Origin of the sequence: Azospirillum sp. SYSU D00513 (assembly GCF_017356015.1) — a bacterium.
Classification (GTDB): domain Bacteria; phylum Pseudomonadota; class Alphaproteobacteria; order Azospirillales; family Azospirillaceae; genus Azospirillum.
Genome location: NZ_JAFIQV010000001.1, coordinates 1 through 57,145, shown reverse-complemented (window position 1 = coordinate 57,145; position 57,145 = coordinate 1). Strand labels below are relative to the sequence as shown.

At 67.8% G+C, this 57,145-nt stretch carries 47 protein-coding genes (1 of these 47 cut by a window edge); 29 read left to right on the top strand and 18 right to left on the bottom strand.

All coding sequences use genetic code 11. From position 1 onward, the window contains the following. Positions 1-864, top strand: the 3' portion of a protein-coding gene (locus tag JUB11_RS00235; protein WP_207455104.1) for a transporter substrate-binding domain-containing protein. The gene continues 165 nt to the left of window position 1, outside the view; the window shows 864 of its 1,029 coding nt (coding positions 166-1,029); its start codon lies off the left edge, out of view; its stop codon occupies positions 862-864. A gap of 78 nt (positions 865-942) precedes the next feature. Here the strand turns inward: JUB11_RS00235 and JUB11_RS00230 are convergent, their stop codons facing one another. From JUB11_RS00230 to JUB11_RS00220, 3 genes are all read right to left on the bottom strand, one after another. Then, positions 943-2,319 (bottom strand): methyl-accepting chemotaxis protein, encoded by a 1,377-nt coding sequence (locus JUB11_RS00230; protein ID WP_207455103.1) that lies wholly within the window; start codon positions 2,317-2,319, stop codon positions 943-945. 135 nt (positions 2,320-2,454) lie between these two features. Then, positions 2,455-3,624, bottom strand: a complete 1,170-nt coding sequence (gene rodA / locus JUB11_RS00225; RefSeq protein ID WP_207455102.1) for a rod shape-determining protein RodA — start codon at positions 3,622-3,624, stop codon at positions 2,455-2,457. A 124-nt stretch (positions 3,625-3,748) separates the two neighbouring features. Continuing rightward, the gene (locus tag JUB11_RS00220) at positions 3,749-4,372 is read right to left on the bottom strand and encodes a TetR/AcrR family transcriptional regulator (protein WP_207455100.1); all 624 of its coding nucleotides are present in this window, start codon (positions 4,370-4,372) and stop codon (positions 3,749-3,751) included. A 204-nt stretch (positions 4,373-4,576) separates the two neighbouring features. On the opposite strand from JUB11_RS00220, the gene JUB11_RS00215 reads away from it, so the two are divergent. From JUB11_RS00215 to JUB11_RS00195, 5 genes are all read left to right on the top strand, one after another. After that, positions 4,577-5,689: an HlyD family secretion protein gene (locus JUB11_RS00215; RefSeq protein ID WP_211112395.1), complete on the top strand. Its 1,113-nt coding sequence runs from the start codon at positions 4,577-4,579 to the stop codon at positions 5,687-5,689. Positions 5,690-5,934: 245 nt separating this feature from the next. Beyond that, positions 5,935-7,647 carry a DHA2 family efflux MFS transporter permease subunit gene (locus JUB11_RS00210; protein WP_247886743.1) on the top strand — a complete coding sequence of 571 codons (1,713 nt, stop codon included), beginning with the start codon at positions 5,935-5,937 and terminating at the stop codon, positions 7,645-7,647. 110 nt (positions 7,648-7,757) lie between these two features. Further along, positions 7,758-8,267: a hypothetical protein gene (locus JUB11_RS00205; protein ID WP_207455098.1), complete on the top strand. Its 510-nt coding sequence runs from the start codon at positions 7,758-7,760 to the stop codon at positions 8,265-8,267. A gap of 117 nt (positions 8,268-8,384) precedes the next feature. Beyond that, entirely contained in the window at positions 8,385-9,788 is a 1,404-nt protein-coding gene (locus JUB11_RS00200) for a YcjX family protein (RefSeq protein ID WP_207455097.1), read from the top strand. Then, on the top strand, positions 9,785-10,816 hold the full coding sequence (locus tag JUB11_RS00195; protein WP_247886742.1) for a TIGR01620 family protein: 1,032 nt from the start codon (positions 9,785-9,787) through the stop codon (positions 10,814-10,816). The genes JUB11_RS00200 and JUB11_RS00195 overlap by 4 nt, the downstream gene beginning before the upstream one ends. Before the next feature lie 54 nt (positions 10,817-10,870). Here JUB11_RS00195 and JUB11_RS00190 read toward each other — a convergent pair whose 3' ends face one another. The 4 genes from JUB11_RS00190 to JUB11_RS00175 form a co-directional block, all read right to left on the bottom strand. After that, a complete protein-coding gene (locus JUB11_RS00190) occupies positions 10,871-13,078 on the bottom strand; it encodes a multicopper oxidase family protein (protein WP_247886741.1) in 2,208 nt (735 codons plus the stop codon). A gap of 432 nt (positions 13,079-13,510) precedes the next feature. Continuing rightward, positions 13,511-14,038 (bottom strand): gamma carbonic anhydrase family protein, encoded by a 528-nt coding sequence (locus JUB11_RS00185; protein WP_207455096.1) that lies wholly within the window; start codon positions 14,036-14,038, stop codon positions 13,511-13,513. A 35-nt stretch (positions 14,039-14,073) separates the two neighbouring features. Then, positions 14,074-15,438 (bottom strand): hypothetical protein, encoded by a 1,365-nt coding sequence (locus JUB11_RS00180; RefSeq protein ID WP_207455095.1) that lies wholly within the window; start codon positions 15,436-15,438, stop codon positions 14,074-14,076. Between the two features lie 11 nt (positions 15,439-15,449). Then, positions 15,450-16,040, bottom strand: a complete 591-nt coding sequence (locus JUB11_RS00175) for a BON domain-containing protein (RefSeq protein WP_348771327.1) — start codon at positions 16,038-16,040, stop codon at positions 15,450-15,452. 459 nt (positions 16,041-16,499) lie between these two features. On the opposite strand from JUB11_RS00175, the gene JUB11_RS00170 reads away from it, so the two are divergent. Together JUB11_RS00170 and purU are read left to right on the top strand one after the other, a co-directional pair. Next, on the top strand, positions 16,500-16,667 hold the full coding sequence (locus tag JUB11_RS00170) for a hypothetical protein (protein ID WP_207455093.1): 168 nt from the start codon (positions 16,500-16,502) through the stop codon (positions 16,665-16,667). 202 nt (positions 16,668-16,869) lie between these two features. Then, complete coding sequence (gene purU, locus JUB11_RS00165; protein WP_207455092.1) at positions 16,870-17,736, top strand: formyltetrahydrofolate deformylase; 867 nt, start codon at positions 16,870-16,872, stop codon at positions 17,734-17,736. 236 nt (positions 17,737-17,972) lie between these two features. On the opposite strand, the gene JUB11_RS00160 is transcribed toward purU, so the two are convergent. Further along, positions 17,973-18,767, bottom strand: a complete 795-nt coding sequence (locus JUB11_RS00160) for a response regulator (RefSeq protein ID WP_207455090.1) — start codon at positions 18,765-18,767, stop codon at positions 17,973-17,975. 367 nt (positions 18,768-19,134) lie between these two features. Here JUB11_RS00160 and JUB11_RS00155 point away from each other — a divergent pair, with 367 nt between their 5' ends. Together JUB11_RS00155 and JUB11_RS00150 are read left to right on the top strand one after the other, a co-directional pair. Next, complete coding sequence (locus tag JUB11_RS00155; protein ID WP_207455088.1) at positions 19,135-19,668, top strand: hypothetical protein; 534 nt, start codon at positions 19,135-19,137, stop codon at positions 19,666-19,668. A gap of 524 nt (positions 19,669-20,192) precedes the next feature. Beyond that, positions 20,193-21,884, top strand: coding sequence for an AMP-binding protein (locus JUB11_RS00150; RefSeq protein WP_207455087.1), 1,692 nt, complete (start codon positions 20,193-20,195; stop codon positions 21,882-21,884). Positions 21,885-21,940: 56 nt separating this feature from the next. On the opposite strand, the gene JUB11_RS00145 is transcribed toward JUB11_RS00150, so the two are convergent. Together JUB11_RS00145 and JUB11_RS00140 are read right to left on the bottom strand one after the other, a co-directional pair. Next, positions 21,941-22,786 (bottom strand): ChbG/HpnK family deacetylase, encoded by an 846-nt coding sequence (locus tag JUB11_RS00145; RefSeq protein WP_207455086.1) that lies wholly within the window; start codon positions 22,784-22,786, stop codon positions 21,941-21,943. Between the two features lies 1 nt (position 22,787). Next, a complete protein-coding gene (locus JUB11_RS00140; RefSeq protein WP_207455085.1) occupies positions 22,788-23,741 on the bottom strand; it encodes a DMT family transporter in 954 nt (317 codons plus the stop codon). A gap of 268 nt (positions 23,742-24,009) precedes the next feature. On the opposite strand from JUB11_RS00140, the gene JUB11_RS00135 reads away from it, so the two are divergent. The 13 genes from JUB11_RS00135 (at position 24,010) to JUB11_RS00075 (ending at position 37,394) form a co-directional block, all read left to right on the top strand. Next, positions 24,010-25,605 carry an ABC transporter substrate-binding protein gene (locus JUB11_RS00135; protein ID WP_207455084.1) on the top strand — a complete coding sequence of 532 codons (1,596 nt, stop codon included), beginning with the start codon at positions 24,010-24,012 and terminating at the stop codon, positions 25,603-25,605. Positions 25,606-25,732: 127 nt separating this feature from the next. After that, positions 25,733-26,743, top strand: a complete 1,011-nt coding sequence (locus JUB11_RS00130) for an ABC transporter permease subunit (RefSeq protein ID WP_207455083.1) — start codon at positions 25,733-25,735, stop codon at positions 26,741-26,743. 7 nt (positions 26,744-26,750) lie between these two features. After that, positions 26,751-27,668, top strand: coding sequence for an ABC transporter permease subunit (locus JUB11_RS00125; protein ID WP_207455082.1), 918 nt, complete (start codon positions 26,751-26,753; stop codon positions 27,666-27,668). Positions 27,669-27,672: 4 nt separating this feature from the next. Further along, complete coding sequence (locus tag JUB11_RS00120; protein WP_207455081.1) at positions 27,673-28,728, top strand: ABC transporter ATP-binding protein; 1,056 nt, start codon at positions 27,673-27,675, stop codon at positions 28,726-28,728. Continuing rightward, positions 28,725-29,696, top strand: coding sequence for a peptide ABC transporter ATP-binding protein (locus JUB11_RS00115; protein ID WP_207455079.1), 972 nt, complete (start codon positions 28,725-28,727; stop codon positions 29,694-29,696). Before JUB11_RS00120 ends, JUB11_RS00115 begins: the two co-directional genes overlap by 4 nt. A gap of 343 nt (positions 29,697-30,039) precedes the next feature. Next, positions 30,040-30,768, top strand: a complete 729-nt coding sequence (locus JUB11_RS00110; protein ID WP_247886740.1) for a MotA/TolQ/ExbB proton channel family protein — start codon at positions 30,040-30,042, stop codon at positions 30,766-30,768. Beyond that, positions 30,761-31,369, top strand: coding sequence for a hypothetical protein (locus tag JUB11_RS00105; protein ID WP_207455077.1), 609 nt, complete (start codon positions 30,761-30,763; stop codon positions 31,367-31,369). The genes JUB11_RS00110 and JUB11_RS00105 overlap by 8 nt, the downstream gene beginning before the upstream one ends. A gap of 43 nt (positions 31,370-31,412) precedes the next feature. Beyond that, a complete protein-coding gene (locus JUB11_RS00100) occupies positions 31,413-31,952 on the top strand; it encodes a hypothetical protein (RefSeq protein ID WP_207455075.1) in 540 nt (179 codons plus the stop codon). A 194-nt stretch (positions 31,953-32,146) separates the two neighbouring features. After that, entirely contained in the window at positions 32,147-32,635 is a 489-nt protein-coding gene (locus JUB11_RS00095; RefSeq protein ID WP_207455073.1) for a YajQ family cyclic di-GMP-binding protein, read from the top strand. A gap of 60 nt (positions 32,636-32,695) precedes the next feature. Beyond that, entirely contained in the window at positions 32,696-34,231 is a 1,536-nt protein-coding gene (locus tag JUB11_RS33335; protein WP_207455072.1) for a glycosyltransferase, read from the top strand. Between the two features lie 239 nt (positions 34,232-34,470). Continuing rightward, positions 34,471-34,737, top strand: a complete 267-nt coding sequence (locus tag JUB11_RS00085) for a hypothetical protein (RefSeq protein ID WP_207455070.1) — start codon at positions 34,471-34,473, stop codon at positions 34,735-34,737. A 52-nt stretch (positions 34,738-34,789) separates the two neighbouring features. Continuing rightward, entirely contained in the window at positions 34,790-36,244 is a 1,455-nt protein-coding gene (locus JUB11_RS00080) for a methyl-accepting chemotaxis protein (protein WP_207455068.1), read from the top strand. A 331-nt stretch (positions 36,245-36,575) separates the two neighbouring features. Then, a complete protein-coding gene (locus JUB11_RS00075; RefSeq protein ID WP_207455067.1) occupies positions 36,576-37,394 on the top strand; it encodes a hypothetical protein in 819 nt (272 codons plus the stop codon). A 59-nt stretch (positions 37,395-37,453) separates the two neighbouring features. Here JUB11_RS00075 and hisS read toward each other — a convergent pair whose 3' ends face one another. After that, positions 37,454-38,806 (bottom strand): histidine--tRNA ligase, encoded by a 1,353-nt coding sequence (gene hisS, locus JUB11_RS00070; RefSeq protein WP_207455065.1) that lies wholly within the window; start codon positions 38,804-38,806, stop codon positions 37,454-37,456. A 163-nt stretch (positions 38,807-38,969) separates the two neighbouring features. On the opposite strand from hisS, the gene pyrC reads away from it, so the two are divergent. Then, the gene (gene pyrC, locus JUB11_RS00065) at positions 38,970-40,025 is read left to right on the top strand and encodes a dihydroorotase (RefSeq protein ID WP_207455063.1); all 1,056 of its coding nucleotides are present in this window, start codon (positions 38,970-38,972) and stop codon (positions 40,023-40,025) included. 151 nt (positions 40,026-40,176) lie between these two features. On the opposite strand, the gene xseA is transcribed toward pyrC, so the two are convergent. Next, positions 40,177-41,841, bottom strand: a complete 1,665-nt coding sequence (gene xseA / locus JUB11_RS00060; RefSeq protein ID WP_207455061.1) for an exodeoxyribonuclease VII large subunit — start codon at positions 41,839-41,841, stop codon at positions 40,177-40,179. Between the two features lie 57 nt (positions 41,842-41,898). Here xseA and purD point away from each other — a divergent pair, with 57 nt between their 5' ends. Further along, entirely contained in the window at positions 41,899-43,185 is a 1,287-nt protein-coding gene (purD, locus tag JUB11_RS00055) for a phosphoribosylamine--glycine ligase (RefSeq protein ID WP_207455059.1), read from the top strand. Between the two features lie 21 nt (positions 43,186-43,206). Here the strand turns inward: purD and JUB11_RS00050 are convergent, their stop codons facing one another. Beyond that, the gene (locus JUB11_RS00050; protein ID WP_207455058.1) at positions 43,207-43,641 is read right to left on the bottom strand and encodes a nucleoside deaminase; all 435 of its coding nucleotides are present in this window, start codon (positions 43,639-43,641) and stop codon (positions 43,207-43,209) included. 141 nt (positions 43,642-43,782) lie between these two features. Between JUB11_RS00050 and JUB11_RS00045 the strand changes: the two genes are divergently transcribed. The 4 genes from JUB11_RS00045 to JUB11_RS00030 all read left to right on the top strand — a co-directional run bounded on the left by JUB11_RS00045 (position 43,783) and on the right by JUB11_RS00030 (position 47,970). Further along, a complete protein-coding gene (locus tag JUB11_RS00045; protein WP_207455057.1) occupies positions 43,783-43,992 on the top strand; it encodes a dodecin in 210 nt (69 codons plus the stop codon). Positions 43,993-44,067: 75 nt separating this feature from the next. Beyond that, positions 44,068-45,699, top strand: coding sequence for a pseudouridine synthase (locus JUB11_RS33095; protein ID WP_207455056.1), 1,632 nt, complete (start codon positions 44,068-44,070; stop codon positions 45,697-45,699). Further along, positions 45,680-46,246: a 16S rRNA (guanine(966)-N(2))-methyltransferase RsmD gene (rsmD, locus tag JUB11_RS00035; RefSeq protein ID WP_207455055.1), complete on the top strand. Its 567-nt coding sequence runs from the start codon at positions 45,680-45,682 to the stop codon at positions 46,244-46,246. The genes JUB11_RS33095 and rsmD overlap by 20 nt, the downstream gene beginning before the upstream one ends. 62 nt (positions 46,247-46,308) lie before the next feature. Beyond that, positions 46,309-47,970, top strand: a complete 1,662-nt coding sequence (locus JUB11_RS00030; protein WP_207455054.1) for an alpha-amylase family glycosyl hydrolase — start codon at positions 46,309-46,311, stop codon at positions 47,968-47,970. A gap of 93 nt (positions 47,971-48,063) precedes the next feature. Here JUB11_RS00030 and JUB11_RS00025 read toward each other — a convergent pair whose 3' ends face one another. The 5 genes from JUB11_RS00025 to JUB11_RS00005 form a co-directional block, all read right to left on the bottom strand. Then, positions 48,064-50,271, bottom strand: coding sequence for a DEAD/DEAH box helicase (locus tag JUB11_RS00025; protein ID WP_207455053.1), 2,208 nt, complete (start codon positions 50,269-50,271; stop codon positions 48,064-48,066). Positions 50,272-50,971: 700 nt separating this feature from the next. Then, positions 50,972-52,918 carry a DNA mismatch repair endonuclease MutL gene (mutL, locus tag JUB11_RS00020; RefSeq protein WP_207455052.1) on the bottom strand — a complete coding sequence of 649 codons (1,947 nt, stop codon included), beginning with the start codon at positions 52,916-52,918 and terminating at the stop codon, positions 50,972-50,974. Between the two features lie 181 nt (positions 52,919-53,099). Beyond that, a complete protein-coding gene (locus JUB11_RS00015) occupies positions 53,100-54,737 on the bottom strand; it encodes a hypothetical protein (protein WP_207455051.1) in 1,638 nt (545 codons plus the stop codon). Then, entirely contained in the window at positions 54,734-55,873 is a 1,140-nt protein-coding gene (locus JUB11_RS00010) for a hypothetical protein (RefSeq protein ID WP_207455049.1), read from the bottom strand. The genes JUB11_RS00015 and JUB11_RS00010 overlap by 4 nt, the downstream gene beginning before the upstream one ends. Continuing rightward, positions 55,873-56,580 carry a hypothetical protein gene (locus tag JUB11_RS00005; RefSeq protein WP_207455047.1) on the bottom strand — a complete coding sequence of 236 codons (708 nt, stop codon included), beginning with the start codon at positions 56,578-56,580 and terminating at the stop codon, positions 55,873-55,875. Before JUB11_RS00005 ends, JUB11_RS00010 begins: the two co-directional genes overlap by 1 nt. Between the last annotated feature and the right edge of the window lie 565 nt (positions 56,581-57,145).

The following is a 57,145-nucleotide window of genomic DNA, read 5'->3' as shown; positions in this document are numbered from 1 at the left end:
CAGAGCGACCTCGGGCCGCGTGGCTTCTTCATGGACTTTTGCCGGGGCGTGGCGGCGGCCGTCCTCGGTTCACCCAAGGCGGTGACCTTCGCGGAGCTCGAGGCGAGCCAATGGTTCGAGGCGGTGCACCACGGCGATGTGGACGTGCTGATGGCGCCCGCGACCCGCACCATGAAGCGCGACGCCGAACCCGGGGTGCAGTTCGCCGCCACCTATTTTCACGGTGGGCCGGCGGTCATCGCGCACCGCCATCTCGGCTACGCGGCCCTGCGCGACGTCCGCCAAGCGCGCGTCTGCGTGCAGGAGGGAACGACCTCCCAGGATTGGCTCGCCGGCCAGATCGCCGTGGCCGGCGGTTCGCTCGATCCCATGACCTTCCGGTCGGGCGAGGGGCGCTGGCAGGCCTTCATGCAGCGCCAGTGCGACCTGATGGTGTCCGACCGGCTCTTCCTGCAGGTCGGCGCACGCCAGCGCGGCGTCGAGGAAAACTACGTCGTCTTCCCGGACCGGATGGCCGTCGAACCTCAGGGGCCGGTGGTGCGCGCGGACGATCCCGTCTGGCGGAACATCGTCGCCTGGACCGTCCACGTCACCCTGCTGGCGGAGCAGATGGGGGTGACCTCGCAAAACCTGGAAGGCCGGCCGAACCAGGCCTCGCGGGACCGCGACTGGCTTCTCGGCGTGACGCCGGGGGTGGGCGAGCCGGTCGGGCTCGACGATCTCTGGGCGGGGCGGCTTCTCCGGACGGTCGGCAATTATGGTGAGATCTTCGCCCGCAACCTGACCGTCCCCTTCGGCATCGCCCGCGGGGAGAACGCCCTGTGGAGCGACGGCGGCCTGATGGCCCCGCCGTCGCTGCGGTAGGGGGCCGGGTATCGGGGCGGGGCCGCCCGCTCCGGCCGGCTCCACTCTGGCCCGCGGCGTCACATCCGGCCGGCGGCGTCACACCCGGTAGGCGACGCGCAGCCCGCCCCAATGGCGGCCGCGCACGGTGATTGGGGCGGAGACGTCCTTCATCAGCGTGAAGCTTCCGCCCATGTCGCGCCGGTAGGTCTGAAGCAGGAAGGGCTCGGTGTTCCGCCCGGCGGCGAGGCCGACGCGGTCGTTGAACATGCGGCGGTTGCGGCTGTTCAGCGCGTTCCAGGCCGGGTCGCCCCGCCGCTGCGGCTGGGAGAATTTGGCGTTGTGCGTGGGAAGATAGCCGTTCCGGTCCAGGGCGGCGCAGAAGACGATCCGGTCGTCCTCGGACAGGACGGGTTCCTGGACGGCCGGAAGCAGGCGGTCGCAGGCATCCGTGAAGCGGGTGGTGACCTGCTGCGGGTCGCTGCCCGCGACCGGGCGGTAGCTTTCGTCGAACAGGTCGGCCTCCGTGAGGCGGCCGGCGGCGATTTCCGCCTCGAACAGGGCGGAGATGCGGGCGGCCCGCTCCACGGCGATGCGGATGAAGGGCGTGTCCACCGTTTCCGTGCCGGCCAGCGCGGTCAGGCCGATCAGCCGCTCGGACATGCCGACGAGGTCGCTGAGCCTTCCTTGCGCGGCCTGGAGGTTGCGGTTGGACTGGGCGACCTCCTCCGACATGCCGGACGCCCGCTCGACCAGCCCGGCGCAACGTTCGCGCACCTGGCAGGCGGCGGAGGAGATTTCCAGAGCGTTCTCGTCGATCTCCCGCATGACCCCGTCCACCGTCTCGATGACGGCGGCCACGGCGGTGGTTCCCTCGCGGGCCGCCTCGGCCCGGCCGGAGCTGTCCGCCGCCTTGCGGCGCAACTCCTCCGCCTTTCCGGACAGGGCCTGGATGGTGCTGTGGATGTCGGCGGTCGCGTCCGCCGTCTGGCGGGCGAGCAGTTTGACCTCGCTCGCCACGACGGCGAATCCGCGGCCCGCGTCGCCCGCCCGCGCGGCCTCGATGGTGGCGTTGAGCGCCAGCAGGTTGGTCTGCTTTGCGATGGCCTCGATCCCGCTGGCGATCTTGTGCACGCGCTGGAGCATCTGATGGAGGTCGGCCGCCTCGGTGCTGATGGCGCCGACCGCGTCGATCAGCGTCCGGATCGTCGAGACCGCCTGCTCCAGGGACAGCTTCGACCCGGACATCTCGCCCTTGGCGTGCTCCGCGACCCGCTGGGCGGCCACGGCTGCGGCACTGATCCGCTCGCTGCTGCCGGCCATTTCCAGGGAGGCCGTGCGGAACTCCGTGAAGGCCTCGGCCTGCGCGCCGAAGCGCCGCGCGACCTCCTCCACGTTGCCGGACACATCCGCCACCTGAACGCCGAGACTCCCGGCCTCCAGCGCAACCTTTCCGATAATGTCCTGCTGCTGCATGGCGACGGTTCCCCCGAAACCGGATGAAGTAAGCCCATCCTTTCAATTCGGGGTTGGTTTGTCATTCCGACAAACAATAATAGTGCTTAAGTCGTAGGCTCCGGCCTGGAGGGCGCCCCCGCCTTTCCGGCGGCGTCAGAGGTCGGCGACGCCGCTCTTGGGGATGCGGATCTCGCGGTGGACGGACATGCTGAGCAGCAGACCGACGCCGATCAGCAGCGTCATCATCGCCGACCCGCCGTAGGAGACGAGCGGCAGCGGAATGCCCACGACGGGGATCAGCCCCATCACCATGGCGACGTTGACGAAGACGTACAGGAAGAACTGCGTGGTCATGCCGACCGCCACCAGCCGGCCGAACTGGCTGCGGCAGCTCAGCGCGATCACCACGCCGTAGATCAGCAGCATCAGGTACAGCATCAGGATGGTGAGCGCGCCGACCATGCCGAACTCCTCGGCCAGCACCACGAAGATGAAGTCGGTGTGCTTTTCCGGCAGGAACATCAGCTGGCTCTGCGAGCCCATCATGAAGCCCTTGCCGAACAGCCCGCCGGACCCCAGCGCGATCTTGCTCTGGAGGATGTTGTAGCCCGTGCCGAGCGGGTCGGATTCCGGGTCGAGGAAGGTGTAGACGCGCTGCTTCTGGTAGTCGTGCAGGAACTCCCAGCCGATGAACAGGGCGCCCACGCCCCCGGCGATGGCCAGCCCGAACTTCCACAGCCGCACCCCGGCCGCGAAGAAGACCGCACCGCTGCCCAGGATCAGCAGAAGCGAGGTGCCGAGGTTCGGCTGCATCAGCACGAGCCCCACGGGCGCGAAGACCAGCAGCAGGCCCGGGATCAGCAGAAGCGGCCGGCCGATCTGGTCCAGCGTGACGCCATGGAAATAGCGGGCCAGCGCCAGCACCAGGGCCGGCTTCATCAGCTCCGACGGCTGGAGCTGGAAGAAGCCCAGGTCGATCCAGCGCTGCGCGCCCATGCCGATGTGGCCCATGATCTCGACCGCGATCAGCAGGCAGAAAACGGCGAAATAGATGATGTAGGCCGCCCGCATCAGGTGGCGCACGTCCACCAGCGCGATCGCCAGCATGATCACGAAGCCGGGGATCGCGCGGACGAGCTGCGGCTGCGCCCAGGGCGTCCACTTGCCGCCGGCGGCCGAATAGAGCAGCGCCACCCCCACCCCGGTGAGCAGCGCGACCAGGAACACGAGGCCCCAGTTGATCATGCGGATCTTGCTGCCGAGGGTGAGTTGCGGGCGCTTCGGCGACAGGCTGCCCGAGCCTTGATGTGAGAGAACCGCCACTGTTTTCCGTTCCCGATCCGGGGGCGCCGGACCCACTCCCCACGGAAAAGGGACTGGCCGGCGGCCGCATAGAGCCACAGGGTGGCGCCGCGATCAAAGGGACGATTCGCGGACCCCCGCGATTTCAGCCCTTCGCGTAGCCCTTGACGATGAGGGCGACGGCGTTGTCCACGATGTAGGCGACGTGCTCCGCCTCGGGCGACTGGTCCAGCCCGAACAGGAGCCGCATGTGCAGATGCGACTTGATCATGCCCATGAACTGTTCGGCGGCCAGCCGGGGGGAGGGGATGGAGAGTTGCCCGCGCCGGTCGGCGTCGGCCATGAAATCGGTCATCTGGGCGAGCGAGCGGGCCGGGCCGGCCTCGTAGAAGGCGCGGGCCAGTTCGGGGAAGCGGTGCGCCTCGCCCACCACCATGCGGTAGCCGGCGAGCGCCTTGGGCGACATCAGCAGCGCCGCGAAGCGCCGGCCCAGCAGGCGCAGCCCCTCGGCCACCTCCATGCGGCGCGCCTCCTCCCAGATGGTGGCCTGGGCGTAGGAGTGGCACTCGCAGGCGACCATGGTCCGGAACAGCTCTTCCTTGCTGCCGAAATGCGCGTAGAGCGTGGCCTTGGACACGTTCGCCGTCTTGGCGACCGCGTCCATGCTCACGGCACCGTACCCGTTCTCCAGGAACAGCTTGCCGGCCGCTTCCAGGATCTGCGCCGGCTTGGAGCCCGCCTCGGGGGTGGGGACGGTCAGTGTGGTCATGCGTTCCTCGCCTTCGAAACGTCGCTTGGCCGTAGCGCGTGGCGCCATCGATGGAAAGCCCTTTTTAAAAACTAGACCGTTCAGTTCAGTCTTGACAGCAGGTAGGGCGGGGCACATCTTCCCGCAAGACTAAACTGAACGGTTCAGTGCAGGCCTGGCGTCCGCCGGCCGTGACCTGGACCGGATGAGACCACGGGGATGATCATGGCCATTGCTGCCGGCGTTCGGAAGATCGTGCTGTCGGGCGTCGCCGCCGCGGCGCTGATGGGCGCCGGCTGGGAAGGCTGGCACTGGTGGCACGAGGGCCGCTTCATCGAGGCGACCGACAACGCCTATGTGCACAGCGACGTCTCCGTCGTCAGCGCCAAGGTCTCCGCCTATGTGCGGGAGGTCCGCGTGGCCGAGAACCAGGAGGTCAGGGCGGGCGACGTGCTGGCCGTGCTGGACGACCAGGACTTCCGCGCCAAGGTCGCGGAGGCCGAGGCCAGCGTTGCGGCCCAGCGGGCCGCCTTCGGCACCATCGACAGCAAGCTGGAGCTTCAGCGCGCCCTGATCGACCAGGCCGCCGCGGCACTCTCCAGCGCCGAGGTCGAGCAGCGCCGCGCCCAGCAGGATTACGACCGCACCCGGTCGCTGGCGTCGGAGAGCTGGACCAGCAAACAGAAGCTCGAGACCGCCGAGGCCGACCTCAGCAAGGCCGCCGCCGGCGTGGCCCGCGCCCGCGCCGCCCTCCAGGCGGAAAAGGACCAGATCGCCGTGCTGGACGCCAGCCGTGTCGAGGCCGAGGCGCATCTGCGCCAGGCGGAAGCGGCGCTGCAAACCGCCCGCAACGACCTGGAGAACACCGTGGTGCGCGCCGCCGTGGACGGCGTGGTCGGCAACCGGGGCGTCCAGGTCGGCCAGTACGCCCGGCCAGGCGTGCAGCTCATGGCGCTGGTGCCGCTGCCCGACGTCTATGTCCTCGCCAACTTCAAGGAAACCCAACTGGAGCGCATGCGGCTGGGCCAGAAGGTGACGGTCACGGTGGACGCCTATCCGGGCCGGGTGCTGGAAGGGCAGGTGGAAAGCCTCGCGCCGGCGTCCGGCTCGCAGTTCAGCCTGCTGCCGCCGGAAAACGCCACCGGCAACTTCACCAAGATCGTCCAGCGCGTGCCCGTGCGCATCGCCCTGCCGCGCGACAACGCGCTGGCCGGCCTGCTGCGCCCCGGCCTGTCGGTCGAGGCCGAGGTGGACACCCGCGGCGCGGAGAACCATCCGCACGTCGCCGGTTCCATCTTCGGCACCGCCCAGGCGGCGCCGGCCATCGCGTCGAAATAACGTTCCTGCCCGGAGACCACGGCACGCAGCCAGCGCCGCACTTTCCCGTAGGGACAGCAACTTACTCGTCATCCCCGCGAAAGCGGGGATCCAGTGCTCCGCGCGGGAGTGGTTTGCCGGCCTGGATCCCCGCTTTCGCGGGGATGACGGAAGAGTGGTTGTTCTCCAGGAGATTGCCGCGACGCTGAACGTGTGACCGCTCTGGCCCTCCGGGGAGCAGAGCAACCGCCCCTGGGAGGGCAGAGATGACAGGTTCGACCCTCTCCGGCGGCCATTCCGATCCCGCCCGCGGCGTCCCCCCTTCGCCGCCGGGCGAGACAGCCCCCGCGTCCCGGTCCTCATTCCCCCCGAAGGACCGGGACGCGGCGGGCGCCCCTTCCTCCCCATCCGGTTCTTCCCCATCCGGCCCGCAGGCGCCCGGAGCCCCCCGCGTCCTGACCCGCCGCGACTGGATCGGCTTCTTCGCCATGGTCGTCGGCATGTTCATGGCGATCCTGGACATCCAGATCGTCGCCAGCTCCCTGGGCGAGATCCAGGCCGGCCTGTCGGCCAGCGCCGACGAGATCTCCTGGGTGCAGACCTCCTACCTCATCGCCGAGGTGGTGATGATCCCGCTGTCGGGCATGCTGTCGCGCATCCTCTCGACTCGCGTGCTGTTCGCGGCGGCGGCGGCGGGCTTCACGCTGACCAGCGTGGCCTGCGCCTTCGCCGGCGGCATCGAAAGCATGATCGTCTGGCGGGCGCTCCAGGGCTTCATCGGCGGCGCCATGATCCCGACGGTCTTCGCCACCAGCTTCGCCCTGTTCCCCGGCAAGCGCCAGGCCGGCATCTCCGTGATGATCGGGCTGGTCGCCACCATGGCGCCGACCATCGGCCCGACGCTCGGCGGCTGGCTGACCCAGACCTTCTCCTGGCACTGGCTGTTCCTCGCCAACGTGATCCCCGGCGTGATCGTGACCTCGCTGGTCTGGACGCTGGTGGACGTGGACAAGCCGAACCGCGCCCTGCTGAAGGGCTTCGACATACTCGGCCTGCTCCTGATGGCGGCCTTCCTCGGCAGCCTGGAATTCGTGGTGGAGGAGGGACCGCGCCAGGACTGGTTCGACGACGAGGCGGTCTTCGCCTTCGCCATCGTCGCCACCCTCGCCGGCATCGGCTTCTTCTGGCGGGTCCTGACCTACCGCAACCCGATCGTCGAGCTGCGCGCCTTTCTCAACCGCAACTTCGCCATCGGCTCTCTCTACAGCTTCATCATCGGCGTCGGGCTCTACGGGGCGGTCTATCTCCAGCCGCTCTTCCTCGCCCGCGTGCGCGGCTACAACAGCCTCCAGATCGGCACGGTGATGTTCGTGACGGGCATCTTCCAGTTCCTGTCGGCGCCGCTCGCCGGCATGCTGTCGAAGAAGCTCGATCTGCGGATCATGCTGGCGATGGGGCTGATGCTGTTCGGTGCCGGCGTCTGGCTCAACAGCTTCCTCACGGCGCAGTCCAGCTTCTGGGAGCTGTTCCTGCCCCAGGCGGTGCGCGGCGTGTCGCTGATGTTCTGTTTCATTCCGGTCAACGCCATCGCGCTGGGCACCTTGCCGCCGGACCAGATCAAGAACGCGTCGGGCCTGTACAACCTCATGCGCAACCTCGGCGGCGCCATCGGGCTGGCGGTGATCAACACGGTCATGACCGAACGGCTGGCCCTGCACATGAACCGACTCGGCGACAACCTGAACCTCGCCCGGCCGGAGGTGCAGTCCATGCTCGACGGGCTGACCACCAGCTTCGACGGGCGGGTGGCCGACGCCGAGGCCGCCGCCCTGAGGGTCATGGCCGGGCTCGTCCAGCGGGAGGCGACGGTGATGACTTTCAACGATTGCCTGCTGATCATGGCCTTCGTCTTCTTCGGGGCGCTGCTCTTCATGCCGCTGCTGCGCAGGCCGAGCCACGGGGTGAAGGCGGACCACTGACGGGGCGAAGCAGGACTCCCATGACCTGGACCGTGCGGACATGGTACATTCCCGGCCCGCGGACCGGCGAAGAGACGGTCCCCAGCCCGGTTTCCGATAGCCCAGCCACCATGAGCAAGCGCCAATACACCCGTGCCGAGGTCAAGGAACTGCTCGGCGCCCTGGAGCGGCAGTGCCGCGAGGCCGCCAAGCTCGCCCAGACCGCCGAGCATGAGGCCAGCCGCCACAGCTTCAGCGCCTACCGCGAGTTCCGCGACAAGGTCGGTGAGTTCCAGGCGCTCGTCATCCTGATCGAGCAGCGGCTGCGCAACGTCGTGGACGCGCGCACCGACGACCTGCGCGACCAGTTCGAACGGCTGGACGCCGTGATGCTGGCGCTGCTGGTGCGGGCCAGCATGCGCTTCTTCTTCGTGCTGTCGGCCAACCCGGTGCTGCCGATGGGCGCCCGCGAGATCTTCGTGTCGGAACTGCGCAGCCTGCACGACGCGCACGAGAAGCTGAACCGCCCCACCTACGCCGGCAAGCTCGGGCCCGAGCTGGACCAGGAACTCCAGACCGCCTCCCTGATCCTGGAGGAGATCATCGACAAAGCGCCGGGGCTGCTCCAGTTCAAGATGTGAGCGGCTTTTCCGGACGGGAGAGCCCTTCCGGAGGCCTCACCCCAAGCGTGGCCGTTTGCCGCCGGGCCGGGCGACCCCATATGAACGGGGACCCCGTTCCCTGCCGAGCGCCCTGCCTTGCGGTTCCCCGATCTCAATGACATCACCGACGCCGGTTCCCGCCTGCTGGAACGCGCCTCCGGCCGCGTGCTGGAAACGGACGTCCGGCTGGGCGTGACCGGACTCCGGCGCGCCGGCAAGACGATGTTCGTCACGGCGCTGGTGGACAACCTGCTGAAAGCGCAGCGGCTGCCCTTCCTGGACGTGGTCGCCTCCGGCCGCTACCAGGCGGCACGGTTGCGCCCGCAGCCGGACGCCGACGTGCCGCGCTTCGACGTGGAGCGGCACCTCGCCTCGCTGACCGGCCCGCTCGCGGACTGGCCGGAGCCGACGCGCGGCATCGGCCAGCTCCGGCTGTCGATCCGCTACCGGCCGGCGAAGGCGCTGAAGCGCATGGTGCAGTCCGTCTCCACCCTGAACCTGGACATCGTGGACTATCCCGGCGAATGGCTGCTGGACCTGCCGCTGCTGCGCCAGTCCTTCACCGAATGGAGCAGCCTCACGCTGGAGATGGCGGCCCGCCCGCCGCGCGACGCGCTGTCGGCCTCCTGGCGCGGCTGGCTCGCCACCATCGACCCGGCGGCCCCGGCGGAGGAGGAGGCGGCGCGCCGGGGTGCGTCGCTCTACACCGACTATCTGCACGCCTGCCGCCGCAGCGACACGCTGCTCAGCCTCATCCAGCCCGGCCGCTTCATCGAGCCGGGCGACATGGAGAACGCGCCGCTCCTGACCTTCTGCCCGCTGCCCGGCGACAAGCGCGGGCGCGGCAGCCTGTGGGAGCTGATGGAGGACCGCTACGAGTCCTACAAGACCAAGGTGGTCCGCCGCTTCTTCGCCGAGCATTTCGCCCGGCTCGACCGCCAGATCGTGCTGATCGACGTTCTGGGCGCGCTGAACGCCGGGCCGGACGGCATGGCGGACATGAAGCGTTCGCTGGAGCTGAGCCTCGACCCCTTCCGGCATGGCAGCTCCCGCTGGTTCGACTGGCTGTTCGGCAGCCGCATCGACCGGGTGCTGTTCGCCGCCACCAAGGCCGACCACATCGCCGCCCATCAGCACGCCAGCCTGCGCCATCTCCTCGACCGCATGATCGCGGACGCCCGCAACCGCATGCGGTACGAGGGGGCGAATGTCGAGACCATGGCCATCGCCGCCCTGAAATGCACGGAGACCGTCGTCACGCAGCATGAGGGCCGCCAGCTCCGCTGCGTGCGCGGCGTGCCCATCGGGCGCGACCGCCCGACGGTCCTCTTCCCCGGCGAGATCCCGGAGGACGCCGACGCCTTCCCGCCGGGGGTGGAGCGTCCCTACAACTTCCTCAGCTTCCGGCCTCCCGCCGACATCGCCGGGGACAGCCGCGGCCTGCCGCACATCCGCCTCGACCAGGCCCTGCAGTTCCTGCTCGGGGATTACCTGGAATGAGCGGGCGCTGGGAAATGGACGAGCGCGCGCCGGAGCGGGGCCGCCCCCGCGTCGCGCCCATGGAGCTGGAACCGGAGCGGGCCGCCCCCGTGCCGGTGGAGGAGGAGCAGGCCATCCTCACCGGCCGGGAACCCGAGTTGGCCGTGCCCGCCATGGCCGCCGCCGTGGCCCGGCCGCGCAGCCGGGTCGGGCGCTGGCTCGCCGGGGCGGTGGCGGCGCTGGTGGTCGTGGCGGTGGGCTTCGACACGGCGGACCTGCTGAACCGCGCCTTCGGCACCAGCACGGCGCTGGGGGTGGGCGTGTCGCTGCTCATCGGGGTGGCGGCGGTTGCCGCCCTGAAGATGCTGTTGGATGAGATGCGTTCGATCCGCCGCCTGCGCCACATCGAGACCCTGCGCCAGCAGGCCGACCGCATGGGCGCGGAACCGGGCGAGGGCGAGGCCGACCGCTTCGCCGGCTCGCTGGAGCGCCTCTACCAGGGGCGGGCCGAGCTGGTCCCGGCGCTCGACCGCGTGAAGGAGCACATCACCGACGCCCACGACCAGGCGGAGGTGGTCCGGCTGCTCGACCGGGAGGTGCTGGCGCCGATCGACCGGCAGGCCTACCAGCTCGTGCTGCGGGCCTCGCGCGACACGGCGGTGGCGACGGCGCTGAGCCCGGCGGCGGTGCTGGACCTGGCGGTCGTTCTGTGGCGCAACCTGAAGCTGGTGCGCGAGGTCACGGCGCTGTACGGGGCGCGGCCGGGCTATGTCGGCTCGCTGAAGCTGCTGCGCCGGATGCTCGGCAACATCGCCGTGGCCGGCGTGACGGAAAGCGCCCACCATGTCGCGGTGGAGGCGCTGGGCGGCTCGCTCGCCGCCGCCATCTCCACCCGCATGGGACAGGGTGTCATCAACGGCCTGCTGACGGCGCGCGTCGGCGTCACCGCTATGCACCTGTGCCGCCCCATCGCCTTCGGCCCGCACAACCGCCCGAGCCTGACCCAGATCCGCAAGGAGCTGCTGTCCCTGCCGAAGCAGGTGCTGTGACGATCGGCCGGGCGGATCCTTCGCCCGGCCGTCGCGTCTTTTACGTCCGCGCCCTTACTTCACGATATGGGAGGCGGGATGGATCGGCTGGGTCTGCGCCGGGGTGGCCGGCGTCTGGCCCATCGCCATCGGTGCCGGCCCCTTCGGAAGGCTGATCCTTACATTCTGCATCATTCCCTGGTCCTCATGGTCCAGGATATGGCAGTGCAGGACGAAGTCGCCGACATAGCGCTGGTACTTGGTTCGCACGATGATCTTGTAGATGTTCTGTTCGTTGTCTCTCACGAACTCCGCTTCCGACTGCCCCGGCGCGGCGAGGCCGTTCAGGCTCTTGATCCAGAGCGTGTCCTTCCAGACGCCTTTCATACCCCGGTACTGTTCGTCATCGTCGCTCAGCCGAGGGGCATCCTCCGCGCTCACGTCGATCACCTTATCCCCTTCCTGCTTCAGGATGGCGACGACCTGGAACGGGTTGACGTGGATGTGGAAGGGGTGGCTCACGGCATGCGATTCGAGCGTCCATTCGTCAACCGTGCCCAGCGTCAGCTCGCGGTCGATGCGCGACGGATCGTAAGGCTTGCTGTCGTAGGGCCGCCCGGGGCTTCCGTCGTTGTTGTTGACCTCGAACTTGAAGACCTGCTGGCCGTTCTCGCTTTCGCTGCCGTCGATGTAGAAGGACAGGAACTGCTTGCCGACCTCATGGTCCGGAATGCCCGTCAGGTCACCATGCGGCACGAACTTGCTGAGCGTGAGGCCGTTCTTCAGGTCGTTGACGACCGTGTTCCGAACGGCGGCGGGCATGGTGCGCTCGGCGGAGGCAACCAGTTGCTCGGTGATGTGGCGACGGAGGTCCGGCTTTCCGTTCACCGTCGGCAGCGTCGCCGTCCCCTCGACCTCGACGAAGGCGAGGACACGGTTCCCGTTGTCGCCCTGGTTGACGCTGCCGGGGCCGGGAAGGGGAACGTCGACCGCGCAATAGGCGCCCGGTTCCGGGAACGCGATCAGGAAGTCGTTGCGATAGCCCGGCTGCAGCGTCACCTGCGTGCGCGCCTGCGCCTTTGCCATGGTCAGGCCGTCCGCCGCGATGACCTGGTACTCCACCCGATCGCCGCTGCAGGCCGTCTTGACGAAATCTTCCTGCTTCGACGGGCCAAGGTCGGGGTTGCCCTTGAGCGCGTCGAGCTTCATCCGGCGGATTTCGAGATTGATGGTGTCGCGCACGCCCGCATGGACGAGGCGCCAGCGTTCGACGTCGCCGGTCTTGATGTGCCGGAAGGTCGGGAGAACTTGGCCATTGATGCTGGTGAAGCGGCCGGAGGCCTTCCACGAGTTCGGGCCGAAAACGGAATTGCCCGCTTCGTCCGTATAGCCGTCAATGACGCCCGTCTGCCCCTCCTTGCAGTTCCAATCGAGCGTTTTCTTTACCGCGCCGGTCGAATCCTTGACATCGTTGAGGCAGTAATACTGGATCTGTTGCAGGACCAGCGTGCGCTCGGTGAAGGGCTCGAGGTTCTTCCCCTTGAGCAGCGTGTCGATGTCGCCGTTGTTGTTCGCACCCGGCAGACGGTTGCCGCGGACGATCAAGGCGCCGGCCATGCCGCTCGCCACCTGGAGCGCGGTCGAGCCATGGCGGTGCGGATGATACCAGAAGGTCCCGGCGGGATGCTCCGGCGGAACGTCGTAACGGTATTCGAAGGCCACGCCGGGATAGATCGACAGCAGCACATTGTCGCTGTTGCCCGACGGGCTGACCCACAGCCCGTGCGAGTGCAGGTTCGTGCCGTTGAAGCAGTGGGGCGTGTTCATGTGCGACGAATGTTCGTCGGCGCAGGTCGGGTCCTTCGGCAGGTCGTTCTTCAACTTGACGCTGACGGTCTGGCCGGGTGCCACCTCGATCGTGGGCGCGATAAAGGGCCGGTCCGGATCGACACCGGTCCCGACATAGCTGCGCAGCCGCACCTTGTCGTATCGGCCCGTCGCCGGATTGTAGATCTCGCTGTCCGTGTAGTCGATGCGGAGGTCCAGGACATCCTTGCTGTCCTTGCCCGAGCCGTCCTGCGGGACAGCGAGCAGGTTGGGCCGCTCCACGACACCCTTCTGCAGGGGCAGGACCGGCGGGTTGGAGAAGACCCCGCGTTCCCAGGCCGAGGCCGGCGAGGCGAGCGGGGAGAGGGCGGCGGAAAGGGCCAGCACGGGCAGGACGGTCCTTGCCATGCGCTTGGCGGCGGATCGGCCCGGCGGCCTGGAAAGCGTGGATGCCATTCGAATTATCTCCGGTCGAACCATGCGCCGGCCTGCCCCTGACATCATGGCCTGAGGCCAAGCCCTGCCGGCGCGGAAAAAGTTCCGTTGCATCCGGACCGGCCTCGGCCTGCTCATGCAGCTGAATGCATAGGCGTTCTGCCTGGGTGGCGGCATAAGGCTTACTACTTTTGCAATAATGGCTTTGCAAGTGGTTGCAGAAGAAATGTCTGCCGCAAGCGCAGAACTCGAAAACCGCATTTCCATGTATGATTTAGGGAATGCATATGTAGGCGGTAAATCGTCTTGCACATTCTTGCCGGGTCGGCGCCGGCTGGCATGAAGGACAAGGGAGTGAAACGAGAACGGCCCGCCGGGGTTATCCGCGGCGGGCCGTTCCGATGGTGATGAGAGTCCTGACAGCAGGTCGTCCGGGCCGTCCGGTCCCGGCGTTCAGCCCTGCGGCAAGGGACGCAGGCCCGCCCGGTACTGGCGCGCCCGCTCCCGGTAGCCGTCCGCCGGGCCGCGCAGCCGCTCGATGTCCTGCTCGGTCGCTTGCCGGATGATCCGGCCGGGCATGCCCATGACCACGGACCCGTCCGGGATCTCCTTGCCTTCGGGGATCAGCGCGTGGGCGCCGATCAGGCAATTGCGGCCGATGCGGGCGCCGTTGAGCACCGTGGCGCCGATGCCGATCAGCGTGCCGTCCCCGACCGTGCAGCCGTGCAGCATGGCCTGGTGCCCGACCGTCACGCCTTGGCCCAGCGTCATGGGGAAGCCCGGATCGACATGCAGCACGGCGTTGTCCTGCACGTTGCTGCCAAAGCCGATGTGGATCCGCTCGCTCTCCGCCCGGATCACGGCACCCCACCAGACGGAGGTTTCCCCCTCCAGCAGGATGTCGCCCACGAGCGTCGCGCTGGGCGCGACCCAGCTCGTCGGGTCGAGCTGCGGGACCTTGTCGTCGAGCGCGTAGATCATGGCTGTGGCTCCGGCTTCGGTGTTCGGGTGTGCACTCAGTCCAGCATCGGCTGTCCGGTCTCGATGCGCACCAGCGCCGCGAGGAGGGGGGCGCCGATGTCGCGGCGGACGAAGTTGCTGGCGCGTTCGGCGGCGTTCAGGGCGGCCTGGAAGCTGCGGCGCCAGCGGTCGTCGTTGTAGAGGATCCGTTCCGCCTTGGCCTTCTGGGCCAGCAGGGCGGGGCGCTTGCCCTTGGCCTCCTCGACCAGCCGGTCCAGCCGGCGCATCAGCTCGGTCGCGCGGGCCGGGTCGCCGCGCCGCTGGGCAGCCTCGACCAGTTCGGCCAGCGCCTCGCCGCGGATGTCCGGGTCCTGGGTCTGCTCGGCGTAGGCGAGCGCCACGGCGGGGTCCTCGCGCCGCGCCAGCCGGCCCAGCACCGTTGGGATGGTCCAGGGATTCTCGTCCTGCACCGTGCGCAGCAGGCCGAGCGCCAGGTTGGCGTCGCCCAGCTCGGCCGCCGCCACCGCCAGCTCCGGCGGGCAGCAGTCGCCCTGGGTCTCGCGGAATTTCGAGAACTGCGTCTCGACCGTGTTCAGGAAGAGGGTGCGGGCCGCGGCCTCCTTGCCGGCGCGCAGCAGGGTCTGCACCACCAGCCCCATCTCCCAGGCGCAGCCGCGCGCCGAGGCGTAGGCCTTCGCCTCGTCGGCCAGGGCGGCGACCAGGCCCGCGTCGCCGCGCCAGGCCGCCGCCTTGGCGATGTCGGCGAGGTTGTAGATGCGCGTCGAGCATTCGGGGATCTGGCGCGTGATGTCGAGCGCCAGCTGCATCTGGCCCATCAGCGCCAGGGCGCGCGACACGAACAGGTCCTGCCCGTTCGAATCCGAGACGGCGCCCCGGCGCACCGCGCTCACGAAGGGGGCGATGATCTCCTTGGCGCGGTCGGTGTCACCGAGCTGGTGGTAGGCGACCGCCAGCGACAGCCAGTCCCAGCGCGCCGCCTGGATCGGCGTCTCCACCGGCGGCATCATCTCGTTGATGCGGTGCAGGAAACACAGGCTGGACAGCGGCTCGTTGCAGACGAGCGCCCGGATGCGCGAACGGAACTCGAAGAAATCGAAGTCGCCCACGAACTGGTTGGTGACGAGCTGCACCGCCAGCGCGCTGTCCGGGTATTTGGCGACGATCTCGTTGAAGAGCTTGTCCGCCTCCTTCAGGAGGCGGCTCTCCTCTGCGCTGTCGTAGGTCCCGTCCGCCTGCTGGACAAGCTGGAGCGCCTGCACGAAGAGGCGGTTGGCGGCGCTCGACTCCTGCGCCAGGGCGGGCGGCGCTCCCCACCCCGCGACGGCCAGGAAGACGGCCAGCATCATGGCCGCGGCGCGCGCCGCGAGCGAAGGACGGGCAAAGGCGGGGAGGGGGAGCATGTCAGGAGGATTCAGGGCTGGAGGAAGCGCACGTAGCTGACGACACGCTGGACGTTGGGAAGGGAGCGGGCGATGGCGGTGACCTTGTCGAGTTCGCCCTGGCCGGCGGCGATCCCCATGAGGTAGACGACGCCGTTCACGGTCTCGATGCTGTAGTTTGCACTGCGCACGCCGCGCTCGAACGTGAGCTTCGTGCGCAGCTGGGTTGTGATCCAGGAATCGCGGGCGGAGTCGACGAGGCCGGATTCGTTGTCGACCTGGATCTCGTTGATGACCTCCGTCACGCCCTGGGCCTGCCAGGCGAGCCGGACGGCGTCCAGCCGCATCTGCGGGTCGGTGGCGCGCCCGGTCAGCAGCACGCGCCCCTGGCTCACGGACATGTCGATGCGGCGGTGAAGCTCGATCGAATGCTGGAACCAGAGATTGTTGATCGTCGCCTGGATCCCGGTGTCGGTGGCGACTTCCTCGATGCCACGGCGGTCGGAGCCGATGACGGCGCCCGTCGCCGCGGCGCCGCCCACAACCACTGGCGCGCAGCCTGCTGCGGTCACCGCCATGGCCGCCAGGCCGACCAGTCCCAAAAGGCGCCCGTACCGCGACACGTCATGCCTCCCCGATGCGGCCCGCGGAAGGGGCGGGCGGCGCGAAACAGTCATGGGCCGCGCTGCATTGCAACGGGGAAACGGCAACATTTTGAGAAGCATGCTCGATTTCTTCCGGAGTGATGCACGAATGTTCCAGGTAAGCCCTTCCGGTCCTTCCGGACGGCGCGGGACGCACCCTCGCACGGCGGGCCGGCCAGGGGAATGCGGCCAAAGGAACGGGTGGCGGAAGCGTGGAGGGAACACCGTCTGGGAGCCGGCGGTTAACCAATATCATTAACCATTGATCGCGCGAAAAAGGGTTGTCAAGGCTCCCATGGATAGGGTGAGTCCATGGCGGAGTGTCGTATATTTGCACCATCGGCCAGTCGACCTCTGAGGGGTCGACTTCCCGCTTCGTTTCGTTGATCATGGGCGCGACGAAACGCAGCCGCACACCACTCAGCTCGGGAGGGCAGGATGTTGAAGGAAGCCTTGTTCAACATCATCCAGCAGGAACAGCGTGAGGTCGAGGACGAGCTTCGCAAGGAGCAGCACAGCCCCTCGCCGGACCAGAGCCGCCTCGGCACCCTGCGTCGCGAGGCGACGGACCTGAGCCGCGAACTCGAACATTTCCGGGACGTCTGACCGGCGCTTCCCGGTCGTCACGCTGATGTGAGCCCCTGCTCCGCCCCCGGCGGAGCGAGGGGCTTTTGCGCGTCCGAGCCCCATGCGGTGCCGTCGCGGGACCCTTGCCGACGCGGCAGATGCATCCGCCGCGCGTTCGTGTTAGGAGGTGCGCCCTCTTTTCAAGTCCAGCACCGTTCCTGGCCGACCTGAAGTGAAGCGCATGTCCGAAACCGGCTCCGAATACATCCTGACCATTTCGTGCCCCGACGCGGTCGGCATCGTCTATGCGGTGTCCGGCTTCCTGGCCGAGCGGAACTGCAACATCATCGACAGCGCCCAGTTCGGCGACCGGCTGTCCGGCCTGTTCTTCCTGCGCGTCCATTTCGCGGTGGCCCCTGGCGGCCTGTCGCAGCGCGAACTGGAGGCCGCCTTCGTGGAGCAGGTGGCGCAGCGCTTCAGCATGACCTGGAAGCTGCATGACCGAGCCAAGCGCCAGCGCGTCCTGATCATGGTCTCGAAGTTCGGCCATTGCCTGAACGACCTGCTGTACCGCTACCGCACCGGCTATCTGCCGATCGAGATCCCGGCCATCGTCTCCAACCACCGGGACTTCTACCAGCTCGCCGCCTGGCACAACATTCCCTTCCACTATCTGCCGGTCACCCCCGACAGCAAGGCGCAGCAGGAAGAGCGCCTCCTGGAGATCGTGGAGGAGGAGCGGGTCGATCTCGTCGTGCTCGCCCGCTACATGCAGGTGCTGTCCTCGAACCTGTGCGAGCGGCTGGCCGGGCGCGCCATCAACATTCACCATTCCTTCCTGCCGAGCTTCAAGGGCGCCAAGCCCTACCACCAGGCCCACGCCCGCGGCGTGAAGCTGATCGGCGCCACCGCCCATTACGTCACCTCGAACCTGGACGAGGGCCCGATCATCGAGCAGGAGGCCGAGCGCGTCGATCACACCGGCACGCCGGACGACCTCGTGGCGATCGGCCGGGATATCGAGAACATCGTCCTGGCGCGCGCCGTCCGGTACCACGTGGAGCACCGGGTGCTGCTGAACGGCAGCAAGACGGTGGTGTTCAAGTAAGGCGCGTTCCTGGAAAGGAACAGGGCCAAGCCGCACGGCCCAAGCTGCTCAGCGAAACGGCCCGGCGCTTGGGTGCGCCGGGCCGTTTCACGTTATCGGGATGTTGCGGACCAAGTCCCGCGTCATACCGGGTTTGGAAAATTCCGCCTCCGAACCCGGTATAGAGCCGCGACCGCGGCCCCGCGCCCCGTGGCGCGGAAGTCCTGACCACAGGTCAGGACTTCATGAAAATCGTATCACTGCGGCTGGGCCGGTTCCTTGGCCTGTTCCGGGGCCGGAGTGAAGACGGCGCGGGTGATGGCCTGCTCGATCTGTTCGCGGGTGAAGGGCTTGGGAATGACCGGGCCCAGATGCTCCAGCCCGCGCTTGGCGAGGTCGTCGGGGAAGGCCGTGACGAAGATCACCGGCAGGAAGCGCTGGCGGCGCAGCTCGCGCGCGACCTCGATCCCGTTGTCGCCCTCGGCCAGGCGGATGTCCATCAGGGCCAGCGTCGGCGTGTGCTCGGCGGCGAGCGACAGCGCCTCGTCCATCGTGGCGGCGTTGCCGCAGACGATGTGGCCCATGCCGCGCACCGTCTCCGACAGGTCGAAGGCGATGATGGCGTCGTCCTCGACCACCAGGATCACCGCCGTCAGCCGGTTGCGCACGGCCTCCCGCGCGCGGGTCAGCCCTTCCATGGCCTCCTCGGGCGGGATCTCCAGCACCTCCGCCGCGTCGGCGATCGGAAGGTCCTCGAGGTTCACAAGAAGATAGAGGCGCCGCTCCGTCTCCGGCAGCGTGTTGAGCGCGGCCTCGACCGGGTGGTTGGTCGGCTCCGGCGGCTCCCGCTCGTCGTCCTGAAGGAGGTTGAGCCAGCGGTAGAGCGCCTCGCGCGATGTGTCGGTTTCCGGCGTCGAACCCCCGCCGTCCAGGAACCATTCCAGGGTGCGCGTCACCAGGGCATCGCCGCGCGTGCCCGATCCCGTCAGAGCACGGGCGTAGCGGCGCAGATAGGGCAGATGCTCCATCAGGTGGCGGGTGCGCTGATCCATGTTTCTCCCCGTACCTTAATGCCGAGCGGTTCCGAGGACACCGCCATCTTGATTTTGAACTGTTGTAAATTTCGGGATTCTAAGCCCCAAAGGTCAAGTTCATATGGTGCAAAAATCCGCTTATCAGGAGTGATCCCAAAAGGATAGGCAAGATTAGCGTCTTCGAATTACCCCGGACCGTCGATTGGGCTTAGGTCATAACGCCCGCCCGCCGGAGGGGAGGGCCATCCGCCGGGTCGGGCCTTGTCCGCCGGTAATGACAGGGCGGCTCCCGCCGTCGTATGATGCGCCGCACGATGACGGCGCGCGGGCCACGCGCCCATTCCCCTCCCGCCGGCCCCAACCGGAAACCTTGCCGAACCCGCGAATGGATGATCAGCAGAGCAGCCCGCCCTCGGCCGATGGCGTCTCTCCCGGCGAGCTGGGGGATTTCCTGGAATGGCGGGACCGGGTGCGGGGCACGAACATCTCCGAGAAGACGCTGCTCGCGACCGATTATCTCAATCACTTCAACGAAATCGTGATGCTGATCGAGATGATCCCGGCAATGCCGGAGATGATGGAGGAGTGCCTGTCCTGGCAGCCGCGCGACTACCGGGAGCACTTCCGGGAAAGCGGCTTTTCCGACCGCGACCTCGCCATCGCCGCCTACGAGCATGTTCCGGCGAGGTTCCGGACGCCGTTCGAGGACACCATCGCCCGTGGGCACCAGGTGGTCGCCCACACGCTGGAACGCCTCGCCGCCGATCTGCGCAGCGGCGACACCGCGAAGCTGGAGGCCGACTGCCAGGCCTCCGCCGCCATCATCCACCGCGTCATACAGGTCGCCAACGGCATCATCCATGGCACGACCCATGTCATGGAGCAGGCGGAAATCGACCAATATCTGGGCAGCCGGTGACCGCACCGCGGGCGGAAAATCCATTTTTTGAGCATCATCCGCCACGGATGGCTATTGCTGGCCTGTCCACCATTCGGTCCTTGCATGGCAAAAAAACAGGGCGCCGCCCTATACTGACCTTTCGTCTGGCGGAGGCGAGGGGTGTTTTCAGCCCCGCGCCGCAACGGGAGGATGAGCGTGAAGGGACCTTCGGCGGTTCCGGCCGGAACCCCGGCCGCAGCGCGGAGCCGCCGGAAACCGGCGGCTCGCCCCGTTGCATCCCCCGTCACATCCAGGCTGCGGCGCGCCGCGCCGCGCGTGCCGGTTCCGTGACGGACGTCATCACCGCAAGAGCCCCGACGACAGGGGCGGCCATGGCGCAATGGCGCGCCGCCACGCACACGCGCGACTGCCGGCTCCGGGAACCGGTGGCCGGGCCCGCGCCCGACAATTCGTGCCTGAATTCGAGCCTGAAGAGGAGACGCTGGTGACGGGATCGACCGTGCGACGCGAGACATCCCTTCGCAGCGGCAGGGAGTGGTAGCATGCCGACGACTGGACACATCGACACCTATGTCCGCGACCGCCTTCCGGCACCGCAAGACAATCCGGACTTCCTGCTCGAACAAGCCGGCCTGCTCTATCCCCAACGCCTCAACGCCGCCTCGGCGCTGCTCGACCCCTGGCGGGAGCGCGGCTGGGACGGGCGCACCGCCCTGATCGGCGTCGGGGCCGATGGCCGCGACGACGTCTGGAGCTATGGCCGGCTGCGCGACACGGTGGACCGCGTCGGCCGCGTTCTGACCGAGGATTTCGGGATCGTTCCGGGCAACCGGGTCCTGCTGCGCGGCCCGAACACGCCGATGCTGGTGGCCTGCTGGCTGGCGGCGGTGAAGGCCGGCGCCGTGGTGGTGCCGACCATGCCGCTGCTGCGCGCCCCGGAACTCGCCCATGTCCTGACCAAGGCCGCGGTCAACGTGGCGCTCTGCGACGCCCGTTACCTCGCCGAGATGAGGGCCGCCTGCGACTCCGTTCCGGGCGAGGTGCCGGCCCTGACCTTCAACGGCGGCGCCGACGCCGGGCTGGAGGCGCTGCTGGGCAGCAAGCCCGCCGACTTCGCCCCCGCCGACACCGCGTCGGACGACCCGGCCCTGATCCTCTTCACCTCTGGCACCACCGGCACGCCGAAGGCGGCGGTGCATTTCCACCGCGACCTGCTGGCCGTGGCCGACCTGTCGCCGCGCTCCATCCTCGGCACGACGGACGCGGACGTCTTCTGCGGCTCGACCGCGCTGGCCTTCGCCTTCGGGGTCGGGGCGCTGCTGCTCTTCCCCTTGCGCGCCGGTGCCTCGGTGGTGCTGCTGGAGCGCTGGACGCCGGAGGCGCTGCTCGACGCGATGGTGCGCCACCGGACCACGCGCCTCTTCACCGTGCCGACCGCCTACCGCTCCATGATCGCGCTGCTGCGGGAGGGCTATCTGGAGCGGGGCCGGCTCAGCAGCCTGTGCAGCTGCGTGTCGGCGGGCGAGCCCATGCCGGTCAACACCTTCGAGGCGTGGCGCGACCTGACCGGGCAGGAGATCCTGGACAGCCTCGGCACGACCGAGATGCTGAACGCCGTGCTCCACGCCACGCCCGAGGGGCTGCGGCCCGGCTGCACGGGCAAGCCGGTCCCCGGCTACGAGGCGATGATCGTGGACGACAGCCTTCAGCCAGTGCCGGCCGGCCAAATCGGGCGGCTGGCGGTGCGTGGCCCGACGGGCTGCCGCTACCTGGACGATGCGCGCCAGTCGCTCTACGTCCAGGGAGGCTGGAACCTCACCGGCGACGCCTTCCACATGGATGAGGACGGTTATTTCTGGTACAGCGCCCGCACCGACGACCTGATCGTCTCGGCGGGCTACAAGATCTCCGGCCTGGAGCTGGAGGACGTGCTGCTCCGCCACGAGGCGGTGGACGAGTGCGTGGTCGTTGCCTCGCCCGACCCCCTGCGCGGCTCGATCCCGAAGGCCTTCATCGTTCCGCGCGAGGGCGTGCCGCCCAGCGAGGATCTGGCAGAGGCGTTGCGCAGCTACGTCAAGGACCGCATCGCTCCCTACAAATACCCGCGAGCCGTGGAGTTCCTGGACGAGCTGCCGCGCACCGAGACCGGCAAGGTCCAGCGCTACAAGCTGCGCGAGCGCGAGCGCACAAGCCGCATGGAGAATGCCGAGAAGGACTGGCCCTACGGCACCTGACCGCTTCCGATGGCCGGTGGCCATCGGAGGCCGCCCAGCCCCAGCGCCCTGACAAATCAGGCCTTCGGCAGGTCCCGGAAGCGGGCCGGCCGGAGGCCTTTTCTTTCCAGCAGCTCCGCGAAGCCGGCACTCATCAGATAGCGGTGCTCGACCTCCCGCTGCCCGACGACCGGGTCGGCGCGGCGCAGATCCTCGTCGGCAAGGCCCGGATGGACCATGACCAGGGTGCGTCCGGCCGGCCGGTCGAGGAAGCGCTCCATCAGGGTTCCGAAGGGGACCCGGCCGGAGAAGTCGTAGACGCCCCGGAAGCGGTCGTTGCTGGGGATGCCGCGCCGCTGCGCCAGCCGCGCGCTGCCGGCGCCCAGCGCGTCGATCAGCAGCGCCTTCGGCACCGCCACGCCCCGGCGCAGGATGTCCCCGCGCGGTTCCCGGCAGACGCGAAGGTAAGCCCCGGGCAGGGCGACGGCCAGCGCGTCGGCCACGGCGTTTCGCACGATGGGAAGCTGCTGCACGTGCTGGTGGCCGTCGATGTAGTCGGGCGGTGCCCCCCAGGCGGCGATGAAGGCCGCGATCTGCCGGTCCAGCTCGGCCCGAATCTCCGCCGCGTCGAGCCGCCCCGCATAGGAGAGCGCCATCAGCCGCCCGACCGGCGGCAGCCGCCCGTCCGGGGCGAGGCGCGGCATGGGGCCGAGCGGGCGCTGGTCGGTCAGGGTGAAATGCAGCCCGACATCGGCGCGGCCGGCCAGCGGCTTCAGCAGCGCCGCCTCCTGCGGCCAGAAGGCGCAGACCGTCATGGCGGAGGTCGCGCTCAACCGGCCGGCGGCGATCAGTTCGCGGATGGAGGCGCCGACGCCGGGCGCCAGCCCGTAATCGTCGGCGCAGAGCAGGACGGGCGTCGTCACGTCAGGCCTTCGCGGGATGTTCGGCGGCTTTCCCCGGGACGGGCTTGGCCGCGCCGCGGGCGGGCAGGGTCGCCATGGCGACCCCGGCCAGGACCAGCAGCATGCCGACGAAATGGAAGCCCTGCAAGGCCTCGCCGAGCAGCAGCCAAGCCAGCAGGCTGGTCCAGACCGGCGTGGCGTAAAGCGCCGCACCCGCCCGCGCGGCACCCAGCAGCCCGATGGTCTTCTGGTAGGCGATGAAGGCCAGGACCGAGGCGAACAGTGCGGCACCCAGGATGCTCGCGAGGTTGGCCGGGGTGGGGACCACCGGCCGGCCAGCCAGCGTCTCCCAGACGTAGAGCGGCGCCAGCACCACCAGGCCCGCAAGCGCGTTGGCCGCGAAGCTGGTGACCACCGGCAGCCCGCTCGGCGAGCGGCGCAGCATCACCGTGTAGACCGCCCAGGACAGGGCGCTGGCCAGCACGATGAGGTCGCCGATGTTGAAGGACAGGGCCAGCAGCAGCCCGGCCTCTCCCCGCGTCAGGATCGCCAGCACGCCGGCAAGCGCCACCGCGATGCCCACCATCTGGCGCGGCCGCACCGGTTCGCGCAGCCACAGGGCGGAGATGATCACGATCATCACCGGGCAGGTGGCATAGATCAGCGCCGCGTTGGTGGCGCTCGTGTGCTCGAGCCCCATGTAGAAGAGGGCTCCGCAGACGCCCATGGCGAGCACACCCAGCAGCAGCATCCGCTTCCAGCCGCGCAGCAGCTCCGCCCGGTGCCGCGCGAGACCGCTCCAGGCGAAGGGCAGGATGATGAGGACTGCGACGGCCCAGCGCCAGAAGGCCAGCCCGGCGGGCGGGACGGACCCGGCCGCCGCCTTGCCGATCAGCGAGTTCGAGGCGAACAGGGCGGAACTCACGGCGAGAAGCGCGTAGGCGGCGAGCGGTCCCGGGCGGGGCGAGTCGGGCATGAAACATCCGGATCGGAAAGGACAGATTGGTTGACCCTACCATGTCGGCCCGGCGGGCGTGACGCCTTCGGCCGCAAGCGGGGGCTGCGCAAGGCGCATGGAGGCTGGATTCCGGCTCGTCGGAGCCCTCCGCCGAAGGGCATCGGCCGAAGAGCCGATCCACCGACTGTGTTGACACCGATTCCCCCGGCTGTTTCAAATAGGTTAAACAACAACCAGCCGCCGGGAAATCGGCGGTTCGGCAACCGGAAGATGGAGACTCCAGGCAATGAAGCGCATTCTGCTGGGTGCCGGGCTCGGCATGGCCGCCGCGCTGGCGCTTGCAGCGCCGGCCCAGGCCGCCAAGACCCTCGTCTACTGCTCCGAGGGCAGCCCCGAAAACTTCAACCCGATGCTGAACACCACGGGCACCAGCTTCGACGTGTCGCTGCCGGTCTACAACAACCTGGTGCAGTTCGAGTATGGTGGCACCAAGGTCATTCCGGGCCTTGCCGAAAGCTGGACCGTTTCGGAAGACGGGCTGGTCTACACCTTCAAGCTCCGCCGTGGCGCGAAGTGGCACCCGACCGGCGGCTTTCAGCCGACGCGCGAGGCCAACGCCGATGACGTGATCTTCTCGTTCGAGCGCCAGTGGAAGGCCGAGAACCCTTACCACAAGGTGTCCGGCGGCTCGTACGACTACTTCAACGACATGGCGATGCCGGACCTGCTGAAGTCGATCGAGAAGGTCGACGATTACACGGTCCGCTTCACGCTGAACCGGGTCGAAGCCCCCTTCATCGCCAACCTCGCCATGCCCTTCGCCGCGATCCAGTCGAAGGAATACGGGGACTTCCTGCTGTCCAAGGGCACGCCGGAGAAGATCGACCAGGTGCCGGTCGGCACCGGCCCCTTCCAGTTCGTCGCCTACCAGAAGGACGCGGTCATCCGCTACAAGGCCTTCGAGGGCTGGCAGTCCAAGCCGGCGCTGGACAATCTCGTCTTCGCGATCACGCCCGACGCGGCGGTGCGCTACGCCAAGATGAAGACCGGCGAGTGCCACATCATGCCGTACCCGAACCCGGCCGACCTCGAGGCGATGAAGAAGGAACCGAACCTCCAGCTCATGGAGCAGGAGGGGCTGAACGTCGGCTATCTCGCCTTCAACGTCACGAAGAAGCCCTTCGACGACGTGCGCGTGCGCCGCGCCATCAACATGGCCATCGACAAGAAGGCCATCGTGGAGGCGGTCTACCAGGGCGCCGGCGTCCCGGCGAAGAACCCGATCCCGCCGACCATGTGGTCCTACAACCAGGCCATCGAGGACTATCCCTTCGACCAGGCGCGCGCCAAGCAGCTCCTGACCGAGGCCGGTCATCCCGACGGCTTCGAGACCGACCTCTGGGCCATGCCGGTGCAGCGCCCCTACAATCCCAACGCCAAGCGCATGGCGGAGATGATGCAGGCCGACCTCGCCAAGATCGGCGTCAAGGCCAAGATCGTCCAGTATGAGTGGGGCGAGTACCGCAAGCGCCTCCAGAACGGCGACCACCAGCTCGGCATGCTCGGCTGGACCGGCGACAACGGCGACCCGGACAACTTCCTGCACGTGCTGCTCGGCTGCGAGGCGGCCCGTCCGGGCGGGTCCAACATCTCCAAGTGGTGCAACAAGGAGTATGACGACCTCGTGCTCCAGGCCAAGCGCACCACCGACATCGGCGCCCGCACCAAGCTGTACGAGCAGGCCCAGGTGATCTTCAAGGAGGAGGCGCCCTGGTTCACCACCGCCCATTCGGTCGTGCACATGGTGCTGTCGAACAAGGTGTCCGGCTACAAGATGGACCCCTTCGGCGTCCACCGTTTCGCCGAAGTGGACATGAAGTGATCTGAGGGCGCCCTCTCCCCCGGAGAGGGGCGCCCTCCAGGAACGCGCCGGCCTATTCCCGTGGATAGGCCGGCGTTTTCAATTTTCTTTCCGTCACAAGAGCCGCAACGGCTTCCGGTGAGTGTCGATGCTCCGTTTCATCCTGACCCGGCTGGGTCTGGTGATCCCGACCTTCTTGGGGATCACCTTTCTCACCTTCCTCCTGATCCGGCTCGTGCCCGGCGACCCGATCGAGGTGCGCGTGGGCGAGCGCGGGATTGCGCCCGAACGGCTCGCCGAACTGCGGCGCGAGATGGGGCTCGACCAGCCGCTTTGGCAGCAGTTCCTCGACTATGTCGGGAACGTGCTGTCCGGCGACCTCGGCACCTCGCTCGTCACCCGCAACTCGGTGCTGAGCGAGTTCGCGACCCTGTTCCCGGCGACGCTGGAGCTGGCCTTCTGCGCCATGCTCTTCTCGGTGCTGATCGGGCTTCCGGCCGGCGTGCTGGCGGCGGTCAAGCGCGGCTCCTGGTTCGACCACGGGGTGATGGGGCTGAGCCTCACCGGCTATTCCATGCCCATCTTCTGGTGGGGGCTGCTGCTCATCCTGTTCTTCTCGGTGCAGCTCGGGCTGACGCCGGTGTCCGGGCGGCTGGACCTGCTCTACTACATCGAGCCGGTGACCGGCTTCATGCTGATCGACACGCTGCTGGTCGGGGAGACGGACGCCTTCTGGTCGGCGCTGCGCCACCTGATCCTGCCGACCATCGTGCTCGGCACCATCCCGCTCGCCGTGGTGGCGCGCATGACGCGCTCGGCCATGCTGGAGGTGCTGAGCGAGGACTACATCCGCACCGCCCGCGCCAAGGGCCTGCCGCAGCGGCGGGTAATCGGGCTGCACGCCCTGCGCAACGCGCTGATCCCCGTGGTCACCGTCATCGGCCTCCAGGTCGGCACGCTGCTGGGCGGCGCCATCCTGACCGAGACGATCTTCTCCTGGCCGGGTGTCGGCAAGTGGCTGATCGAATCCATCAACCGGCGCGACTATCCGGCGCTCCAGGGCGGGGTGCTGCTGATCGCCACCGCCGTGATCGCCGTCAACCTGATCGTCGATCTTCTCTACGGGGTCTTCAACCCCCGCATCCGGCACGCGCGGTGATCCTCCCATGACGACCGAAACCCAGTCCGCGGCCACACCCGCGACCACGCCGGCCCCCGGCCGGCCCCCGCACCCGCTGGCGGAATTCTGGTACCATTTCCGGCAGAACACCGGCGCCGTCATCGGCCTCGCCGTGATCGTCCTGATCGCGCTGACGGCGCTGACGGCGCCGTTCGTGGCGCCGCACGACCCCAACATCCAGTACCGCGACGCCATCCTGGTGCCCCCGGTCTGGCAGGATGGGGGATCCTGGCGCTTCCTGCTGGGCACCGACGACATCGGGCGCGACATGCTGTCCCGCCTGATCTTCGGGGCGCGGCTGTCGCTGCTGGTCGGCCTGATCGTGGTGACGCTGTCGCTCGCGGTCGGGCTGGCGCTCGGCCTGACCGCCGGCTTCTTCCGCGGCATCGCCGACACGCTCATCATGCGCGCGATGGACATACTGCTGGCCCTGCCGAGCCTGCTGCTGGCCGTCGTGGTCGCCGCCATCCTCGGGCCGGGGCTGGTCAACGCCATGCTCGCGGTGTCCGTGGTGGTCATTCCGCACTACGCCCGCCTGACCCGCGCCGCCGTCCTGGCGGAGGCCAGCAAGGACTATGTCGTGGCCTCGCGCGTCGCCGGGGCCGGGCGGCTTCGGCTGATGCTCGTGGTGGTGCTGCCCAACTGCCTGGCGCCGCTGATCGTGCAGGCCACGCTGGGCTTCTCCACCGCCATCCTGGACGCCGCCGCCCTCGGCTTCCTCGGCCTCGGCGCGCAGCCGCCGACGCCGGAATGGGGCACGATGCTCTCCTCCTCGCTGCAGTTCCTGCAAAGCGCGCCCTGGGTCGTCACCTGGCCCGGCGTCGCCATCCTGGTCACGGTGCTCGCCTTCAACCTGCTCGGCGACGGGCTGCGCGACGCACTCGACCCCAAGCTCAAGCGCTGATCCCATGGCCCTTCTCGACATCCGCAACCTCTCGGTTGCCTTCACCACCCGCGCCGGCACCTTCCGCGCCGTCGATGGCATCGACCTTTCCGTGGAGGAAGGAGAGGTGCTCGGCATCGTCGGCGAGTCCGGCTCCGGAAAGTCGGTGACCTCGCTCGCCCTCATGGGGCTTCTGCCGCCGGGCAGCCGGGTGACGGCCGACCGGCTGAACTTCGCCGGCACCGACCTGCTCTCCCTGTCGCCCGCGCAGCGGCGCCGGGTGGTGGGCAAGGACATCGCCATGGTCTTCCAGGAGCCGATGTCCAGCCTGAACCCCTGCTTCACCGTCGGCTTCCAGCTCGGCGAGACGCTGAAGGTCCACGAGGGACTGTCCGGCCGGGCCTTGCGCCGCCGCTGCATCGAGCTGCTGGAGCAGGTCGGCATCCCCGACCCGGAGAGCCGCCTGTCGGCTTTCCCGCACCAGCTCTCCGGCGGCATGAGCCAGCGCGTGATGATCGCCATCGCGGTGGCCTGCAACCCGCGCCTGCTGATCGCCGACGAGCCGACCACGGCGCTGGACGTCACCATCCAACGGCAGATCCTCGACCTGCTGGTCGGGCTGCAGCGGGACCGCGGCATGGGGCTGATCCTCATCACCCACGACATGGGCGTGGTCGCGGAGACAGCACAGCGCGCCGTGGTGATGTATGCCGGCCAGGTGGCGGAAACCCGCCCGGTGGAGGCCCTGTTCACCCGGCCGCGCCACCCCTACACCGGGGCGCTGCTCGACGCGCTGCCGGAGCGGGCGCTCGGCAAGCGCCGCCTGCCGACCATCCCCGGCGTCGTGCCGGGCATCATGGACCGGCCGGAGGGCTGCGTCTTCAACCCGCGCTGCCGCTTCGCCGCGGCGCGCTGCCGCTCCGAGCGGCCGGCCCTGTTCGAGGTGGACGAGGGGCTGGCGCGCTGCTTCTACCCGCTGCCGGACGTGCCGCTCCCCGATGGGATTCTGCCGGGCGGGCTGCACACGCGGGGAATGGGCCAGGCAAGCGGCGAAGGTCTGGGCGAAGGAGCCGCGCGATGAGCGACGTCGTTCTCGAAACCGTCGGCCTGCGCAAGCACTACGCGGTGCGGCGCGGCCTGTTCAAGCCGATGGCGACCGTGCGCGCGCTGGATGGCGTGTCCTTCCGGCTGGAGGCCGGGCGCACGCTGGCGGTGGTCGGCGAGTCCGGCTGCGGCAAGTCCACGCTGGCCCGCTCCGTCACCATGATCGAGCCGCCGACCGAGGGGCGCCTGCTCTATGACGGGCGCGACCTTACCGGGCGCAGCGCTCCGGAGATGAAGGAGCTGCGCCGCACGGTGCAGATGGTCTTCCAGAACCCCTACGGATCGCTCAACCCGCGCAAGACCGTCGGCTCCATCCTGGGCGAGCCGCTGGTCATCAACACCGGCCTGTCCAAGGCGGAGCGGCGGGAGCGGGTGCTGGCGATGATGAACAAGGTCGGGCTGCGCTCCGACCAGATCGACCGCTACCCGCACATGTTCTCGGGCGGCCAGCGCCAGCGCATCGCCATCGCCCGCGCCCTGATGCTGGAGCCCCGCGTGGTGGTGGCGGACGAGCCCGTTTCCGCGCTCGACGTGTCGATCCAGGCGCAGGTCCTGAACCTGATGATGGACCTGCAGGAGGAGATGAAGCTCGCCTACCTCTTCATCTCCCACGACCTCAGCGTCGTGCGCCACCTCGCCGACGACGTGATGGTGATGTATCTCGGCCGGCCGGTGGAGCATGGGCCGAAGGACGTCATCTACGACCGGCCGCGCCACCCCTACACCCGCATCCTGATGGCCGCCACGCCGCGGGTGAACCCGGCGTTGCGCGGCGAGCGCGCCGTGCCCAGGGGGGAGCTGCCCTCGCCCCTGAACCCGCCGCCGGGCTGCCCCTTCCACAAGCGCTGCCCGCACGCCCGGCCCAACTGCGCCACCGACGTGCCGGCCCTGCGCGAGGTGGACCAGCGGCTGGTCGCCTGCCACTACGCGGAAGAGATGGCGTGATACGTCTCCGGTACTAAGCCGGGGGCTCCGGCCTCCGGCTTTTCAGGAGAATTCCGGGACGCGAGGGCGTCCGGCGGCTGGTACCGCCGGACGCCTTCTTTTTTCGTGGCGCGCCGTGTTCCGCCGCCCGCTGGCCCGTGGTTTCACCCCATTGCCCTATGCATTCCCGCATGCCTTCCGGGGGCCGCATGACGGCCGGCCGATGCCGCATCCGCAAAATGGGTCTGGACGGCTGACTTAAGCGCCGTGGGCGGGCGTGGGAACTCTTCCCAGATCCATTGGGTTCAATGTTCGACGGGCTGCCGGCCTAGGCCCGCCTCCTCAAGCTTGGTGGAGTGCGCCGATGAATCAGTGGATGTTGTGGGCCCGCTTCGCGGCCATCAATCTGTTCGGCGCCGCGGCTCTCGCGCTCGCCTGGATCAATGGCTGGGTGCAGGCGGTCATCGCAGGCGACAACAGCCGGATCAGCATTCTCATCTTCCTCCTGTTCATCGTCGGCCTCGTGGCGACGGCCTGGCGCATCGAGAAGGTGACGTCCGAACTGGACAACATCGCGCGCGGCCGGGGCGGCCGGCTCGATGCCTACCGCAGCGCCTTGGCCCGCTCGGGCATGGGCAACGCGACCCGCGCCATGGAGCTGCGGCTGTTCGGGCGCATCGTCTTCATCCGCCAGATCGGCAACGCCCTGGTGATGCTCGGCCTGATCGGAACGGTCGTCGGCTTCGTGCAGGCGCTGAACGGCGTCGATCCGGGCAAGGCCGGCGACGCCAGCTCCATCGGCGGCATGGTCGGCACCATGATCGAGGGCATGGGTGTCGCGCTCTACACCACGCTGGTCGGATCGGTCCTGAATCTCTGGCTGACGGCGAACTACCAGATCCTGGCGACCGGCACCGCGAACCTCGCCGCCACCCTGATCGACGCGGCGCACGACGATCCCGAGAGCGGCCCGGGCGAGGCGGTCAGCGAGCCGGTCAGGACGCGTCCGGCGGCCGGCGGCATGACCGGCTTGGGCAGTGCGGGCATGGCCAACGCCTCGCTCCGCCCGGCCGATGGTGCCGCCCATGTATGATCCCTGGAACGAAGGCGACGACACGGGCACCGTCTTCCGCGACATGATCACGCTGGCGCTGGCCGGCTTCGTCTGCATGGTTCTGCTGCTGCTGCCCCACATCAACCCGAAAGGCAAGGAGGGGACCGCCGTCGCCTCCGAGGAGCCGCCCGGCAACGTCATCGTCGAGGCGCGCTGGGACGACAAGCTGCGCACCGACATCGACCTGTGGGTCCAGGCGCCGGGCGACGTTCCGGTCGGCTACTCCAACAAGTCCGGCCTGATCTTCAACCTGCTGCGCGACGATCTCGGCAGCTACGCCGACCCGACGGAGGTGAATTTCGAAACCTCCTATTCGCGCGGGGTCCCGCCCGGCGAATACACGGTCAACCTCCACCTCTTCCGCAACCTCGACAACGTCTCGCCCATCTGGGTGCGGGTGGTCGCCCGCGTGAAGACGGAAAACCAGGCGGGCGCCGGCACGATCGCCGCGACGCGGGTCCGCCTCGACCACGAGGGGCAGGAGATCACGGCCTTCCGCTTCTCCCTGACCGAGCAGGGAGAGCTGGTGCCGGGGTCGCTTCACGCCCTCCACAAGCCTCTGCGGTCCGTGAAGGGCTGAAGCACTGTCCGGGCCGGTCCGGCCCGCAACCGGGGACGCCGTCATGGAAGACCTGACCATACTTTTCGGATTCTTGGCCATCGTGGCGCTTCTGATGGTGCTCTCCGCGGTGCGGTGGGCACGCAGCGGTGCGGCACGGGCGCTGATCGTGCTGCTCTTCGCCCTGATGCTGCCGGCGGCCTACGCCGCCCCGGCGGCCCTGCTCGGCAAGGCCAAGCCGGTGACCCTGGAGTGGCTGAACACCAAGGTCGCCGAAGCCACCGTGCTGAGCGCCACCATGGTGGAGAACGAGGCGATCTACGTCACCCTGATGTGGGAGCAGGCGCCCAACCTCTACAGCCTGCCCTGGGACCGCCGCATGGCCGAGCAGCTTCAGAACGCCATGCGCGAGGCCGAGCGCAACGGGACCCGGCCGATGATGCGGCTGCCCTTCGAACGCTCCTGGGACGACCGCGAACCGCGCTTCTACGCCCAGCCGCAGCCCAAGATGCCGGACAAACCCTATGACAACCAGCCGGGCCGGAACGCGCCGGGCGGCGGCGGGGGCGGATTCGAGTTCCAGCATCCCGGCCAGCCGACCTGAGCCGCCGGTGGGGAGGCGGCGGGCCGGCGGGGAAGGGGCGGGGCGCCGCCCCGCCCCCTTGAGTGGCGCTGGTGGGTGGCGCTGGTGGGTGGCGCTGGTGGGGGCGCTGGCGGGCGGCGCTCTTAGCGGTTGTCGCGCGGGGCCGCCTCGACTAGCTTTCGGCCAGATCGCCAGTCCCAGGGAGAAGGAAGCCCATGCCGTCGTTCGACATCGTGTCCAAGACCGACGTCCACGAACTCGACAACGCCATCGCGGGCGTCCGTCGCGAGATCGAGACCCGCTTCGACTTCAAGGGCTCGCACTGCACCATCGAGCGCACCGAGGACGACATCGCCATCGTCGCCGACGACCAGACGAAGCTGAACACGCTGCACGAGCTGCTGCGCATGTACACCACCCGCCGCAAGCTCGAGGCCTCGGCGCTGGACTTCTCGAAGAAGCCGGAGCGGGCGGCCGGCGACACGCTGCGCCACGTCGTGACGGTGAAGCAGGGCATCGCCCAGGATCTTGCAAAGACCATCGTCAAGAGCATCAAGGACAGCAAGATGAAGGTCCAGGTCTCCATCCAGGGCGACGAGCTGCGCGTCACCGGCAAGAAGCGCGACGACCTTCAGGAGGCCATCCAGCATGTCCGCGGCATGAAGATCGAGCAGCCGCTGCAATATGTGAACTTCCGCGACTGACGGGCCGTCGGCGTGGACGGCGGTGAACCCTCGGGCGCGTCCCCGTCCGGGGACCGGAGCGTGGCCCGTTTCGCGGCTCTCCTCGCCACGCCGCCTGCGGACGGCGAGGAGCTGCGGGCCATCGGCGCCGGCCTGGAGGCGCTGCGCGCGGAACTGAGGGGCGCCGGGCCGGACCGCGTCGCGGAGCTGCGCTCGGCAGCATCCGGGACCGACCCGATCCTGCTGGACTCGGCGCTCGGCTTCGTGACCGGCGACCTGCGGCATTACATCGCCATGCTCGACCGCTGCCGGAGCGGGTTGGCGCGGGCGAGCCTCGACGCCGCCAACCAGCTTTACTGGTGCGTCAGCCGGCAGCTCTTCCTGATGAGCATGGAGCCGGAGAGCGCTCCGGGCTTCGTGCCCTCCAACCTCTTCCCCTTCTTTGAGGCCCTCGTGGAGGAGCTGCGCCGGCGCACCGGGATCGGCTTCGCGCCGCGCCCGGCGTCGCGCGCCCCCAACGGCCGTGTCGTGCTGGTCACGAACCAGTTCCTGTCGATGCGGCACCAGCCGTCCCGCGACCTGCTGAAGCTTGCCGACACGCTGGAGGAGCAGTGCGGCAAGGAGGTCGTGATCCTCAACACCAACATGATGCCGGGTCATTACCACACGCTCTTCGTTCCGCCCTTTTCTGCCGCCCTGGAAAGCCGTTACGACGGCAAGCAGATCGTCGAGGAAGGAGGACGGAGCTACCGCTTCCTCTCTTCCACGGAACCGGGGGTGGGTGCCAAGAAGATCCGCTGGTTCGCGCGCGCCATCGAATGGTATGACCCCGATACGGTGGTCGCCTTCGGCGGATCGGTGATCATGGCCGATCTCGTGGCTCCCTGGTTCCCGGTCCTGTGCATTCCGACTACGAGCGGGACGGCGATTTCCCTCGGCGACATCGTGCTGAGCTTCGCCGGTTCGCCCAGGCCCTCGGGCAATCGCCGTCTGGCGGCGTCCTGGCGGCCCTACCGGTTCGGCTTTTCGCTGATGGGCGGCCCGGAGGGCTCCACGCGCGAGGATTGGGGCCTGCCGCCCGGCGTGGCTGTCTACGCCGTCATCGGCAACCGCCTCGACGAGGAGGCCGATGATGGCTTCATCGCGATCCTGGAGCGCGTCCTGGACAGGGTCGAGGGCGGGGTGGTGCTCTTCGCCGGAGATGTCAGGGCGCTGCCCGGACGCCTTGCGGGATCGAGGCACAGCGGGGCCTTCCGCTGCCTCGGCCACGTGGACCGGATCCGCGCCCTGCTGAGCGTCTGCGACGTCTTCCTGAATCCCCGACGGACAGGCGGCGGCGCCAGCGCGGTCCACGCGCTTGCCGATGGCGTTTCTCCCGTTACGCTGGCCGTGGGCGACGTCGCCGGGGTCGTCGGCCCGGACTTCCACGTCGCCGACGCGGACGGCTTCGTCGCGCGGGCGGTGGCGCTTGGCCGCGATCCGGCACTCCTTGCCGGGGAGCGGGACAGGGCGCGCCGCCGCTTCACCGAGATCGGTGTCGGGTCCGGCGATCCCGGCCTCCTCAACCGCTACCTGGACGAAGCGGCAGCACTGTTCCGAGCGCGCGTGGGCGCCTGACGCCCCAGCGCCCAGCACGACGCCCAGGACACAGTCTCCGCTCGCCGGCCCCATGCCGGAGCATGGGTTGGGCGAAGGGTTCATGCCGCAGTGCAAGAGCAGCAAAAGAAATCAGATATAAACCTTTGTGAGCTAATCCATCTTCGAGCGTGATCCGTAAGCAGAGAAAACGGATCGCTTTCGGGAGGAGTGCCGCGATGAAGGGAATGGCCGTTTATTTACCGGCGTTAACTTTGTCCATGTTCATGGTCGCGCCGGCCCTTGCCCTCAAGGCCGGAACTCTGGATGCACGGGCGCCGGTCGCCGTGGTTTTCGGGCCGGGAACGTCTCTGTCGGAAGCGGTGGGGCGGGTCGTGGCGGCCGGCGGCCTGCCGCTGCGGTCCGGCGCCTTCGGCAACATCGTCGTCGCCCAGCCGGACGATGAAGGCTTCGCCGCCGACATGTACCGGCGCGGCGCCTGGCTGCTTCTGGATCCGCGCTTCGCCGGCTGCGCCGCGGAATCGTGACACGGCAGGAAACAGGTTTCAAAAGGGGATGAGTTTCGTGAGGGAGGCCAGGATGAGCAGTCTCGATGGTTTGCGCGCGCGCGCGGAGCGCTTCATGGTGGCCTATGTCTGGCTGCATGTGCTGGGGCTGGCGCTGCTGTCCTGGTGGGTGGGGCAGGGATGGCGGGGCGGCGTCATGGCCGCCGGCCTGGCGCTGACCGTGACCGTGGCACGGCTCCTCACCCGCAACGGCGCCGTCACCCGTTCCCTCTCCGCCGTGGCGCTCATGGGCATGGGCATGCTCGCCGTCTCGATGGCGGAGGGCCGGCCCTGGCAGATCGACCTGCATTTCCTGTTCTTCGCGAACCTGGCCGTGCTGGTCGTCTACATGGATCTCGGCGCGCTGCTCATGGCCACGGTGACGGTGGCCGTCCATCACATCCTCTTCAATTTCGTGCTGCCCCACGCCGTCTTCCCGCAGGGTGGGGATGTGGTGCGCGTCCTGTTCCACGCCGCCACCGTGCTGGTGGAGGTGGGCGTGCTGGGCTACGCGGCCTGGAAGGGCGCCTCGCTGCTCACGGCACTGGAGTCCACCGCACGGGACGCCGAGGAGGCGCGGTCGCGGGCGGAGGCCCTGGCCGGGGAGCAGCGGGAAGCGGAGGCGCGGAGCAGCGCCGAGCGACGCACGGCCCTCTGCCGCGTCGCCGACGAGCTGGAAGGCATCATCGGCAGCTCCGCCGACCAGATCGTGCTGGATTCCACCGGCCTGCGGACGGAGGCCGACGGAGCGGCGGCCAGCATCGGAAGCACGCGTTCGGCGCTGGCCGCCGCCCGCACTTCCATCGACGGCACGGTCGGCCGGGTGCAGGACATGGCCTCGGCCACCGACCAGCTCGCCGGATCGACGGGCCTGATCCGTGAACAGCTCGGGCGCGCATCGGACATCGTCGCGGCGGCGAGCCGGCAGGCGGCCTCCACCCAGGAGATCGTCGCGACGCTGGAGACGACCGCCGAGCAGATCGAGGACATCACGCGGCTGATCGGCAGCATCGCCGGACAGACCAACCTGCTGGCCCTGAACGCGACCATCGAGGCGGCCCGCGCCGGGGAGGCCGGCAAGGGCTTCGCCGTCGTCGCGTCGGAGGTGAAGCAGCTCGCCGGCCAGACCGCGCGGGCGACCGACGACATCGCCCGCCAGATCGCCGAGATCCAGTCCTCCTCCCGCCGGACGGCCGAAGCGATCCGCACCATCGTGGACACCGTCTCCAGCATGGACGCGGTGACGGTCAGCATCGCCACGGCGGTGGGCGAGCAGGGCGCGTCGGCCGAGTCCATCGCCCGCCACGTCCGGCTGACCGCGGAAAGCGCCCGGGAGCTGACGGGCATCGTGGAGGGGGTGAACCGGGTGGCCGACGGGTCGAATGCCGCCATGGAGGACATGGTCCGTCAGCTCGACGAGGTGCGCCGGAACGCCGGCCAGCTCAAGGGCGAGGTCGCGACGCTCGTGGCGTCGATCCGGGCGGCCTGACGGCGGCTGCCGCGACGCCCGGCCCCCGGGCCGGAAAACATACAAATCAGTGGTGACGGGGGCCAATGGGTATAAGCCCATTGGCCCCGAGTGCCATGGCAACTCATCCCCCCGGCCGTCCGGCACCGACGGGTTTACCCGGAATCTCCCTTTTTGGGTTCAGACCTTTCTGCGAAGGTTCTGCGCCGTCCGGTTGTAGACCGAAGTCTTCGGCAGCGGATGGCGAAAGAAATTGTGCTTGTGAGCGATCATCCGTTTCGCGGCGATCCCCGTGAAGCCCGAAAACGCCTGATGTCGGCCACGGTTCATCATATCAGCAGGGAGGAATGAAATGGCAGTTCTTGGAAGCTCCAAGACCGTCTCCTTGAATGACGGAGTCCTGTCCTTTTTAAGGTCCGGCCATTACGAGTTCGAATTCGGCAAGAAGAACATCCAGATCGACCGTGAGGATGGCCAAGTCACCAACCTGTCCTCGTCTCAATTCGCCGATATCGAGGAGATCGTGATCGGCCAGGACACGACCGTCACCATCGGTGCCGGGAGCCTCGGTCTGATCGATCTGGATTTTCAGGGGAACGGAGCCGTGAACCTGACCGGCGTCACCTTCACGGGCGCCGACATGGCGGCCGACGGCAAGTTCGAGCCGAGCCAGGACCTCGACACCATTGTCAGCGAACTGATCGAGGAGCGCGGCGTCAACGGAGCGCTGGACGCCCTTCAGGTCAATGGCAACCAGGAGGACGCCTTCAGGGTCGTCTGGGATCACCTCGACGACAACTATTTCTACTACAACACCGAAATCAACGATGCCTTTATCGACCTGGGCATCGCCTATGCGACGCACCTGCGCGAGGGCGGGGCGCGGTTGCTGGACATCGCGAAATTCGCACCCGACTCCTCCGACGCCGGTACCACGCCGGACCGGATGCAGAGCCTGCACGACAACATTCTCGGCAACTTCGACGAAGCGTCGATCATGGACAAGTTCGGCGGCAATGCCGGCGCGATCATCGACCGCATCCAGGACGCCGGCCTCGGCGCGACTCTCGGGGTCATCGGCGACTACACGGATGGGCGCGGGGTCTACAGCGGCTCCGACGACCATGACCCAACCCGCCAGCGCACATTCGACGCCAGTTTCTTCGGCTGATCCTTCGCCGGGATCTTCGCCCGCAGGGGCCATGGGCAGCGCCCATGGCCCCAAAGGCCTTACAGCCCGAGCATCGCCTTCGCCCGCGCGGCGAGGTCGGCCAGCGGGACCTCCTCCTGCTCCCCCTTGGCGAGGTTCTTCAGCACGGCCGTGCCGCGCGCCTTCTCGTCGGAGCCCATGAGGACGGCCAGGGGCACGCCGGTGCGGTCGGCATATTTCATCTGCTTGGCGAACTTGCCGCCTTCCAGGTTGATTTCCGTGTTGAGGCCGGCGGCGCGCAGTTCGGTCGCGATGCGGAAATAATCGGCGGACAGGGCGGGGTCCATCTGCGTCACCAGCACCTGCGCGGTGGGCGCGCCGTCCTGGATCAGCCCGGCCTCCATGAGCTGGTAGAACAGCCGCGTGGCGCCGATGGAGATGCCCACGCCGGGCAGCTTCGACTTGGTGTAGTGGCTCGCCAGGTTCTCGTAGCGCCCGCCGGAGCAGACGCTGCCGATGCCCGGATGGTCGTTCAGGAAGGTCTCGTAGACCGTGCCGGTGTAGTAGTCGAGCCCGCGCGCGATGGCGAGGTTGATGCGCACAACGCCGTCCGGCACCTGAAGCGCCTTCAGCCCCTCGATGACGGTGGTCAGCTCGGCCACGCCCTCGCGGAACTGGTCGCTCCGGATGTCCAGCGCGGACAGCCGGGCGAGGGTCTCCTCGTTCGTGCCCTCCGCCTCGATCAGGCCGAGGAGCAGGCCGGCCACGGAGTCCGGCACGCCCAGCGTGCCGGTCAGGCTCTCGCGCACCTTGTCCTGGCCGATCTTGTCGAGCTTGTCGATCTCGCGCAGGACCAGGACGCGCTTTTCCTCGTCCGTGATGTCCATGCCTTCCAGCAGGCCCAGCAGGATCTTGCGGTTGTTCACGTTGATCGTGAAGCCGCCAAAATTCAGCTCGCTGAAGACATGGTGGATGACCGCCGGGATCTCGGCGTCGAAATGCGGCGACAGGCTGTCCTTGCCGATGACGTCGATGTCGCACTGGTAGAATTCGCGGAAGCGCCCGCGCTGGGCGCGCTCGCCCCGGTAGACGCGCTGGATCTGGTAGCGGCGGAAGGGGAAGACCAGGTCGCGCTCATGCTCCGCGACGTAGCGGGCGAGCGGCACCGTCAGGTCGAAGCGCAGCGCGATGTCCGGCTTGTGGCCCTGCTGGATGGCGCCGGTGGACTGCACGAAATAGACCTGCTTCTCCGTCTCGCCGCCCGACTTGGTCAGCAGCGTCTCCACCGTCTCGAACACCGGCGTCTCGACCGGCACGAAGCCGAACCGCTCGTAGCCGCGGCGGATGGTGTCCAGGAGGCGCTGGAAGGCGACCTGCTGGCGCGGCAGCAGTTCCATCGTTCCGGTCGGGGTGCGGGGCGTGATCAGGCTCATCGAAGGATCCAGTTCAGGGCGAGTCCTAAATTTAGGACATGTCCTAGCGGCTTTCTGGCCTTGCGTCACCAAAACGGTGACGGAAAAAGCCAAGCCGTTGAGCCTGCCGCCGGAAGGGGCTAGAACACCGCGCAACCGAAACCGCCGCCCTCCCGGAGCCCCCATGTCCGCTGACCGCATCATCCTCCGCCGTCCCGACGACTGGCACGTGCATGTGCGTGACGGCGACATGATGAAGGTCGTACTGCCCTACACGGCCGCGCAGTTCGGGCGCGGCATCATCATGCCGAACCTGAAGCCCCCCGTGGCGACCGCCGCCGACGCGCGCGCCTACCGCGACCGCATCCTGGCGGCCCTGCCGGCGGGCATGTCCTTCACGCCGCTGATGACAGCCTATCTGACGGACGGCACCGACCCGCACGATCTGGCCCAGGGCTTCCGGGACGGCGTCTTCACGGCGGCGAAGCTCTACCCGGCCAACGCGACCACCAACAGCGCCCACGGCGTCACCGACATCGCGCGGATCGAGCCGGTGCTGGAGCGCATGGCGGAGATCGGCATGCCGATCCTGATCCATGGGGAGGTGACCGACCCGGCCATCGACATCTTCGACCGCGAGGCCGTCTTCCTCGACCGCGTGCTGGCCCCGCTGCTGGAGCGCCACAAGACCCTGCGCGTGGTGCTGGAGCACTGCACCACGGCGGACTCCGTGGCCTTCGTACGCGCCCACGCCGCGTCGGGCCGGATCGGCGCCACCATCACGGCGCACCACCTGCTGATCAACCGCTCCGACATCTTCGCCGGCGGCATCCGCCCGCACCTCTACTGCCTGCCCATCGCCAAGCGCGAGGCGCACCGCGAGGCGCTGGTCGAGGCCGCGACCTCGGGCGAGGGACCCTTCTTCCTGGGCACCGACACGGCCCCGCACGCCCTGACCGCGAAGGAGAGCGCTTGTGGCTGCGCCGGCTGCTTCACCGCCGCCACCGCGCTGGAACTCTACGCAGAGGCCTTCGACAAGGCCGGCGCCATCGACCGGCTGGAGGCCTTCGCCAGCCTGAACGGCCCCCGCTTCTACGGCCTGCCGCCGTCCGAGGAGCGCGTCGCCCTGGACCGCACCCCGACCAAGGCGCCCGACCTCGTCCTGCTCCCCGACGGCGACGGCATCCTGCCCTTCCGCAGCGGCGAGACGCTGAACTGGCGGTTTGTTGGGGTGGTTTGAGGAAGTTGAAGTAACGGGAAAGACACGGCTTAAACCTCTCCCCTTGGGGAGAGGGGAGGGTGAGGGGGGGGCAGGGGAACCGAGCAGTTCGGCAATCGCCGGACCCCCTCACCTTAATCCTCTCCCCAAGGGGAGAGGAAATTAACCGGCCCTAAAACAAGCTCCCCTGCACCGGCGACTTGTAGGGCTTCTTTTCCGCCGCCTTCCTCTCCGCCCTGGGCTTCGGTGCCGGGGCAGGGGCGGCGGCGGCCAGTTCCGGTTCGGGTTTCGGCTCCGGCTTCGGCTCATGCCTGGGCGCGCCGCCGTCCATCGTCGCGGCGGCCTTGCCGTCGGCGAAGACGAGGGTGACGGGGAGGCCCGGCGCGGCGTCGGCCGCGCTGGTCAGGGGCTTGCCCGTGGCGTCCTCCACCAGGGCGAAGCCGCGCTCCAGCACGCCCTTGTAGGAGTAGCTTTCCAGGAGCTGCCCGGCGGTGGCGAGCCGGGCCGAGCGCTGCTCCAGCAGCTTGGCGTAGCCGCGGTCGAGCCGGGGCGTCAGGTCCTCCAGGCGGCGTTCGCCTTCGGCCGCCTTGATGCGGCTGGGGCGGAGCGAGAGGCGCGCCGTCACCCGTTCCAGCCGGCCACGCGTCGCGGTGACCGCCTGGCGCAGGGCGCCGTCGAGCGCGCGGGATTCGGAGGCCAGCCGCTGGCTCGCCTGCATCAGCTTCTCGCGCGGGTGGCGCAGCTTGGCGGACAGCTCGCCGACGCGGGTGCGGCGGCGTTCCAGCAGGCTGACGGACGCCATCCGCAGCCGCTCGGCCCGGTCGTCGAGCCGCTGGGCGCAGCCCTCCAGCAGGGCGCGCGGGTCGCCGAGGCCGCGCCCCAGCCCTTCCACCCGCGTGCGCTGTTCGGCGAGCAGGCGCCCGGACCCGGCGACGAGGCGGCGCTGCCCGTCCAGCAGCTGGGCCAGCAGCTCGGCCCGCACCGGCACGGCCATCTCGGCGGCGGCGGTCGGGGTGGGTGCCCGCAGGTCGGAGGCGAAGTCGATCAGCGTCGTGTCGGTCTCGTGCCCGACGGCGGAAATCAGCGGGATGGCGCTGGCCGCCGCCGCGCGCACCACGGCCTCCTCGTTGAAGGCCATGAGGTCTTCCAGCGAACCGCCGCCGCGCGCCACGATGATCAGGTCGGGGCGCGGCACCGGCCCGCCCGGTGTGATCCGGTTGAAGCCCTGGATCGCGGCGGCCACCTGGGCGGCGGCGCTGTCGCCCTGGACCGCGACCGGCCAGAGCAGCACATGGCGGGGAAAGCGGTCGTTCAGCCGGTGCAGGATGTCGCGGATGACCGCGCCGGTGGGAGAGGTGACGACGCCGATGACCGTGGGCAGGAAGGGGATGGGCTTCTTGCGGCCGGGGTCGAACAGCCCTTCGGCGGCCAGCCGGCGCTTGCGCTCCTCCAGCATCTTCAGCAGGGCGCCCTCGCCCGCCAGCTCCATCGTCTCGATGACGAGCTGGTACTGCGAGCGGCCGGGGTAGGTCGTCATGCGGCCGGTGACGATGACCTCCAGCCCCTCCTCGGGCCGGATCGCCAGCTTCGCGACGGTGCCGCGCCAGCACACCCCCTCGATCACCGCCGTGTCGTCCTTGAGGCGGAGATAGACGTGGCCGGAGCTGTGCTTCTTCGGCTGGGAGATCTCGCCGCGCACCCGGACGAATCCGAACTCGTCCTCGATCGTGCGCTTCAGGCGCCGGGCGAGGTCGCCGACCGAATATTCCGGCAGGTTGGAGCCCGGGCGCGGCTCCGCCGCGATGATCGGGGTCGTCTGATCAAGGTCTTGTGTCATGGCCGGGCCATGATACAAGGCTGCCCGCAGGCAACAAGCACGGAAGGACGAGGTGCCATGAAAGTCCTGGTCGTCGGGTCGGGCGGGCGCGAACACGCCCTGTGCTGGGCCATCCAGAATTCGCCGCTGTGCGACGCGCTCTATTGCGCCCCCGGCAACGCTGGCATCGCCGACGTCGCCCAGTGCGTGCCCATCGGCTCGGAGGATGTGGACGCCCTGGTCCGGTTTGCCAGTGACAACGGCATCGACTTCGTCGTGGTCGGGCCGGAAGGGCCGCTCGTGCTCGGCCTCGTGGACCGGCTGACGGCCATCGGCATCAAGGCCTTCGGTCCCAGCGCCGCGGCGGCGGAGCTGGAGGGCTCCAAGGGCTTCATGAAAGACATCCTCGCCAAGTACAAGGTGCCGACCGCCGCTTACGGGCGCTTCACCGAGCCCGAGGCCGCCAAGGCGTTCGTGCGGAAGAATGGCGCCCCCATCGTCGTGAAGGCCGACGGGCTCGCCGCCGGTAAGGGCGTCACCGTCGCCCGCACGGCGGAGGAGGCCTTCGCCGCCATCGACGAGGCGCTGGTGCAGGGCCGCTTCGGCGCCGCCGGCGCCGAGGTGGTGGTGGAGGAGTTCCTGGACGGGGAGGAGGTCAGCTTCTTCGCGCTGTGCGACGGCGAGACGGCCCTGCCGCTCGTCTCCGCCCAGGACCACAAGGCGGTCGGCGACGGCGACACCGGCCCCAACACCGGCGGCATGGGCGCCTATTCCCCGGCCCCGGTGCTGACGCCCGACCTGCAGGACCGCGTCATGCGCGAGATCGTCCTGCCCACGGTCAGGGGCATGGCCGCCGAGGGCAAGCCCTTCAAGGGCGTGCTCTTCGCCGGGCTGATGATCCTCCAGGGGCCGGACGGCCCGGTGCCGAAGACCTTGGAGTTCAACGTCCGCTTCGGCGATCCCGAATGCCAGACCTTGATGATGCGCATGAAGTCGGACGTGCTGGCGGCGCTGGTGGCAGCCGCCGACGGGGTGCTCGACAGCATCGACCTGCGCTGGCACGACCAGACCGCGCTCTGCGTTGTCATGGCCGCCAACGGCTATCCCGGCGATTACGTGAAGAACACGGAGATCCGGGGCTTCGAGGCCGCCAACGCGGTGGACGGCGTCACCGTCTTCCACGCCGGCACCAAGCTGTCGGACGACGGGCGCGTGCTCTCCACCGGAGGGCGCGTGCTGGGCGTCACGGCGCTGGCCCCGACCGTCGCCGAGGCGCAGGCGCGCGCCTACCAGGCGGTGGACAAGCTCGATTGGCCGAACGGCTTCTGCCGCCGCGACATCGGCTGGCGCGCGGTCGGACGGTAAGTGCTTTCGGACGGGAGCGGCCTAGCGCCGCTCCCGGAAGAAGTCGCGCAGCAGCCGGCCGGCCCGCGTCTCGTCGAAGCCGCCATAGGCGTCGGGTGCGTGATGGCAGGTCGGCTGGCCGAAGAAGCGCGGGCCATGCTCCACGGCCCCGCCCTTGGGGTCGTAGGCCCCGAAATAGACGCGCCGCAGCCGCGCGAAGCTGATCGCCGTGGCGCAGAGCGCGCAGGGCTCCAACGTGACGTAGAGGTCGCATCCGGGCAGGCGCGGTTCGCCGCGCGCCGCGCAGGCCTGGCGGATCGCCAGCACCTCCGCGTGGGCTGTGGGGTCGGCCAGCTCCTCCGTCCGGTTGCCGGCGCGGCCGAGGATGTCGCCCGTCGCGGGATCGACCAGCACGGCGCCCACCGGCACCTCGCCGCGCTTGGCCGCGGCCTCCGCCTCCTCGAAGGCGATTTCCATCGGTGAGGGTTTGGGGGGTGAGGGATTGCTGGATGAGAGCTTGCGCATGCGGGCAAACGTCGCGCGCCGTCCGGACAGCGTCAAGGTGCCAAACGCCGTCCTTTCCTGTTGAGCTTTCGTCACGGCCAACAGGAGCCCCTCATGAGCGACCATATCTACAAGAAGGTGGAGATCGTCGGTTCGTCGGAGACCACGGTGGACGACGCCATCAAGAACGGCATCGAGCGCGCCGCCAAGACCCTGCGCAATGTGGAATGGTTCGAGGTGGACGAGATCCGCGGCCATGTGCAGGGCGGCAAGGTCGCGCATTTCCAGGTCTGCATGAAGGTCGGCTTCCGGCTGGACGAATGAGCGCGGGCATCTGATCAGCGGGAAAGCAAGGCCATGGCTTGCGGGCGAGGCCCCCAGGCCCTATGGTCGCAGCCCATGGACACCCCCGATCTCGACCCCATCGAAACCCCTGCCGACGGCCCCGACGCCGAAGGCGGGGAGCGCATCGCCAAGCGGCTGGCGCGCGCGGGCCTCTGCTCGCGCCGCGACGCCGAACGCTGGATCACCGAAGGCCGCGTGGCCGTCAACGGCACGGCGCTCGCCAGCCCCGCCTTCGTGGTGCGGCCGGGCGACATCGTGCAGGTGGACGGCAAGCCCATTCCGGAACCCGAGCCGACCCGGCTGTGGCGCTACCACAAGCCGTCGGGCCTTGTGACCACGGCACGCGACGAGAAGGGCCGCGAGACGGTGTTCGACCGCATGCCGCCGAACATGCCGCGCGTCGTCTCCGTCGGGCGCCTCGACCTGACGACCGAGGGGCTGCTGCTGCTCACCAACGACGGCGAGCTGGCGCGCTTCCTGGAGATGCCGGCCACCGGCTGGACCCGGCGCTACCGCGTGCGCGTGTTCGGCGAGGTGGACGAAATCCAGCTGGCGGCCCTCGCCAAGGGCCCGACCATCGAGGGGGTGAAGTACGGCCCGGTGGAAGCGGTGCTCGACCGCGTCCAGGGCCGCAACGCCTGGCTGACCGTCAGCATCAAGGAAGGCAAGAACCGCGAGATCCGCAAGGTGATGGACTCGCTGGGCCTGACCGTGAACCGGCTGATCCGCGTCGCCTACGGCCCCTTCCAGCTCGGCAAGCTGCCGGAGGGCGAGGTGGAGGAGGTGCCCCGGCGCATCGTGAAGGAGCAGGTCGCCCGCTTCTTCAGCGGCGCCGAGGAGGCACCCGCGAAGCCGTCCAAGGGATTGGCCGGCGGCGACGCGGCCAAGAGCGCCCCGTCCCGCTCCGGCGTCGGCAAGGTGGCGCCCAAGCCCTTCGACGCCAAGGCGGGCTGGGCCAAGGCGGAGGCGAAGGCTCCGGCCCGGCAGCACGCCCCGGCCAGGTACCGCCCCGAACTCGACACGGGCGAGGAGAGCGCGGCCCCGAAGCCGTCCCGCGCCAAGGCCGGCTGGGCGCGTCCCAAGACCGGCAAGCCGGGCGGGGAACCTGACGCACGGCCCGATGGCGGACGTCCGGACAGCGCAAGGCAGGACGCAGCACCCGCCCGCGCCGCCGCCGGTGAGCGCGGCGAGGCGATGTCGTCCGCCAGACCCGCCGCCGCCGGCAAGCCGCCCGTCAAGGTGAGCAAGGCCGGTTGGGCCAAGGCCGCGCCGAAACCCGGCGGGACGAAGCGGGGCGGGGCCGGCAAGGGCCGCGCCGCGCACCAGGGCGACGACGTCGCCGGAGCAAGGCCGGCCACCGGCGCGAAGCCGGCCACCGGTGCCCAGTCGCGGGGCCGGGCGGCCAAGCCGGGTGCCGACAAGCCCCATTCCGACAAGCCTTATGCGGGCAAGCCCAACGCGGCGAAGCCCCATGCGGGCAAGCCTCAAGCTACGAAGCCGCAGGCGGCAAAACCCTCTGCGGGCAAACCGAAGCCGGGCGGGACGGACAAGCCGGCCGGCGGCGCGCGGGCCGAGCGCGGGCGCCCGGAAGGCGGCCGCCCCGAGCGCGGCCAGGCCGAACGCGGTCAGGCGGGTCCGGGCGAGCGCGGCCGGACGGAGCGGGGCCGTGCGGATCGTCGCCGGTAAGCACCGGGGGCGGCGGCTGGCCGCACCCGGCGGCATGGACACGCGGCCGACCACCGACCGCACGCGCGAATCCCTCTTCAGCATCCTGGCCTCGTCGGGCTGGGGGCCGGAGGAGGGCTCGCCCGTGGAGGACGCCGTCGTGGTGGACGCCTTCTGCGGCACCGGCGCCCTCGGGCTGGAGGCGCTGTCGCGCGGGGCCGCCCATTGCAGCTTTCTCGACATCGGGCGGGCGGCGCTGGACGCCGTCCGCGCCAACATCGCCGATCTGGGGGAGGGGGAGCGCGCTGCGGTGCTGCGCGCCGACGCCACCAAGCCGCCGCCGCCCCGCCAAGCCTGCACGCTGGCCTTCCTCGACCCGCCCTACGGCAGGGAGCTGGCGCCGAGGGCGCTGGCCGGGCTGGCCGGGGCCGGCTGGCTGGCGCCGGGTGCCGTGGCGGTGGTGGAGGTCGCCAAGGCCGATCCCCTGCCGCTGCCCGACGGCTTCACGGCGCTGGACGAGCGCCGCTACGGCGACACGCGCCTCCATTTCCTGCGCTACGGCGCCTGACCCGCAGGGCACCTCCGAGCCTCGCCGCTGTTGAAAGGCGGTCGCGGAAAGGGAGAGCCGGCGTGATCAACGACCTCTGGTACAAGAACGCGGTCATCTACAATCTGTCCCTGTCCACCTTCATGGATTCCGATGGCAACGGAATGGGGGACTTCCAGGGATTGTTGAACCAGCTCGACTATCTGCACGGGCTGGGGGTGACCACGATCTGGCTCGGCCCGTTCCAGCCCTCGCCCCTGCGCGACCACGGCTACGACATCACCGACTATTACAACGTCGATCCGCGCTACGGCACGCTCGGCGACTTCGTGGAGTTCAGCCATGGCTGCAAGCTGCGCGGCATCCGGCTGATCATGGACCTCGTCGCCAACCACACCTCCGACCAGCACCCCTGGTTCAAGGAGGCCTGCCGCAACCCCGACTCCAAGTACCGCAACTGGTATCTCTGGTCGGACAAGAAGCCGGCCAACGCCGACCAGGGCATGGTCTTCCCCGGCGTGCAGGAGACGACCTGGACCTACAGCAAGCAGGCCAAGGCCTACTATTTCCACCGTTTCTACGAGTTCCAGCCCGACCTCAACACCGGCAACCCGGAGGTCCAGGCGGAGCTGCTGAAGATCATCGGATTCTGGATCGAGCTGGGCGTCTCCGGCTTCCGCATGGACGCCGTGCCCTTCATCATCGCGACCGAAGGGGCGCAGGTGGTCCAGCAGGAGGAGCGGTTCGACCTGCTGCGGACCTTCCGCGAGTTCGTGCAGTGGCGCAAGGGCGACGCCCTGCTGCTGGCCGAGGCCAACATCGAGCCCAAGGGCAACATGGAGTATTTCGGCCAGCACGGCGAGCGCATGCACATGATGTTCAATTTCCACGTCAACCAGCGCCTGTTCCTGGCGCTGGCGACGGCCGACACCGGACCGCTGGCCCAGGCCCTGAAGGACACCCGCTCGCGCCCCGCTACCGCCCAATGGGGCATGTTCCTGCGCAACCACGACGAGCTGGACCTCGGCCGGCTGGAGGAGGAGGAGCGTCAGGCGGTCTTCGATGCCTTCGGGCCGGAGGAGAACATGCAGCTCTACGGCCGGGGCATCCGCCGCCGGCTCGCCCCGATGCTGAAGGATGACCGCCGCCGGCTGGAGCTGGCCTACAGCCTGCTCTTCACCCTGCCGGGCACGCCGGTCCTCAACTATGGCGACGAGATCGGCATGGGCGACGACCTCAGCCTGCCGGAACGCGAGTGCGCCCGCACGCCCATGCAATGGACCCCGGAGGAGCAGGGCGGCTTCACCAAGGCCAAGAAGCCCGTCCGCCCGGTGATCGCCGACGGCCCCTACGGCTACAAGCGCGTCAACGTCGCCGAACAGCGCCGCGACCCGCAATCCCTGCTGAACTGGATGGAGCGCATCATCCGCATGCGCAAGGAATGCCCGGAGATCGGCTGGGGCGACTTCGACATCGTGGAGACCGGCATCCCCGCCATCCTCGCCCTGCGCTATTCCTGGCGGAACAACGCCCTGCTGACACTCCACAATTTCGATGACCGCCCGCACGAGGTCCGCCTCGACCCCGACGACAAGGGCACGAGCTGCCGCCTCATCAACCTGCTGTCCGAGGATCACAGCGAACCCTGCGAGGACGGCCGCCACCACCTCGTGCTGGAACCCTACGGCTACCGCTGGTTCCGCATCGGCGGGCTGGACTACATCCAGCGCCGGACGGAGCAGTAGGGGCAATAAGCAATCTACCTCCTGTGACGTTATGTGCAAAGCTGCATGAGAGTTAGACAATAGCTTTTCTATGCAACTTCCTGGTCAATGCAATTAGCTATCAAATTCGAAGCCTTGCTTTCCTTCTGGTGCTTTTCCGATAAAGTAAGGAACTCCCTCGTATTCATATACCGCATCTCCGTTATCAGTGACTAATATTTTATTTATTAAGCGTCCTGAGCGGTAAACGCGATGAAGTGAGTCAATAATTTTCTGTAATCGTTCAGCTTTTTCAGCATCGATTAGCTTTTCCGGAGAAACTACGAATTGCACGTTTCGGCCTTTTTTCAATGCGACCAAACGTGGGTCACGTTGTAGAACAGAAAACTTGCACGACTTTTCAAGAGAGAATGGGTAGACATCACCTTCCTTCAGCGGCCCGGTCGAGTAAGATGCTGCCTTCTCTGGTGAGGTATTGAACATTTCGGTAGGGGCAATGCCGAGCCATAGTAACTTATGTCCTTCCTTGTTTCCTCCGTTTATACGTATGATGTATTTGCGGGTTGGCGTTACTGCGAACCGACCACCGCCGTGCATCCACTGAGCCAAAATAGCCTTCAGTTCTGCCGTAGGCCGAAGAGACTTTCCTTCTTCATCAATGATGTTACCTTGGCTGTCACGGCTAAAAATTCTTCCCTCAAACACCCCTGGGTAAGGTCCGCCGGCTTCTAATTCGTTGGGCGTGATGTCGCCGTCATGGCGCCGCGGTCGGCGTGGAGGCTCGCCCACAGCCTGTGGGGGCTCTTTGATATCCGCCCATTTATAGTATTCATTTCTTCCTTTTCCAACAAACTCCTCCCAATCTGCTTTTTCATAAATAAATTCATCAACCGTTTTATGAGCATAGAAAATTATAAGCCGAGCCTGCTTTACCTTATCCTGCCCTTTACGCAACAGGCGTCCTAATGTCTGTATCCTCTGTCGAACGGATGAGGAGGCGGCAACGATTATCCCGATATCAGCAGATGGTGCATCGAACCCCTCAATCAGTGACTTAGCTGACACAATTATCTGAGCGCTTCCAGAGCGAAAATCTTGAATAGCCTTCTCTCGCTCTGTTCCGGTCAGCTTGCTATGCTCAACCCTAACTGGATATCCATGGTCCACAAGAATTTTATAAATCCTGTTTACCTCTTCAATGCTTTCATGAAAAATAATAACCTTTGATTTTATGTCATACGAAAGAGCCTGCTCGATGATCAATTTGACGGCATCGACACGTGACGTCATTTTGTAGAGTAAAATTTTTCGTTCAGTTGTTAATTGAATAAATTGGTGAGCCCGAGGGTCGTTCCTTCCCGCTGCAGAGCGGCACCATCTAAGAAGGGCTTCGCCTCTTTTGTTACGCCCTTCTAGTTCACGCCGAAGGTCAGAAATACTTTGAGAAATTTGGTCGTACTTGTTTCTTTCATCGGTAGTGAGTGCTAGGCCATAATGTTCAATTTTAAAATCGGCGAGTGTTCCTGTCTTAATTGCTTCGGCATAGTTCAGTTGATAGACGACTTCGCCAAGCTCGGCTGCCAAGACAGCATCCCCTGACGGCATTTGGTAAGCTTCATCGTTATTAGCGCTATCGTCAAATTCGTCGCCACGTTCTGGAGTTGCTGAAAGTCCTAAAGAGAAGCGCCTTTGTGTTTCAAAAATTTTACGGCGTTCAGATGCTCCCGCTCGGTGACACTCATCCACAATTAGCAATAAACGATCGCCGACCTTTGCAGATCGAACGATTTCAGGCAATTTCTGAGCAGCTGAGTTAAGAACTGCTATAAGTATGCGGACCTCTGAAGTGAACTGGTCGGAATGCCCGCCACCTAGCATTCCAATTGCTTCAGTTCCTAAGCTTCCATGCTGCAGGAGGACGCTTCTCCACTGGTTTGCTAAAACAACAGATGGGACTATAATTGCAACATGTAGATCATTTTCTAGATTATTCTGTACATGCTCAGCGACTGCTAATGACAGAATTGTTTTTCCAGCTCCGGTTACCACCTTCATTATGCCTCGCCCATTATGGGAAAGCCAAGAATCAACCGCAGATCTTTGCCAAGTGCGCAATGATAACCCATTCAGCAGGCTCCACTTGACCCGCTTTTTCGAGATTATGGATTTATCGACGCTGTAGTCCGCCAGGAATTGCCCTTTGCCTGTATTGTTGGCGGCGTCGTTGTAGAAATTATCTTCTGCAGATTTGTTGAGTGCGTCACCTTCACTTTGGCTTTTATTGGCGGGTGAGGTGACATGGGTATGCTTATTATCATTCATATTCGCACTCTTTCTTCTAAATGTAGCCATAGGGCTTTTCATTCGTTTGCATGTATCTGTCGGATGACGAAAACAAAGAATCGCATTGCCACCATACTACCTTATGGGGTACCTTAATCAAGGTAGTAATGCGTATCGGTGGAAAGCGATGCTCCGTTCGCATGCATAGTTGTGTATTTGTGCAGGCTTACTCAAAGGGACATATAATGGCAGATTACGTTGGCACCCCCTATATCCCTCGTGGCGAAAAAGCCTCCTGGGGTGTTCCTTGCAACCAATCTTCTGACGGACAACTCTGGACGGGCAGAGGGTATGCGGTCACCTTCGCTAGCCAGTTTGGCGTCCCCGCAGCCACCGATGTTAATCGCGCTCTCCAGAATGTACGAGGAAATAGATGCGGACGATTTTGGGTGAATGTCAGTGCACGCACGGTCGTGATGGCTGTTGGCGCGCCAGAAGCTAACGAGTATGAGGAGGCGAACTACTAAAGGGTGGAATTGTGAATTGGGCAGTATTCTGTGGTAAAAAGTATACTGCCCAGTAAAATTCTGAAAAGCGATGAAGTCTGCCTCCTGTAATTACTCATGAGAAAAGTCATCAAACGCATCTCCATGATGTATGCTTTCTGATCCTACTTCTGACCGGTCCAAATTTTAGTATTAGGTGAGCCTTTTCATAAAGGTTTATTAAAGCCTTTCTCTCACCGCCGCCCGAACAGCCGCTCGATGTCCGAGAGCTTCAGCTCCACGTAGGTCGGGCGGCCGTGGTTGCATTGGCCGCTGTGGGGGGTGGCTTCCATCTGGCGCAGCAGGGCGTTCATCTCCTCGATGTTGAGGCTGCGGCCGGAGCGCACCGAGCCGTGGCAGGCCATGGTGGCGCAGACGGATTCCAGCCGCTCCTTCAGGGACAGGGCGTCGCCCAGTTCGGCCAGCTCCTCGGCGAGGTCCTGGACCAGCGGCTTCACATCGGCCTGGCCGAGCAGCGCCGGCACCTCGCGGACCATGACGCAGCCGGCGCCGAACCCCTCCAGCACGAGCCCCAGCTCGGCCAGTTCGGGGGCGCGGGCGAGCAGGCGGTCGGCGGAGGATTCGTCCATTTCCACCAGCTCGGGGATCAGCAGGGCCTGGCGCTTGACGCCGCCCTCCAGCAGGGCAGTCTTCATCCGCTCATAGACCAGCCGCTCGTGGGCGGCGTGCTGGTCCACGATGACGATGCCCTCCGAGGTCTGGGCGACGATGTAGTTGTTGTGGACCTGCGCCCGCGCGGCACCCAGGGGGTGGGATTCGCGCGGGCGGCCCAAGGGTTCCGGCGCGTATTCCGGCGGGCGGGCCGACGGGGCCACGTCGAGGCCCGACAGCGGGACCTGCCCCATGGGCTTCGGCGCGAAGGGCGATTGGAACGCCACCGCTTGCTCGGCGAGGCCGCGCGGCGGGTAGGAGGAGGGCTGCCGGTACTCGCCGAAGCCAGCCGCCGGCCCCTGTCCCAAACCGCCACCGAAGCCGCCTCCGAAGCCGCCGCCCTCCCAGGGCGAGGGCCGTCCGGCGGGGGTGCCGCCGGGCAGGGGGTAGGCTCCCGCCGGCGGGGTGGCCAGCGTTTCCGGCCGGAAGGCGTCGAGCGTCGCGGCACCCACGGTGGAGGAGGCGCGGTGGCCGGCCTCGGCCAGCGCGTGCTTCAGGGAGCCGACGATCAGCCCGCGCACCAGCGCCTGGTCGCGGAAGCGCACCTCCGCCTTGGCCGGGTGGACGTTCACGTCCACCTCCTGCGGGTCCAGCTCCAGGAACAGGGCGAGCAGCGGGTGGCGGTCGCGCGGCAGGAAATCCATGTAGGCGCCGCGCACGGCACCCACCATCAGCTTGTCGCGCACCGGGCGGCCGTTGACGAACAGGTGCTGGTGGCGGGCGGTCGGGCGGTGCAGGGTCGGCAGCCCGATCCAGCCGCTGAGCCGCACGCCCTCGCGCAGGGCGTCCACGGGAATGGCGTTGTCCTGGAAGTCGCGCCCCATCAGCGCGCCGAGCCGCGCCAGCCGCGCCTCCGCCGGCTCGCCGCCGCACGCACCCAGCCGCAGGCCCGAACGTCCCTCGTCGGCGAGCGTGAAGGCGACGCCGGGATGGGCCATCGCCAGCCGTTCGATGCAGTCGGAGATGTGGTCGTATTCGGTGCGCGCGGCCTTCAGGAACTTCAGCCGCGCCGGCACGGCGGCGAAGAGGTCGCGCACCTCCACCCGCGTGCCCTGGGCGAGCGCCGCCGGCTGGGGCGCGCCCTTGGCGCCGGCGTCCACCAGGATCGCCCAGGCGCTGTCGGCCCCGCGCGGCCGGCTGGTGATGGTCAGACGGCTGACGGCGCCGATGGAGGGCAGGGCCTCGCCGCGGAATCCCAGCGAGCGGATGTCGAGAAGGTCGTCCGACGGCAGCTTGGAGGTGGCGTGCCGCTCCACCGCGAGCGTCAGCTCCTCGGGCGTCATGCCGCAGCCGTCGTCGGTGATGGTGATGAGCGATTTGCCCCCGTCGCGCACCACCACCTCGATGCGGGTGGCGCCGGCATCGATGGCGTTCTCCACCAGTTCCTTGACGGCGGCGGCGGGGCGCTCGACGACCTCGCCGGCGGCGATGCGGTTGACGAGCGTGTCGGGGAGCATACGGATCGGCATAGGCCGAATATAGGGGGCCGGACGGGCCGGTGAAACAGCGCGGAACGGGTGGAACGGGGTTACCGGACCGTTTCTCCCATATTTCCGCCTCACCTGTTTCTGCTTCACCGGCCCAGCCGGTCCGGCGGCCCGAGGAAAAGGGCCGCCGTCACGCACCAGATGGGCGTGTCAATTCGGCGCGTCAGGTCGGGTCGGTGACGCCCATGGCGATCATGCGCAGCGCGGTCATCGACGGCACGAAGAAATAGTCGCCGCCGCGCGTGCGGACGAACTGCTTCAGCCGGGCCGCGATGAAGGGCGGCTTGCCGGTCTTCGGGTCGGCGGCGATGACGAACTTGGCGTCCTCGCCGTGGTTGCCGATGATCGGGCAGGTGTCGTTGCCCGCGTTGAAGTCCAGCCCGTAGTTGATCCACTGCTGCTGGACGAACTCGAACTGGCGCTGCAGGCTGGCGCAGACGGCCAGCATGACGATGCCCTTCTCGCCCGGCGTGCCGTTGTTCCCGCCGAAGGGCAGGCCGCGCCGCAGGATGCGCCGGCGGTTGTTCAGGGCCGAGCCCATGCGGGACTTCGGGTCCTTGTTGGCGGCCTCCGGATCCAGCATGTCGCGCGTGTTGGCGCGCCGGATGTGGGCCGTCACCGGGCAGCGGCTGCCCGTCTCGTCGCCCTGGTAGAGGAAATCGACCAGCCGGCGGCCGCGTTCGGCCAGGACGGCCGGGTCCTTGCTGTCGGCCGGGAACTCCTGGTTGAAGGAAAGCCAGCTGCGGTAGTCGGGCGCCACCGCCAGCGGCACGCCGTCGGTCCAGCGTCCCGCCATCTTGGCGAGCAGCGTTTCCTTGGCCTCCTCATGGCTGGACAGATCCCACAGAACCTTCAGCTTGGCCGCGGCGTCCTCGACCCAGGCGTTGAAGGCCCCGACGTCCTGGGCGATCTTGCGGTAGGCGATGAAGGTGCCGTTGCGGCTGAAGTCCAGCGGCATGGCCGCGCCGGGGATCTCCTGCGCCTCGTCCGGCCAGCCGAGCAGGAACTCGCCGGTCGCCAGCGGCCGCCAGTTGCCCTGGCCGTCGGTGGCGCCGCCGCCGACCGCGACCGACTTGGCGTAGCCGTCGGGGTACTGCCCGTCGAAGACCGGGTCGCTGATGCCGTCGGTGTAGCCGAAATGCTCCTTGGCGCAGGGGATGCCGTCCTGCGTCAGGGCCGACAGGTCCTGGTACTCGGCGTCGGGGCCGCCATGGCCCTTCAGGATGCGGACGGCGCCACCGGACCGCGCGCAGAGGTCCTGGATCCAGCTCGTCATCACGTCCAGCTCCGGCACGGGCAGGCCCGTGCCGTCCTCGCGCATCCGCGCGTTCAGCGTGACGAGCATGTGGACGGTGCCTTCGGCCCGCTCGGGATTCCAGACCGGATCCCACTCCTCGACCGGATTTTCGGGCGTGTCGTCGCCGAGGATCGTGCGGCGGGCGCGCATGCCCTCGATGAAGTCGTCGGGCATGCCGCGCAGGGTGCGGATCGAGACGCCGAGCGCGAGAAGCCCGTCGAAGGTGAAGGCGACGTTGAGCGCCACCATCGGCCGCTCCGCCACCACCGCACCGGTCGGGATGTCCTTCGAGCTGGGCCAGCGCAGGGCCGTCGTGATCTTCGGGCGCAGCGCGTTCACGAACTCACGCGCCTGCGGCGCCTTCTTCTTGTCGAAGCTCAGCACCAGGTAGCGGGCCTTGGGGAAACCCAGGCGGCCATAGGCCGTCAGGATGTTGCCCTGGATGTCGGCGAGTTCGAGTTCGACCTCTTTGGCCGCGGGTTTCGTCGTCGTCAGCGTGATCATGACCGGAACACTCCCGGAGCCTGCGTCGGGCCGTTGATGTCGGAGGGCTTGAGTTCGGCGAGGAAGCGGCCGAACTCCTTGTGCAGGGACGCCGCGTCGACACCCTGGTTGTCGATCGCGAAGCGGGTGAAGTTCTGCTGGAGGTGCAGGCTCTTCAGCACCGACCGCAGGTCGGAGTTGGGGGCCGTGCCGAAGGGGGCCGAGCCGAGCTTGTTGATGGTGTGCGCACCCGCGGCCAGCGCCGCGGCGATGCCGAGCAGCCCGACGGGGGCGATCCAGCCGATGCCGGCCCAGCCGGCGGTCTGCGGCAGGCTCGCCAGCACGGCCCAGACGGCGTATTCGAGGCCGCCGACCAGCGCCGCCACCCCGCCGAGGACGCGCAGCGCCTGGGCGAGGCTGATGGTGCCGCAGGCCGCCTTGCGCCGGGCCGCGGCCACGCCCGCCGCCACGGCGACGAGACCGCCGAGCAGCGCCGCCGGGAAGCCGGTGAGGCTCAGCCCCCAGCCCAGAATGCCGACCAAGGCGAAGGCGCCGAGCGCCCGCGCGGCCAGGGCCGGCATGGACATGGAGGGAAGCGGGGGCGGGTCGATCCAGTAGTCGTTGAACGACATGGTCGTCTCGAGCTGCCCCTTGCGGAGGTAGGCCGCGAAGCCGGCCGCGTCCTGGACCTTGTCGAAGCCGACGCAGTTCCGGAAGACCGCGCGGAGCTCGGGCTCCATCTCCGTCCAGATCTCCCTGGCCCAGGCGTCGAGCGCCCCGTCGGCGCCCTCCGGCGCGTCGAAGTCGGCGGCGAGCATCAGCCAGGGGCGGGACAGATGGTCCTGCGGCTGGGCCGCCAGCAGATCGACGCCCGTGGCGCCCTGGACGATGGCGTCGCCGGGGTCACGGCCGTTGTAGGCGGGGTCGTCGATCACGACCATGCGGGCCAGATGGGTGCGCTTGTTGCGCGCGAAGGGGCTGCGCCGGTCGTAGCCCGGCTTGCCGCGGGGCACCTGGACGGTGTTGGGCAGGGTGGCGAGCGCGTTGCGCAGCCGGGAGCTGGGCGACGTCACGACGCCCTGTGAGTCCTTGCACGGTTCCAGATCGACCGGGAAGAACGCGGTCAGGAAATAATGGCCGCCGTCGTAGTTGGGCATCAGTGGACCTCCTCGGCCTGCGGTGCGGGCGCCGTCGCCGGCTCGCCTTTCGCCTCGGGCTTCTTCCAGACCTCATCGATGAAGCGCTGGCGGTTGATTTCGGCGTTCATGGTGTCGTTGGAAGCGACGGGCGCCCAGCCGTTGGAGCCCAGGTCGTTCTGGACCGCCACCAGCGCGTCCCGGTAGGACTTGGCGAATTCCGCCGGCGTCTGGGTGGCGTGCTTCTCGGCCAGGTCCAGCAGCGCCCGGCGCACGCGCAGCGCCGCCTTGATGTCGCGCTGTGCGGCACCCGGCGTGGCGTTGTAGTAGTAGTCGGTGTCGATCTGGTTGGCGCGGATGTAGTTCTTGAACGGCGTGATGGGGATCGAGTGCGGGTATTTCGTGCTCGAATACCAGAACAGATCCAGTCCGTTGGGCAGGCCGTCGGAGAAGGCGTCGATGTACTGGTCCCAGGTGCCGTTGAAGTTCGAGCAGAACAGCATGTAGTCGTTGATCAGCTGCTCTTTCGGCTGGCCGAAATCCGGCCACTTGTCGCGGGGGATGATGACCCAGCGGGCGAAATGGATGATCGACAGGCCGAGCAGGCCCGACAGCGTCGCGGGCACCGCGCGCGCGAACATGAAGATCAACCGGTTGACCCAGGTCAGGCAAGGCCTCATAGGCGTGATGACGTTCATCGCATAGGCCTTGCCGGCAACATTCGACATTTCTAGCTCCCTTGGCGTACCTCTTTCGACTATGCGGAGGCAATTGAAGGGGCGTCAAGTGACACAATTCCGCGTACAGGCGGACTGCGGGCAAGGAGCTGTGACAAGTGGCTCTTAACGGATCTTCATTCTTTTTCTCGGCAGCCACCGGTATGGCCTTGAGCATCCATATGTATTCTTCGACTTCGGCTGTATTCGCCCCTGATACCGGGTTCGGAAATTCCGACCTCCGAACCCGGTTTAGGGCCGCGCCTGCGGCCCCGCGCCCCGCCCCCGCGCCCCATGGCGCGGAAGTCCTGACCACAGGTCAGGACTTCATGAAAATCGTATGAGTGGTTGACCGAGCGGGCGGCCGGGCGCTTGCGACGCGCAGCCGGCGGGACAAGGAGGGCGGGACCAAAGAAAAAGCCCGCCGAAGCGAATCGGCGGGCTTTGAGAGCCTGTTTGACTGAAACCTGCTTCTGCCTGTTGGTGACGGCAGGAGGAGTGGACGATGTGGACAGACGCGCAGCGGGAAAAGTACAAAGATGACGACCGTCGTTACCCGAGCGACCTGACGGACACG

What these genes read in the sequence shown, in the direction of transcription:
- JUB11_RS00010 (WP_207455049.1), bottom strand. Translation starts at nt 55,873, where the DNA reads ATGCCCAACTACGACGGCGGCCATTATTTCCTGACCGCGTTCTTCCCG.
- JUB11_RS00005 (WP_207455047.1), bottom strand. Translation starts at nt 56,580, where the DNA reads ATGTCGAATGTTGCCGGCAAGGCCTATGCGATGAACGTCATCACGCCT.
- JUB11_RS00125 (WP_207455082.1), top strand. Translation starts at nt 26,751, where the DNA reads ATGACGACCGAAACCCAGTCCGCGGCCACACCCGCGACCACGCCGGCC.
- JUB11_RS00170 (WP_207455093.1), top strand. Translation starts at nt 16,500, where the DNA reads ATGTTGAAGGAAGCCTTGTTCAACATCATCCAGCAGGAACAGCGTGAG.
- JUB11_RS00085 (WP_207455070.1), top strand. Translation starts at nt 34,471, where the DNA reads ATGTTCATGGTCGCGCCGGCCCTTGCCCTCAAGGCCGGAACTCTGGAT.
- JUB11_RS00230 (WP_207455103.1), bottom strand. Translation starts at nt 2,319, where the DNA reads ATGCAGCAGCAGGACATTATCGGAAAGGTTGCGCTGGAGGCCGGGAGT.
- JUB11_RS00130 (WP_207455083.1), top strand. Translation starts at nt 25,733, where the DNA reads ATGCTCCGTTTCATCCTGACCCGGCTGGGTCTGGTGATCCCGACCTTC.
- JUB11_RS00045 (WP_207455057.1), top strand. Translation starts at nt 43,783, where the DNA reads ATGAGCGACCATATCTACAAGAAGGTGGAGATCGTCGGTTCGTCGGAG.
- xseA (WP_207455061.1), bottom strand. Translation starts at nt 41,841, where the DNA reads ATGACACAAGACCTTGATCAGACGACCCCGATCATCGCGGCGGAGCCG.
- purU (WP_207455092.1), top strand. Translation starts at nt 16,870, where the DNA reads ATGTCCGAAACCGGCTCCGAATACATCCTGACCATTTCGTGCCCCGAC.
- pyrC (WP_207455063.1), top strand. Translation starts at nt 38,970, where the DNA reads ATGTCCGCTGACCGCATCATCCTCCGCCGTCCCGACGACTGGCACGTG.
- JUB11_RS00100 (WP_207455075.1), top strand. Translation starts at nt 31,413, where the DNA reads ATGGAAGACCTGACCATACTTTTCGGATTCTTGGCCATCGTGGCGCTT.
- JUB11_RS00185 (WP_207455096.1), bottom strand. Translation starts at nt 14,038, where the DNA reads ATGATCTACGCGCTCGACGACAAGGTCCCGCAGCTCGACCCGACGAGC.
- JUB11_RS00210 (WP_247886743.1), top strand. Translation starts at nt 5,935, where the DNA reads ATGACAGGTTCGACCCTCTCCGGCGGCCATTCCGATCCCGCCCGCGGC.
- JUB11_RS00150 (WP_207455087.1), top strand. Translation starts at nt 20,193, where the DNA reads ATGCCGACGACTGGACACATCGACACCTATGTCCGCGACCGCCTTCCG.
- JUB11_RS00115 (WP_207455079.1), top strand. Translation starts at nt 28,725, where the DNA reads ATGAGCGACGTCGTTCTCGAAACCGTCGGCCTGCGCAAGCACTACGCG.
- JUB11_RS00140 (WP_207455085.1), bottom strand. Translation starts at nt 23,741, where the DNA reads ATGCCCGACTCGCCCCGCCCGGGACCGCTCGCCGCCTACGCGCTTCTC.
- JUB11_RS00195 (WP_247886742.1), top strand. Translation starts at nt 9,785, where the DNA reads ATGAGCGGGCGCTGGGAAATGGACGAGCGCGCGCCGGAGCGGGGCCGC.
- JUB11_RS00220 (WP_207455100.1), bottom strand. Translation starts at nt 4,372, where the DNA reads ATGACCACACTGACCGTCCCCACCCCCGAGGCGGGCTCCAAGCCGGCG.
- JUB11_RS00160 (WP_207455090.1), bottom strand. Translation starts at nt 18,767, where the DNA reads ATGGATCAGCGCACCCGCCACCTGATGGAGCATCTGCCCTATCTGCGC.
- mutL (WP_207455052.1), bottom strand. Translation starts at nt 52,918, where the DNA reads ATGCCGATCCGTATGCTCCCCGACACGCTCGTCAACCGCATCGCCGCC.
- JUB11_RS00135 (WP_207455084.1), top strand. Translation starts at nt 24,010, where the DNA reads ATGAAGCGCATTCTGCTGGGTGCCGGGCTCGGCATGGCCGCCGCGCTG.
- JUB11_RS00105 (WP_207455077.1), top strand. Translation starts at nt 30,761, where the DNA reads ATGTATGATCCCTGGAACGAAGGCGACGACACGGGCACCGTCTTCCGC.
- JUB11_RS00190 (WP_247886741.1), bottom strand. Translation starts at nt 13,078, where the DNA reads ATGGCATCCACGCTTTCCAGGCCGCCGGGCCGATCCGCCGCCAAGCGC.
- JUB11_RS00050 (WP_207455058.1), bottom strand. Translation starts at nt 43,641, where the DNA reads ATGGAAATCGCCTTCGAGGAGGCGGAGGCCGCGGCCAAGCGCGGCGAG.
- JUB11_RS00205 (WP_207455098.1), top strand. Translation starts at nt 7,758, where the DNA reads ATGAGCAAGCGCCAATACACCCGTGCCGAGGTCAAGGAACTGCTCGGC.
- JUB11_RS33095 (WP_207455056.1), top strand. Translation starts at nt 44,068, where the DNA reads ATGGACACCCCCGATCTCGACCCCATCGAAACCCCTGCCGACGGCCCC.
- JUB11_RS00110 (WP_247886740.1), top strand. Translation starts at nt 30,040, where the DNA reads ATGAATCAGTGGATGTTGTGGGCCCGCTTCGCGGCCATCAATCTGTTC.
- JUB11_RS00180 (WP_207455095.1), bottom strand. Translation starts at nt 15,438, where the DNA reads ATGCTCCCCCTCCCCGCCTTTGCCCGTCCTTCGCTCGCGGCGCGCGCC.
- JUB11_RS00075 (WP_207455067.1), top strand. Translation starts at nt 36,576, where the DNA reads ATGGCAGTTCTTGGAAGCTCCAAGACCGTCTCCTTGAATGACGGAGTC.
- JUB11_RS00015 (WP_207455051.1), bottom strand. Translation starts at nt 54,737, where the DNA reads ATGATCACGCTGACGACGACGAAACCCGCGGCCAAAGAGGTCGAACTC.
- purD (WP_207455059.1), top strand. Translation starts at nt 41,899, where the DNA reads ATGAAAGTCCTGGTCGTCGGGTCGGGCGGGCGCGAACACGCCCTGTGC.
- JUB11_RS00025 (WP_207455053.1), bottom strand. Translation starts at nt 50,271, where the DNA reads ATGAATGATAATAAGCATACCCATGTCACCTCACCCGCCAATAAAAGC.
- JUB11_RS00155 (WP_207455088.1), top strand. Translation starts at nt 19,135, where the DNA reads ATGGATGATCAGCAGAGCAGCCCGCCCTCGGCCGATGGCGTCTCTCCC.
- hisS (WP_207455065.1), bottom strand. Translation starts at nt 38,806, where the DNA reads ATGAGCCTGATCACGCCCCGCACCCCGACCGGAACGATGGAACTGCTG.
- JUB11_RS00095 (WP_207455073.1), top strand. Translation starts at nt 32,147, where the DNA reads ATGCCGTCGTTCGACATCGTGTCCAAGACCGACGTCCACGAACTCGAC.
- JUB11_RS00080 (WP_207455068.1), top strand. Translation starts at nt 34,790, where the DNA reads ATGAGCAGTCTCGATGGTTTGCGCGCGCGCGCGGAGCGCTTCATGGTG.
- JUB11_RS00120 (WP_207455081.1), top strand. Translation starts at nt 27,673, where the DNA reads ATGGCCCTTCTCGACATCCGCAACCTCTCGGTTGCCTTCACCACCCGC.
- JUB11_RS00215 (WP_211112395.1), top strand. Translation starts at nt 4,577, where the DNA reads ATGGCCATTGCTGCCGGCGTTCGGAAGATCGTGCTGTCGGGCGTCGCC.